45 protein-coding genes (1 of these 45 running past the window's edge) are annotated in these 57,671 nt (G+C 38.1%); 13 read left to right on the forward strand and 32 right to left on the reverse strand.

The window, feature by feature from the left end:
* Positions 1-692: 692 nt before the first annotated feature.
* The 8 genes from ND2E_RS11165 to lrp form a co-directional block, all read right to left on the reverse strand.
* Positions 693-1,010, reverse strand: a complete 318-nt coding sequence (locus tag ND2E_RS11165; RefSeq protein WP_033093836.1) for a hypothetical protein — start codon at positions 1,008-1,010, stop codon at positions 693-695.
* A 109-nt stretch (positions 1,011-1,119) separates the two neighbouring features.
* On the reverse strand, positions 1,120-1,479 hold the full coding sequence (locus ND2E_RS0121505; protein WP_033093837.1) for a hypothetical protein: 360 nt from the start codon (positions 1,477-1,479) through the stop codon (positions 1,120-1,122).
* A gap of 433 nt (positions 1,480-1,912) precedes the next feature.
* Positions 1,913-3,193, reverse strand: a complete 1,281-nt coding sequence (gene serS, locus ND2E_RS11160) for a serine--tRNA ligase (protein WP_033093838.1) — start codon at positions 3,191-3,193, stop codon at positions 1,913-1,915.
* 73 nt (positions 3,194-3,266) lie between these two features.
* Positions 3,267-3,668, reverse strand: coding sequence for a fluoride efflux transporter CrcB (gene crcB / locus ND2E_RS11155; RefSeq protein ID WP_033093839.1), 402 nt, complete (start codon positions 3,666-3,668; stop codon positions 3,267-3,269).
* Positions 3,652-5,016, reverse strand: coding sequence for a replication-associated recombination protein A (locus ND2E_RS11150; protein WP_052056536.1), 1,365 nt, complete (start codon positions 5,014-5,016; stop codon positions 3,652-3,654). The genes crcB and ND2E_RS11150 overlap by 17 nt, the downstream gene beginning before the upstream one ends.
* A gap of 151 nt (positions 5,017-5,167) precedes the next feature.
* Positions 5,168-5,896 (reverse strand): outer membrane lipoprotein chaperone LolA, encoded by a 729-nt coding sequence (lolA, locus tag ND2E_RS11145; RefSeq protein ID WP_052056514.1) that lies wholly within the window; start codon positions 5,894-5,896, stop codon positions 5,168-5,170.
* Between the two features lie 134 nt (positions 5,897-6,030).
* Positions 6,031-8,661, reverse strand: coding sequence for a DNA translocase FtsK (locus ND2E_RS11140; protein WP_081962037.1), 2,631 nt, complete (start codon positions 8,659-8,661; stop codon positions 6,031-6,033).
* Between the two features lie 189 nt (positions 8,662-8,850).
* On the reverse strand, positions 8,851-9,327 hold the full coding sequence (gene lrp / locus ND2E_RS11135) for a leucine-responsive transcriptional regulator Lrp (protein ID WP_033093840.1): 477 nt from the start codon (positions 9,325-9,327) through the stop codon (positions 8,851-8,853).
* A gap of 176 nt (positions 9,328-9,503) precedes the next feature.
* Here lrp and ald point away from each other — a divergent pair, with 176 nt between their 5' ends.
* The 5 genes from ald to infA all read left to right on the forward strand — a co-directional run bounded on the left by ald (position 9,504) and on the right by infA (position 13,841).
* Positions 9,504-10,622, forward strand: coding sequence for an alanine dehydrogenase (gene ald / locus ND2E_RS11130; protein WP_033093841.1), 1,119 nt, complete (start codon positions 9,504-9,506; stop codon positions 10,620-10,622).
* 230 nt (positions 10,623-10,852) lie between these two features.
* Entirely contained in the window at positions 10,853-11,803 is a 951-nt protein-coding gene (gene trxB, locus ND2E_RS11125; RefSeq protein WP_033093842.1) for a thioredoxin-disulfide reductase, read from the forward strand.
* Between the two features lie 138 nt (positions 11,804-11,941).
* Positions 11,942-12,667: a leucyl/phenylalanyl-tRNA--protein transferase gene (gene aat, locus ND2E_RS11120; protein ID WP_033093902.1), complete on the forward strand. Its 726-nt coding sequence runs from the start codon at positions 11,942-11,944 to the stop codon at positions 12,665-12,667.
* A gap of 63 nt (positions 12,668-12,730) precedes the next feature.
* Complete coding sequence (locus tag ND2E_RS11115) at positions 12,731-13,492, forward strand: arginyltransferase (RefSeq protein ID WP_033093843.1); 762 nt, start codon at positions 12,731-12,733, stop codon at positions 13,490-13,492.
* A gap of 130 nt (positions 13,493-13,622) precedes the next feature.
* Positions 13,623-13,841 carry a translation initiation factor IF-1 gene (gene infA, locus ND2E_RS11110; protein ID WP_011043571.1) on the forward strand — a complete coding sequence of 73 codons (219 nt, stop codon included), beginning with the start codon at positions 13,623-13,625 and terminating at the stop codon, positions 13,839-13,841.
* Positions 13,842-13,963: 122 nt separating this feature from the next.
* Here infA and ND2E_RS11105 read toward each other — a convergent pair whose 3' ends face one another.
* The 5 genes from ND2E_RS11105 to recC form a co-directional block, all read right to left on the reverse strand.
* Positions 13,964-14,350: a VOC family protein gene (locus ND2E_RS11105; RefSeq protein WP_033093844.1), complete on the reverse strand. Its 387-nt coding sequence runs from the start codon at positions 14,348-14,350 to the stop codon at positions 13,964-13,966.
* A gap of 101 nt (positions 14,351-14,451) precedes the next feature.
* Entirely contained in the window at positions 14,452-15,009 is a 558-nt protein-coding gene (locus ND2E_RS11100; protein WP_033093903.1) for a DUF3087 family protein, read from the reverse strand.
* Between the two features lie 85 nt (positions 15,010-15,094).
* Positions 15,095-17,302: an exodeoxyribonuclease V subunit alpha gene (gene recD / locus ND2E_RS11095; RefSeq protein ID WP_033093845.1), complete on the reverse strand. Its 2,208-nt coding sequence runs from the start codon at positions 17,300-17,302 to the stop codon at positions 15,095-15,097.
* Position 17,303: 1 nt separating this feature from the next.
* The gene (gene recB / locus ND2E_RS11090) at positions 17,304-21,155 is read right to left on the reverse strand and encodes an exodeoxyribonuclease V subunit beta (protein ID WP_033093846.1); all 3,852 of its coding nucleotides are present in this window, start codon (positions 21,153-21,155) and stop codon (positions 17,304-17,306) included.
* Entirely contained in the window at positions 21,155-24,745 is a 3,591-nt protein-coding gene (gene recC, locus ND2E_RS11085; RefSeq protein ID WP_081962038.1) for an exodeoxyribonuclease V subunit gamma, read from the reverse strand. Before recC ends, recB begins: the two co-directional genes overlap by 1 nt.
* Before the next feature lie 442 nt (positions 24,746-25,187).
* Between recC and ND2E_RS22410 the strand changes: the two genes are divergently transcribed.
* Genes ND2E_RS22410 through msbA form a run of 4 tightly spaced genes read left to right on the forward strand, consistent with a single transcriptional unit; the run spans position 25,188 to position 29,857 of the window.
* Positions 25,188-26,948, forward strand: coding sequence for an amino acid adenylation domain-containing protein (locus tag ND2E_RS22410; protein ID WP_052056516.1), 1,761 nt, complete (start codon positions 25,188-25,190; stop codon positions 26,946-26,948).
* Positions 26,942-27,172, forward strand: a complete 231-nt coding sequence (locus ND2E_RS11080) for a hypothetical protein (RefSeq protein WP_033093848.1) — start codon at positions 26,942-26,944, stop codon at positions 27,170-27,172. Before ND2E_RS22410 ends, ND2E_RS11080 begins: the two co-directional genes overlap by 7 nt.
* Positions 27,162-28,097, forward strand: coding sequence for a lysophospholipid acyltransferase family protein (locus ND2E_RS11075; protein ID WP_052056518.1), 936 nt, complete (start codon positions 27,162-27,164; stop codon positions 28,095-28,097). Before ND2E_RS11080 ends, ND2E_RS11075 begins: the two co-directional genes overlap by 11 nt.
* A 5-nt stretch (positions 28,098-28,102) precedes the next feature.
* Positions 28,103-29,857 carry a lipid A export permease/ATP-binding protein MsbA gene (gene msbA / locus ND2E_RS11070; RefSeq protein WP_033093906.1) on the forward strand — a complete coding sequence of 585 codons (1,755 nt, stop codon included), beginning with the start codon at positions 28,103-28,105 and terminating at the stop codon, positions 29,855-29,857.
* 164 nt (positions 29,858-30,021) lie between these two features.
* Here the strand turns inward: msbA and ND2E_RS11065 are convergent, their stop codons facing one another.
* The 6 genes from ND2E_RS11065 to ND2E_RS11040 all read right to left on the reverse strand — a co-directional run bounded on the left by ND2E_RS11065 (position 30,022) and on the right by ND2E_RS11040 (position 36,781).
* Positions 30,022-30,381 carry a hypothetical protein gene (locus ND2E_RS11065; protein ID WP_033093849.1) on the reverse strand — a complete coding sequence of 120 codons (360 nt, stop codon included), beginning with the start codon at positions 30,379-30,381 and terminating at the stop codon, positions 30,022-30,024.
* 249 nt (positions 30,382-30,630) lie between these two features.
* Positions 30,631-32,844, reverse strand: coding sequence for a transglutaminase TgpA family protein (locus ND2E_RS11060; RefSeq protein WP_223303604.1), 2,214 nt, complete (start codon positions 32,842-32,844; stop codon positions 30,631-30,633).
* The gene (locus ND2E_RS11055; protein WP_033093851.1) at positions 32,841-33,857 is read right to left on the reverse strand and encodes a DUF58 domain-containing protein; all 1,017 of its coding nucleotides are present in this window, start codon (positions 33,855-33,857) and stop codon (positions 32,841-32,843) included. Before ND2E_RS11055 ends, ND2E_RS11060 begins: the two co-directional genes overlap by 4 nt.
* Positions 33,858-33,875: 18 nt before the next feature.
* The gene (locus tag ND2E_RS11050) at positions 33,876-34,928 is read right to left on the reverse strand and encodes an AAA family ATPase (protein WP_052056519.1); all 1,053 of its coding nucleotides are present in this window, start codon (positions 34,926-34,928) and stop codon (positions 33,876-33,878) included.
* 115 nt (positions 34,929-35,043) lie between these two features.
* On the reverse strand, positions 35,044-36,102 hold the full coding sequence (aroG, locus tag ND2E_RS11045; RefSeq protein WP_033093852.1) for a 3-deoxy-7-phosphoheptulonate synthase AroG: 1,059 nt from the start codon (positions 36,100-36,102) through the stop codon (positions 35,044-35,046).
* Positions 36,103-36,520: 418 nt separating this feature from the next.
* Positions 36,521-36,781 (reverse strand): DUF5062 family protein, encoded by a 261-nt coding sequence (locus ND2E_RS11040; protein ID WP_033093853.1) that lies wholly within the window; start codon positions 36,779-36,781, stop codon positions 36,521-36,523.
* A 408-nt stretch (positions 36,782-37,189) separates the two neighbouring features.
* On the opposite strand from ND2E_RS11040, the gene ND2E_RS11035 reads away from it, so the two are divergent.
* Positions 37,190-38,305: a DUF3083 family protein gene (locus ND2E_RS11035; protein ID WP_033093854.1), complete on the forward strand. Its 1,116-nt coding sequence runs from the start codon at positions 37,190-37,192 to the stop codon at positions 38,303-38,305.
* A gap of 346 nt (positions 38,306-38,651) precedes the next feature.
* Here the strand turns inward: ND2E_RS11035 and ND2E_RS11030 are convergent, their stop codons facing one another.
* The 4 genes from ND2E_RS11030 to ND2E_RS22170 all read right to left on the reverse strand — a co-directional run bounded on the left by ND2E_RS11030 (position 38,652) and on the right by ND2E_RS22170 (position 41,746).
* Positions 38,652-39,569, reverse strand: a complete 918-nt coding sequence (locus ND2E_RS11030) for an FAD:protein FMN transferase (RefSeq protein ID WP_052056521.1) — start codon at positions 39,567-39,569, stop codon at positions 38,652-38,654.
* 38 nt (positions 39,570-39,607) lie between these two features.
* Complete coding sequence (locus ND2E_RS11025) at positions 39,608-40,942, reverse strand: DUF3570 domain-containing protein (RefSeq protein ID WP_052056523.1); 1,335 nt, start codon at positions 40,940-40,942, stop codon at positions 39,608-39,610.
* Positions 40,942-41,223, reverse strand: a complete 282-nt coding sequence (locus ND2E_RS0121515; protein WP_052056525.1) for a DUF4266 domain-containing protein — start codon at positions 41,221-41,223, stop codon at positions 40,942-40,944. Before ND2E_RS0121515 ends, ND2E_RS11025 begins: the two co-directional genes overlap by 1 nt.
* An 82-nt stretch (positions 41,224-41,305) precedes the next feature.
* Complete coding sequence (locus ND2E_RS22170; RefSeq protein WP_081962039.1) at positions 41,306-41,746, reverse strand: TlpA disulfide reductase family protein; 441 nt, start codon at positions 41,744-41,746, stop codon at positions 41,306-41,308.
* Between the two features lie 602 nt (positions 41,747-42,348).
* Between ND2E_RS22170 and nhaD the strand changes: the two genes are divergently transcribed.
* A complete protein-coding gene (gene nhaD, locus ND2E_RS11015; RefSeq protein ID WP_033093856.1) occupies positions 42,349-43,593 on the forward strand; it encodes a sodium:proton antiporter NhaD in 1,245 nt (414 codons plus the stop codon).
* 142 nt (positions 43,594-43,735) lie between these two features.
* On the opposite strand, the gene ND2E_RS11010 is transcribed toward nhaD, so the two are convergent.
* The 3 genes from ND2E_RS11010 to ND2E_RS11000 form a co-directional block, all read right to left on the reverse strand.
* The gene (locus ND2E_RS11010) at positions 43,736-44,431 is read right to left on the reverse strand and encodes a substrate-binding periplasmic protein (protein ID WP_033093857.1); all 696 of its coding nucleotides are present in this window, start codon (positions 44,429-44,431) and stop codon (positions 43,736-43,738) included.
* 455 nt (positions 44,432-44,886) lie between these two features.
* Complete coding sequence (locus ND2E_RS11005; protein WP_223303605.1) at positions 44,887-45,525, reverse strand: DUF2182 domain-containing protein; 639 nt, start codon at positions 45,523-45,525, stop codon at positions 44,887-44,889.
* A gap of 110 nt (positions 45,526-45,635) precedes the next feature.
* Entirely contained in the window at positions 45,636-46,262 is a 627-nt protein-coding gene (locus ND2E_RS11000) for a DUF1326 domain-containing protein (RefSeq protein WP_033093859.1), read from the reverse strand.
* A 440-nt stretch (positions 46,263-46,702) separates the two neighbouring features.
* On the opposite strand from ND2E_RS11000, the gene asnB reads away from it, so the two are divergent.
* Positions 46,703-48,367, forward strand: coding sequence for an asparagine synthase B (asnB, locus tag ND2E_RS10995; RefSeq protein ID WP_033093860.1), 1,665 nt, complete (start codon positions 46,703-46,705; stop codon positions 48,365-48,367).
* A 103-nt stretch (positions 48,368-48,470) separates the two neighbouring features.
* Here the strand turns inward: asnB and ND2E_RS10990 are convergent, their stop codons facing one another.
* The gene (locus ND2E_RS10990; RefSeq protein WP_033093861.1) at positions 48,471-50,144 is read right to left on the reverse strand and encodes an amidohydrolase; all 1,674 of its coding nucleotides are present in this window, start codon (positions 50,142-50,144) and stop codon (positions 48,471-48,473) included.
* A gap of 234 nt (positions 50,145-50,378) precedes the next feature.
* On the opposite strand from ND2E_RS10990, the gene ND2E_RS10985 reads away from it, so the two are divergent.
* Entirely contained in the window at positions 50,379-51,065 is a 687-nt protein-coding gene (locus tag ND2E_RS10985) for a cytochrome b/b6 domain-containing protein (RefSeq protein WP_033093862.1), read from the forward strand.
* A 146-nt stretch (positions 51,066-51,211) separates the two neighbouring features.
* Here the strand turns inward: ND2E_RS10985 and ND2E_RS10980 are convergent, their stop codons facing one another.
* The 5 genes from ND2E_RS10980 to ND2E_RS10960 form a co-directional block, all read right to left on the reverse strand.
* Positions 51,212-53,071, reverse strand: a complete 1,860-nt coding sequence (locus ND2E_RS10980) for an Lnb N-terminal periplasmic domain-containing protein (RefSeq protein ID WP_052056526.1) — start codon at positions 53,069-53,071, stop codon at positions 51,212-51,214.
* A gap of 97 nt (positions 53,072-53,168) precedes the next feature.
* Positions 53,169-53,648: a DUF3015 family protein gene (locus ND2E_RS10975; protein ID WP_033093863.1), complete on the reverse strand. Its 480-nt coding sequence runs from the start codon at positions 53,646-53,648 to the stop codon at positions 53,169-53,171.
* A gap of 250 nt (positions 53,649-53,898) precedes the next feature.
* Positions 53,899-54,369, reverse strand: a complete 471-nt coding sequence (locus ND2E_RS10970) for a c-type cytochrome (protein WP_033093912.1) — start codon at positions 54,367-54,369, stop codon at positions 53,899-53,901.
* Between the two features lie 148 nt (positions 54,370-54,517).
* The gene (gene pyrD / locus ND2E_RS10965) at positions 54,518-55,528 is read right to left on the reverse strand and encodes a quinone-dependent dihydroorotate dehydrogenase (protein ID WP_033093864.1); all 1,011 of its coding nucleotides are present in this window, start codon (positions 55,526-55,528) and stop codon (positions 54,518-54,520) included.
* Between the two features lie 130 nt (positions 55,529-55,658).
* Positions 55,659-57,671, reverse strand: partial view of an NAD-glutamate dehydrogenase gene (locus ND2E_RS10960; RefSeq protein WP_033093865.1) — the 3' end only. 2,853 nt of this gene lie beyond the right edge of the window; only the last 2,013 of its 4,866 coding nucleotides appear in the window; its start codon lies beyond the right edge, outside the window — the gene reads right to left on this strand; it ends in the stop codon at positions 55,659-55,661.

Below are 57,671 nucleotides of genomic sequence, written 5' to 3' on the forward strand. Positions count from 1 at the left end.
GAAATTAGGTGTCACGACGGAACAAGTAAGGTAGGCGCTGTTAGCCAATAGGTTAATAATCCACGAATATCAGCATGATAACCGACGAAATTACTGGCTTCATTCTATGCGTTAACTCACTCAACTTAAGAGAAGAAAAATTATGGCTCGAAAAAAGGCAGAGGTTTTTATGGTTTAACTTGACGTGGGGAGTCATACCAACGCCACAATAAGCGGCTTGTAATTGTTGGCTAAAATACGTGAGGCACGAACGGGAGCCAACTGTTACGAGTCCGTTTGATTGCCTTGTTAGTTGCTGCGCGTTAAACCACATAACTAACAACAAGTTACCACGTTTTCGGAATAGACAGAAGAATCAAAAAACTCCCACCGCAACTTTGCCGCCACACGTGAACTTTGAGCCGTTTACACCTTTTGCTATTTTGATTCACCTGCAAAACTAAGGCGAAAACTGTGTAGCCAAAAACACAAAATGACTTTTTAAAAATGAAAATTGAAACAACAAAGGAAGGAAACAAACACCAATCCTTTGATGTGAAATACCGCACGTTTAATAAATAAATTTACTCGAACAAGTTGCGGCAACTAACGCCCACGTTAAGGGGCTTTTTATTAGTTTGCTAAAATTGTGTAGCGAAGCGGAACCGAGCAAACTGTAAAAAGTCCTGCTTTAACTGTTTGTTAAATGGAATTTAATCTCCACCACCACAATCGCCACCGCCACTGTCACTACCACCATCAAAACCATCACAACTACCTGAACGATAGTCTACCCCTGAGTCGTTTAATGAATCAAAGAAATCATTAATTCTTTGTGCTTTTTTAATCGGATCAGAGTTTAGAACTTCAACTTCTTCAAAGTGCTCTGAGATTTCAGTGTTGGATACTTTTATTGCAAGTAAAGACTTTACTTTTTTAAACCTATCAGGATAATTTTCTCTATCGATATTTTCATAAACATCAATCAGTTCATCTTCTGAGTAACTCTCATAGTCCGGTTCTGGGTGCATAACCGATAATTCCTTTTAACGCCCAAATAACAGGCTAAGTAATTGTTGGCTAAAATGTGAAACGAAGTGGAACGCAGCCAACTGTTACGTGTCCTTGTTTATTTTCTTGTTAGCTTGCGATGACACCCATATACAACCAAGTAGTTAAAGGCATTAATAAATACAAACAATAAATAACCCACATATTCTTTTTCTTATTTGAGGCTGATACACATTGATTTAAATCTACTTTTTTTACTACTGCCCCAGTTATGGAGTCCATTACAAGAGCAAAGACAATGCATAAATATATAATATATTCGTCCGGAGCCTGATATGAAAACAAAACCATAATCATTGGTGGCAAAAAGAAATAACCACTGAAAACTACTAATTGTAATCGAACCAAGTGAATGCTATTTGCTGAAGATGTTCCGCCTTTTTCAGCTAAATCTTTTGCTCCGTATATTACTCGATGAAATATATTCAAATGCACACCCAAATCTGAAATTGACTGACAGTTTATTTAGCTAGCTAACAGCTTATTATGAGGCAAAATTCCTTCTTTCTACATGATGGGATAAATCGTCCATAATTTTATAATGTGATGAGATTACTTGATTGTTATCTATAGATCAATTACTTAAAAATTTAGTTGTAACTGGTTGATGTGTGAAAGAAGGCAATTTGCTCGCTTTCTTGTAGAAAGGAGGAATTAAACAATTACTGTAAATACATACAGCATTAGTGCAACTTTTATTAAGATTATTTTGCTATGAAAAATATATTTTTAGAACAAGTTAGATTTATCATCTATAAAAATAAAAAACGCGACTTAGTTATCTAAGTCGCGTTTTACAGAATCTACTTATCATTTAACTAACTGTCAGCTTCATCGAAACGAGCCAGTAATTAAAAGTCAATTAACCGATATTGGTTAAACCGCCCATGTAAGGTTGTAATACTGTTGGAACATTAATACTTCCATCAGCTTGTTGGTAGTTTTCTAAAATAGCAACTAAGGTACGCCCTACTGCTAACCCGGAGCCGTTAAGCGTGTGTAACAATTCAGGTTTGTTGGTTTCATTATTTCTGAAACGTGCTTGCATACGACGTGCTTGGAAAGCGCCCATATTTGAACACGAAGAAATTTCACGGTAGGTATCTTGTGCAGGTAACCAAACTTCTAAATCAAACGTTTTAGTCGCACTAAAACCAACATCACCACTACATAGTTGTACCGTACGGTATGGCAATTCAAGCTTTTCAAGAATAACTTCAGCATGACGGGTAAGTTCATCAAGGGCTGTCATTGAATTTTCAGGCTTAACGATTTGTACCATTTCAACTTTGTCAAATTGATGTTGGCGAATAAGTCCACGAATATCACGACCACCAGAGCCAGCCTCAGATCTGAAACATGGCGTATGTGCCGTCATTTTAATCGGCAACTCAGCTTCATCTACAATTTCATCACGCACTAGGTTGGTTAACGGTACTTCTGACGTCGGAATTAAAGAGAATTTTTTATTTGATAAATCCGTGTGAAATAAGTCTTCACCAAATTTTGGTAACTGACCTGTTCCGTATAATGACGCAGCATTAACTAAGTACGGTACGTACATTTCTTGGTAGCCATGCTCTTCAGTATGCGTATCAAGCATGAACTGAGCGATAGCGCGATGTAATTTAGCTATTTTTCCGCGCATAACCGCAAAACGTGTGCCTGCTAATTTAGCCCCACTTTCAAAATCTAGACCTTTATCAACAGAAAAACCTAAATCTACATGATCTTTCACTTCAAAGTTAAATTCACGTGGAGTGCCCCAACGTTTTAATTCAACGTTGTCGTCTTCGTCTTTACCTTCTGGCACAGATTCATCAAGAAGGTTAGGAATAGCACTAGCAATCGCATCTATTTTAGCTAAAACGTCATCTTGCTCTGCTTTAGCAGCATCAAGATCATTGCCTAACTGACTAACTTGAGCAAGTAATGGTGCAATGTCTTCGCCACGAGCTTTCGCTTGGCCAATAGACTTTGAACGCGTATTACGTTCATTTTGTAACTCTTGAGTTTTCACCTGGATCGCTTTACGTTGCTCTTCTAACGCATTTAACGCATCGGTATCTAATACAAAGTTACGTTTGGCAAGTTGTTGCGCGATATTATCTAAATCAGTTCTAAGTAGTTTTGCATCAAGCATAATTATTCACATTCTTGTTAATAAAGTTATTAAAATTTTTTACGGATAAATACTGCTAATAAGTTATTAGCGATTATTTTGCTAAAGTGGTTACCAAATACATTCCTAAGGCGGCAGCAGCAATACACAGCGAAACATTCAATAAAACATTTATCGCCGCCTTAAGCACATCTCCTTGTTGCAATAGTAACAAGGAGTCTAAAGAAAATGTAGAAAAGGTGGTAAATGCACCTAAAAATCCTATTCCTATTAAGGTTCTATGCACACTAACATTGAGAATTTCATGCTCAATGAGTTGATATAACAAACCCATAGTAAATGAGCCGATGATATTAACCATCAATGTAGCAAAAGGGAAACCTTTTCCAAGCCAATTTAACACTAATTGCGAAATATAGAAGCGTAAACTTGCCCCACAGGCACCGCCAAGGGCAACAAATGCGTATAAAGTAAAATTACTAATAGCGTTGGTCATGGCTATTCCTATCAAGCTGGTTTAAGTAATCGAGTTTTTCTTTTAACTTTTTCTCTAAGCCTCGTTCGGTTGGCTGGTACAAACGGGTATGCGAGCTATCGCCTTGTGCTAACGCTTCTGGAAAGTAATTTTCACCTGCGGCATAGGCATTCATTTCATCATGGGCATAGCGGTATTCACTGCCATGGCCAAGCTCTTTAGTTATACTACTGGTGGCGTTTTTTAAATGCAGCGGCACATCTAAATCACAGGTTTGTTGTGCGAGCATTTTTGCTTTAGTAAACGCTAGATAAACTGCATTGCTTTTTGGGGCTAGCGCCATGTAAACTGTTGCTTGAGCAATTGCGCGCTCACCTTCGCTCGGGCCAACTCGATGAAAGGTATCCCAAGCATTGATGGCAAGTTGCATAGCACGCGGATCTGCATTGCCAATGTCTTCACTGGCAATGGCAAGTAATCGTCTTGCAACATACAGCGCATCACCACCCGCGGTAAGAATTCTTGCATACCAGTAAAGTGCAGCATCGGGGCTAGAGCCACGTACTGATTTATGAAAGGCACTAATTAAATCATAAAAAGCATCACCACCTTTATCGTAAAGGGCAATTTTACTACCTGCAACTTGGGCGATTAGTTCAACAGAAATGGTTTTAACCTTTCCACTTACCGTTTCATCTATTTCAACCGATGGGTTATTTTCATGTGCTGTGGCAGTGCTATCAAGACAATTTTCTACCAAATTAAGCAAACGTCTGGCGTCGCCATCACTGCGGTTGAGTAAACTTTGTTTGGCATCTTCACTTAACTCAATTTTAAGTTCTTGTTCTGCTTCACATAATGAGATAGCGCGTTGTAATACTTGTGCTAAGTCATCACGGTTAAGTTTTTTTAACGTATACAAACGTGCGCGTGATAATAATGCTTGGTTTAATTCAAAAGCAGGATTTTCAGTAGTCGCACCAATAAATATTATCGTGCCATCTTCAATGTGAGGTAAAAACGCGTCTTGCTGTGATTTATTAAAACGATGCACTTCATCAACAAACAGTACTGTTCTGCGTTTATTGCTGCCGTCGCCTTGTGCGCGAAGTTTTGCTTTATCAATAGCGTTACGAATTTCTTTAATGCCTGAGGTCACCGCAGAAACACGCTCTATTTCGGCATTTGCATGCTGCGCAATAATCTCTGCCAGTGTCGTTTTGCCACTGCCCGGCGGCCCCCAGAAAATAAGTGAGTGACAATGGCCTTGTTCAATGGATTGAGCCAAGGGCGAGTCTCCTCCTAGGATATGCTGTTGACCAACATAGTCTGTTAAGGATTTCGGACGCATTTTGGCCGCAAGTGGCATGAAGCTATTTGCATCTGAATTATCTTTCCCAGATCTATTATCCCGCGAAGCTATCTCGTCATTATCAGGGGTAAGATCAAACAATGAGTCTTGTTGCCCTTCACTGCTGCCTTGGCTATGGCCGGTAACTGAAGGTGACTTATTGTTAGCTTTATCGTTTGTCTTCAAGTCTTACACCTTCAGGCAAGCTAAAGTTAAATAACGTATCAGCAGGCTCAGTGTTACTGTTAAATTTAGTTAAGCTGATTTGACTAACTTGTCCTGTAGCATCTTGAAAAGAAAACTCACTTAACTGCACATCAACGCTGTTAGTAAAGCTCAGGGTTAGCTTTTTAATTTGGCTGTTTTCATTTTTTGGCATCACAACAAAACGTAAACCATTGTCAACAACGTCTTTCTGCTCAATAACATTATATTGTTGCCAAAGTTGGGGATCATCACTGGTTAGCAACAATATAGGCGTATTGTGAATTGATTTCGCTAAACTATAAGCGCTCGCTTGCTCTATAAAAGGGTCATAAAACCATAAGGTATTGCCATCACTGACAATCAAGGTTTCATCTGGGGTAATGGTCTTCCAATTAACTAAGTTAGGCTTGCTGATGGCAATTGTGCCGGAGCCTTGTTGTAATATTTCACCTTGGGCATCAAGAATATGTTGACTGAACTGTGCACTGAAAAACGCTAATTTTCCAAGCTTAGCCATTAAATGATCTTTCGCTTCGCTCGAAGGTGATACTAAAGCCGTTGTTGCTGTAATTGTATTAGCTGTTGTTTGAGCAGCATAAGCCTCTGAGTTTGAAAGAGCTAACACAGGCAGTAAAACACTGGTTAAAGCCAGTGGTCGAAAAAATGATTTTTTAATTAAAATGCTTTGCATAGCTTAACTTCTACTATTTATTTTTAAAATAATAAATTGTGTCAGCCTTTAGCTGACACAATGAAAAAATGAGTGATAACCATATACTGAAATAAAGCAAAGAATAAAATAAATGCTTTGGACAGGTAAATCGTTTAAAAATCTCGAACCGGTGGAGGCGCTAATACTTCACGTGCGCCGTTATTACCCGGTGTTGATACGACACCTTGCATTTCCATTTGTTCAACTATTCTTGCTGAGCGGTTATAACCTATTCTAAATTGTCTTTGCACGCTTGAAATTGATACACGACGTTTTTCAGTGACAAAGTTAACCGCTTCATCATACAGCGCATCGACTTCTTCACCTTCACTCTCTTCGGCTTGCTCACCTGGTAACAAAATGTCTTGCTCGTGTTCACCTGACAAGATCTCATCTATGTAATTTGGCTCGCCGCGAGACTTCCAGTCTTTAACTACCGCATGTACTTCGTGATCATCAACAAAAGCGCCATGTACACGGGTTGGTACGCCCGTTCCTGGAGGCAAATAAAGCATATCTCCCATTCCAAGTAACTGCTCAGCACCTTGTTGATCTAAAATGGTCCGAGAGTTTAAACCTGACGATACCTGAAATGCCATACGTGTTGGAATGTTGGCCTTAATTAAACCAGTGATAACATCAACTGAAGGTCGTTGCGTAGCCAGAATTAAGTGAATACCTGCTGCACGTGCTTTTTGTGCAATACGGGCAATTAGTTCTTCTACTTTTTTACCAACAATCATCATCATGTCGGCAAATTCATCAACGATAACCACAATACTTGGTAACTTTTCTAACGTTGGTGGTGTTTGATCTAAGCTGTCGGTTGGTTGCCATAACGGATCTATAATCGGCTCTCCCTTCGCAATCGCTTCAAGCACTTTTTTGTTGTAACCTTTTAAATTACGAACACCTACCGCCGACATAACTTTATAACGACGTTCCATTTCACCAACACACCAGCGAAGTGCGTTAGCGGCATCTTTCATATCGGTAACAACTTCAGCTAATAAATGTGGAATGCCCTCATAAACAGAGAGCTCAAGCATTTTAGGGTCAATCATGATCATACGCACATCTTCTGGCGTTGATTTATACAGCAAACTAATAATCATGGTGTTAACACCAACTGATTTACCTGAGCCTGTTGTACCTGCAACAAGTAAGTGCGGCATTTTACCTAAATCAACCACCACAGGGTCACCTGCAATATCTTTACCTAACACCATAGCAAGCGAAGAGGATGACTCTTCAAAATCCGTACAACCGAGTACTTCACTTAAGTAAACAATTTCACGGTGTTTATTCGGCAATTCAAGTCCAATCACCGATTTACCTGGAATAACTTCAACCACGCGGACACTGATAGCCGATAATGCACGTGCTAAATCTTTTGCCAAACTGGTAATTTTATTAACTTTAACACCTGGCGCTAGGTCTAATTCAAACCGTGTTATCACCGGACCAGGGTAGACAGATACCACTTGCGCTTGTACACCAAAATCGAGTAATTTTGCTTCAACTAAGCGGCTCACTTGATCTAATTCATCCTGATTAATCGGGTTTTTGGCTTTATCAGGTCGATCAAGTAAATCGATAGATGGCATGCCTTGAACAAATTCCTCTTCAACTGGTACTAGATTAACTTGACCGTTGTCATCGGTAATACTTTGTTCTACAGGTGTTGCAGGGAAATGATAATCATCTCCCACATTAGGTTTTTCAACCTCTGCAAAGGCAGCGGTAATTTCTTTTTCACTAACATGTTCTTGAACATTACCGGCAGAAAGCTCAGTCATTAGCTCAGCAATATCAATAAAAGGTTCAGTCTTATCAGCAACAATCTTATGAGCAGGATCTTGTTCATCACTAGCACTAAACGATTTAGGTAATTCTATCATTGCTGTTTGAGCATGGATTCCAGCAGGTACAGAGTCTGAAGGCATTGGCTCTGTTGGCTGCGAAGAAGGTGTAGATTTGGCAGATACCTTTTCAGAGGTTAACGTGTCGTCTTTTACTTTTGTTTTATTTTTCGTTAATCGGCTTTTGCCTAAGCCAAGCGCTTCATCATCTAGCGCTGGTTCACTGGTACCAAAATGAGTTTTAATCAGCTTAGGTGAATTAACTAACCAAAGCGTGCCTTCTATAGCGTATCGTCCTACACTATCGATAAATTTAAGCCATGAAAAACCCGTTAACAGTACAAAACCGGCACAGGTAAAAAGCAGAAATAACAAAGTAGAACCGACAAAAGAAAAGTAAGGTAATAAAGTACCACTTAACACATCACCTAAAATCCCTCCCGCTGAGAAGTAGAAAATATCATCAAAGTTCATACTAGCCAATGAGGTCACGCCTAGGTAAAACATGAAAAAGCCAATTAACTTCAACCCTAAGGTCAAATAATCAAGTTTCATTAATTCATGAAAGCGTTGGAACAACAGCCAGCCTACAATGGCAATAACAAAAGGTAAGCTATAAGCAATAAGCCCAAAGAGATTTAATAATAAATCTGAAAGATAAGCGCCGACCGCGCCACCCAAGTTGCGCACTTGGGTTTGATAACCTGTTTGTGCCCAACCAGGATCAGCTGGGTCGAAACTAAATAATGCCAACATCATAAACATGGCAAACACAGTGAAAAATAATAAACCAGCTTCAAGTATGCGTTGCACACCCGTTAGCTGTTTATTGCTCAATGATTCAAGCGAAACATCGGAATTTTTTATAAGATCTGAAGACAATTATAAGTACCATAGGAAATGAATAGGTAAAATTACGTAATAGCTAAGCTAAAGTATCAAATTAGTGCTACGTTGGCAGCAACAAATTACCATTAGTGCATGTTTTTTTATACAGCTATGTCATTTTAGCATTACTGGCACATCAAAAGCGCTACTCTCGAAGATAAAAAACCTATGATTCATTATTTTTTACCGTTTGATGGCAAGCAAGTTGGTTGATTTAATTTCATCCATTACCACATAGGTTCTACTTTCACTTACCGCAGGCAGCCTTAATAAGGTATCACCGAGTAACTCTCTGTAGGCAAGCATATCTTTTACCCGGGTTTTAAGTAAGAAGTCAAAATCACCTGAAACTAAGTGACATTCCTGAATGACATCAAGTTCATCTACTGCTGCGGCAAAGTCATTAAACACATCTGGGCTTGTCTTGGTGAGTGTAATTTCAACAAACACTAATAAGGCGGCATCAAGCTTATGTGGGTTCAAAATGGCTTTATAACCGCTGATGTATTTCTCTTTCTCTAGGCGCTTAACCCTTTCTAAACATGGGGTTGGGCTTAAACCCACTCTTTTTGATAACTCAACATTCGATAAGCGGCCATTTTTTTGTAGTTCAACAAGAATGTTTTTATCAATGCGATCAATGGTTTTATTAAGGCTCATATATTTTACTCTGACTTATTATAATTATTTAGCATTATATATCGCCTTCATGGGAATAACGACAGGTTATTCTACTAGTTTACTCATATACTAGTCGTATCTAAAACAAAAAGCACTTCACTATTTTTAATATGAAGTTGTACTAAATACAATAAGTAAATATAAGAGAGAAAATTATGATTATCGGTGTACCTAAAGAAATTAAAAACCATGAGTACCGTATCGGCCTTACACCTGCAGGTGTTAAAGAGTTAGTGGTCAATGGTCATGAAGTGATTGTTGAAAACAATGGTGGTGCATCAATTGGTTTTGATAATGAACAATATATTACTGCAGGCGCAAAAATAATTGATAGTGCGTCTGAAATTTTTGCAACAGCTGAAATGATTATCAAAGTGAAAGAGCCGCAGCCAATCGAATGTAAAATGCTTCGTCCTGGTCAAATCTTATTTACTTACTTACATTTAGCCCCAGATCCACAACAAACTGAATTATTAGTTGCTTCTGGCGCTACCTGTATTGCCTATGAAACAGTTACTGCAGCCTCTGGTGGTTTACCATTATTAGCGCCTATGTCTGAAGTTGCTGGTCGTATGTCTATTCAAGCGGGTGCTCACGCATTAGAAAAAGCTCAAGGCGGTTTAGGTGCTTTATTAGGTGGTGTTCCAGGTGTTGCCCCAGCTAAAGTATTAGTTGTTGGTGGTGGTGTTGTTGGTACTCAAGCTGCTCGCATGGCTGTTGGCATGGGCGCAGACGTTACTATTTTAGACCGTTCTTTACCACGTTTACGTCAGTTAGATACTGAGTTTGACGGTCGTTTGAAAACGGTATACTCAACGGCTGATGCTATGGATACATTAATCGTAGAAGCTGATTTAGTTATTGGTGCGGTATTAATTCCAGGTGCAGCAGCGCCTAAATTAGTAACAAAAGAACACATCAAGATGATGAAGCAAGGTGCTGTAATCGTTGATGTTGCTATTGACCAAGGCGGTTGTTTTGAAACGTCTAAAGCAACAACTCACCAAGATCCTACTTATGTAGTTGATGGTGTTGTTCATTATTGTGTAGCGAACATGCCTGGTGGCGTTGCACGTACTTCTACAATGGCACTAACCAATGCAACTATGCCATTTGCTGTGACTATTGCTAACAAAGGTGCTAAACAAGCATTATTAGATGATGAGCATCTAATGGCTGGCTTAAACGTAGCTGCTGGTAAAATTACTTACAAGCCAGTTGCTGATGATTTAGGTTATGAATATGTTGAACCTGCTGTTGCCTTAAACGCTTAATTGCACGTTTAATCGTTAAAAGCATAAAGCTATAAACCTTTCTTTTAAAGAGTTTATAGCAACCAAAGCGCACATTTGCTTACAGTTAAGCAAAAGTGCGTTTTTTTTTATTTATCATATAGCAAACTAATTATTTACCCCCTTGCTTTATTTCCTTATCATCCCAATTAATGAACCATAGGTAGTTAACAATAACTACATTGAAATAATCACTTTTTCTTGGAGAACCCATGAGCGACGTAAGACACTGTCCCCTACTAATTTTAGGCTCAGGCCCAGCTGGTTATACTGCTGCAGTTTATGCTGCCCGCGCAAACTTAAAACCAGTAATGATCACAGGTATGCAACAAGGTGGTCAATTAACCACAACCACTGATGTAGAAAACTGGCCTGGTGATGCTGACGACCTTACAGGTCCAGCATTAATGGAACGTATGCAGAAACACGCTGAAAAGTTTGATACTGAAATTATTTTCGATCATATCGAATCGGTAGATTTTTCTTCTAAGCCATATAAATTAACGGGCAGCAGTGAATATACCTGTGATGCGTTAATTATTTGTACTGGCGCATCAGCACAATACTTAGGTTTACCTTCAGAAGAAGCTTTCATGGGCCGTGGTGTATCAGCCTGTGCTACCTGTGATGGTTTCTTCTACAAAAACCAAAAAGTTGCTGTTGTTGGTGGTGGTAATACCGCTGTTGAAGAAGCACTCTATTTATCAAACATTGCTAGTGAAGTACATTTGATTCACCGTCGTGATACTTTCCGTAGCGAAAAAATCTTAACTGACAGACTTAATGAGAAAGTCGCAAACGGTAATATTGTTTTACATACCGACCGCACTTTAGATGAAGTACTTGGTGACAATATGGGCGTTACAGGTTTACGCTTAAAAGATGCTAAATCTGAGGCAACCGAAGAAATTGATGTAGCAGGTGTCTTTATCGCCATTGGTCATAAACCAAATACTGATATCTTTAAAGATCAGCTTAATATGAAAGATGGTTACTTAACGATTCAAAGTGGCACACAAGGCAATGCCACACAAACAAGTGTTGAAGGTATTTTTGCTGCTGGTGATGTTGCTGATCATATTTATCGTCAAGCGATTACATCAGCCGGAGCTGGTTGTATGGCAGCATTAGATGCTGAGCGTTTCTTAGATGCAAAAAGCTAGACGCACAATAAAGAGCATAAAGCCCTTTAGTTGATCAATAAACCACTTAAACTTCATTGTTTAAGTGGTTTATTTAGTTATACACGTAATTTTTGCATGCGAAGTTCCTCAATATGCAAATTTTCTATGGATGAACTTATGAGCCAAATACTGTATCAACTTGATGATATCAACATTGCTTTCCCCCCAATTGAAGGTGCACTGACCGAGCCTAATGGTTTACTGGCCCTTGGTGGTGATCTATCTTCAGAGCGCTTAATTTCAGCATACAGCCAGGGGATTTTTCCGTGGTACAGTGAGAACGATCCCTTGATGTGGTGGTCACCTGATCCCCGAGCCGTTATCGACATTGCTCAGCTGCGAATAAATCGAACGTTACGAAAAGCCATTAACAAATCACCTTTTCATATCACCTTAAATCAAGATTTTTGCCAAGTAACTCAATTTTGTGCCAATGCCCCCTTTCGCAAAGATGGGACCTGGATACTGCCTGAAATGGAGGCCGCTTACTTAAAGTTGCATCAACAAGGTTACGCTCACTCTGTCGAAATATGGCATACAGATGAGCAGAACAATAAAGTATTAGTCGGTGGTTTGTACGGTGTTGCTATTAATGGCTTCTTTTCCGGTGAGTCGATGTTTTATACAAAAAGCAATGCTTCTAAGTTTGCTCTTATTGCGTTAGGCCAGTTACTTGAATCAGTGGGCGTCAACTTTATAGATTGCCAGTTATTAAACCCATTTCTTGAAGATATGGGGGCTAAAGAAATAAGTCGTGATAGTTTTATTCGCAAACAACGCGATGTACTTACTCAGAAATTGCCAACTGATTTTTGGCAACCACGAACTTTGACGCTAATTTAAGTCAAATTTGCTAATAGAAGTTATAATTAACATTAGGCGTAATAGGCAATTGGAAAATTATCAATGAGTGATGCTTCCTATAAACTAGGTATAACCAAAACATTTCCCTGTAATTATTTACCTGAACAACAAGAGCGTTTGCTAATAGCGGTTGATGAGCGTTTACACAACAGTGAAAGTTATGGATGGTTAATGACACAAGGTTTTCGTCGCAGTGGCGATCAAAGTTACCGACCCAATTGCCCTAATTGCAATGCGTGTCATTCTATTCGGGTATTAACTAACGACTTTGTACCCTCTAAAAGTCAAAAAAGATCAATCAAGCGTAATAGTCATTTTATAATTAAAGAATCTGCTCAATTGAAAAACAGCTATTACCCATTGTTCGAGAATTATATTAATACCTTGCACCAAGATGGCAGCATGTACCCTGCGTCTTTTGAACAATTTGAAAGCTTTTTAAGCTGTAACTTAACCCAGCAACTTTTCATTGAGACTTGGCTACCAGCAAATGAAGATAATGGCCTAACAGAAGATAAACTTGTCTGCGTAGCGGTAACCGATGTGTTGAGTAACGGTTTATCTGCCGTTTATACTTTTTATCACCCTGAATTTAAGGCCAATGGATTAGGCGTGTTTTCAATTCTTACCCAACTTAATTTTTGCCAAAATATGTCCTTACCATACTTATATCTCGGTTATCAGATTGATGAATGTCAAAAGATGAATTATAAAGATCGATATTTTCCCTTTGAACGCTTTATTGATGGTCAATGGCATATAAATACCAAAGCTAGTGTTAATAAAGCTAAAATTGCTAAATAAATAGTCACAAGCCTTTACATTAGCCAAGCAATTAGGCATCATTCGCGCAGCTTTTTTATCTGCCCTGCAATATCACTAATATAAAGATATTTAGTGGCTATTTTGCACAACATTAGAGGTTTAGCGCCCCATGGCGAAAGAAGAAAATATTGAAATGCAAGGTACAGTTTTAGATACTTTACCTAACACTATGTTCCGAGTAGAACTTGAGAATGGTCACGTCGTAACTGCACATATTTCTGGTAAAATGCGTAAAAACTACATTCGTATTTTAACAGGCGATAAAGTAACGGTTGAATTGACGCCTTACGACTTATCAAAAGGTCGCATTATTTTCCGCGCTAGATAAGCCAGTTATTGACTTAGGTTTCCTTTTTCTTAATTGCTGAAGCCGAAATAATTAAAAAAACCAGCATTCAATAGAGTGCTGGTTTTTTATTGTCTATATTATTTGTTTAATAGCTAAATGCTTTACTTTGCCGGCATATCCATATGAAAAGCATTAAGTTTATTGCCATCTAAGTCCCTAAAATAAGCGGCATAAAAGCCACTTAATTCACCACGTAGTCCAGGAGCACCTTCACAGGTAGCGCCTAAGCTCAACGCTTTTTGATAAAAGGCATCCACTTGCTCATTTGAATCAACCATAATGGCGATCATCGTACCATTACCTACTGATGCGGGTTTGCCATCAAAAGGTTTAGAAATGGCAAAACCTGCAGTGTCCATGCCAGTAGACCATGCAACGAACTGTTCAGATTCTAAGAAACGACCAGCGCCTATACTGCTGAACAGTTCATCATAGAAGTTAACTGCTTTTTCAAAATCATTAGTACCTAATGTAATATAACCTATCATACCTCTTCCCCATTGAGTGTTTTGTTAAACATTTACTATAACCCAAGCCAGATAAAGATGCAGGTTTCAGTGGAAATTAGAAATGCCAAGATATTTCAAGGCTAATAAGCTGCAATTAATTCCTTTTTGAATTGTTCGCAGCTAATGTTTAAACCACTTTTAGCGATGAGAACATTAAGTTCTTGTTGATGATTTTCAATGGTCGACAAGGTGATAGTATTATCATCAAGCTTGTAAATTTGTAATTGGCTTTGATAATAAAAAGATAAAATGGTCATGGCTTTTTCTTCACCATTGTTAGCCGCGAGTTTAATTTTTTTAAGTTTACGGTAAACCAAATTTTGCAATTGTTTCACCTGCCAAACATAATAAATTTCAGTAAAAAACGCACTATGCTTAATTCGGTACAAAATAGCAGCATTGGTCACCAATGCGAGAATAACGCCTAATAAGTTGAATCTAAAATTACTCTCAGGCTCAGCTTGTACCGCATCATTGGCGACTTTCACAAGCTCATTTACATCACCGACACTGGAAAACATACTGATTAGTATGGTGCCAAACAAGAGTGACAGCACTAATAATGAGCTGATAAAACTCACAATAACAATATTCAAATGTTTTCTATAACGTTCTTTATCTATATCAATCAATTGCATGGGAAGAAATAATCCTTGGTTTACCAAAATTAAAAAAATAAAAGTTAACAATAATGGGAGCAAAAGCAGCATCTTATCATTTTTATCACTTAGACGTGCCATATGAATGTAAATTTAAACCTGAATGACGTTTAACTTGCCCAGTAACACCCTGTTGCCATACCCGTTGGTTTGCAGCTATGGTCAGTTGCTTTTTAGCTCGAGTAATACCTGTGTAGAGTAATTCCCTCGACAATAGTTTACTGCCACGTTGTTGTTGGCCTTGTAGTAAGCTCTGTTGCTCACTTTGTGTGGCAGAAATGACCATAGCTACATGAGAGAATTCACTACCCTGAGTTTTATGGATAGTCATGGCATAAACACTTTCAAATTTCGGCAAACGAGATGGTAGTATCTGCCGGATTACCTGTGTTGCTGGCTCTGAAGTATCAAGCATTTTACTTTGACTAGTGGAATCCTCAAAACACGCCATTAAATGAGTTTTGCCTGCTTGATCAACAATTCGCCAAATAATGCCAATATCACCATTATATAAGCCTAAACGGTAGTCATTTTCATTTATCATGATTGGCTGTCCATGATAAAGCGCATGTTGGTTTTGCTGATAAGGCGCATTATTTTTCCCTAAATAGCTCTTAATCATTTCATTAAGTCGCTCAACACCGTAATCACCTTGTCTAGTTGCACACAGCACCCTAAATTGTGATAACAACGCAAAAGCATCACTGACACTACGACAAGACTCAATGGGTTGATAATATTGCCTCACTAAGGGTGCAAGCCAAGTAGAGAGCTCACCTTGGGCAAGGGTTAACTGTCCCTCAGGCACCTGAGTTATAGAATCGCTCAACAATTTCCAACTACGTTTAACATCGCCTTCAATGACACTATTAGCGATGAGGCCAATGCCACCTTGCCCATCAAAACGTCTAGATTTGACGAGAAAGGTCAAATAATCAACACTGTTTATTTTAGCTACATTGCGATGTGCATCGCTTTGGTTACCTTGTCTATTTGCCATAAAATATGTATTAAGTTGTTCTGGCGAAAATTGACAAACTTGCGATAAATATTGTTCATTTTCGACACTAAAACCGCCGTGCGGTCGTGGCGCTATATCCGCTAATACACTACCTGCAGCGACGGAAGGAAGTTGATCGGCATCACCTAATAAAATCACTTTAGCAGTCTCTTTTAACGCACGAAAGACTCGAGTCATTAAAGGTAAGTCAACCATAGACACTTCATCAATGAGCACAATATCATAGGACAGGCGATTTTCTTCGTGGTGTCTAAAGTTTGGTGAGTTGGGTAAAACACCTAATAAACGATGCAGTGTTTGTGCTTGAGTGGGTATTTCAGCAAGCACCTTGTCATCAATCAATCCCTTAAAACCTGAAACTGCATTTACAATTGACTCTGACAAGCGTTGAGCCGCTTTACCAGTGGGCGCAACTAATGCAATATTAAGCGCAGCTGCTTCTTGGTGGTTTTGCGGAGCTGCCTCTGTTTGCTCTAAATCCAATTGTTCTAACATCAGTAACGCGGCTAATAATTTAGTTACTGTATAAGTTTTTCCTGTTCCCGGACCGCCAGCAATGACGCTAAAATTTTTATTAATAGCATTAGCCACTGCAATTTTTTGCCAATCAATTGTTGTTGCTTGTTTAGATATTCCCTGGCCTGACGTCTCTAATGATTCGTCCGGAAATAAACTATCGATACACTGTCTGATGCTATTATTATCATACTGACATTTTTGTAATAAGCGTCCATTTAAGGCTATGCTCAAGTCATTTTCAAACTGAAAATAACGGCGTAAATACAATTTATCATCATGCAGAACCAACAATTGTTGATCTGTTGCTAGGATATTGAGCTCTTTTAGCATGGCTTGCAATTGTGCTAGTGGCGCAAAAACAAAACCAGCATGGCTGAGCTCTTGAGTTAAGCCGTCGTTTTCTTGTTGAAACTCTTTTTTTGTCGAGACAAAACCTTTACCCCAATGTTGATCTGCAATCTCATTTAATGGCAAACAACTGTGCCCTGCTCGCAGGCTAGCACTTAACGCTAAGAATAAATGATATAAATTATCGTAATGATTTATATCAGTCATTGTGTCAGAAAATAAATCCACAGTTTCTTCTGTCGAGAATCGACTTTTTGTAGAAGGAATTAACGCGCTGAACATTTCTTTTGCAAAGAAATAATCAATAGCTTCAACACCTTGGATAACCTTTTGCACTTGGGTAAAACGGCTGTACACTGGTTTGTTCATACTATTATCAAGCATGCTACGCTTCCTCATTGCATTTTTCACTAGAAAAAAGCGTATCTAAATTATTGATTTCTTGTGCTGTAATTTTTCGATAATAAACTCCAGCACCTTTATGCTCAGGCGCTGTTGTCATGCCACGTAAATATAAATAATACACACCACCAAAATGCTGTTCAACATCGTAATCCACTAACGTTTGCGCTAGATAGCGATGTAATGCTAATGCGTAAATTAAGTATTGTAAGTCGTAGTAATTTTTCTCAACATTATCGAGCAATGCAGCAAAATGATAATCTTGAAAACTATCACCCAAGTGACTCGACTTATAATCACACAGATAATATTTACCTTGATACTCAAAAATTAAGTCGATAAAACCGTGCATCATACCAGATAATTTTTTGTAACTAGGTAACATCACTGGATATTTTAAGCTGTTGTTTGATGGATTATTTATTTCTGGGTCAGTATCTAGGTTTTTTCCTTCACTTGCATTTCGCTGTGCGTTTTTTCGGTGATCGGTAAGCAAAATAGCTAAGGCATTCGTGCCCTCACCTTGCATAGGGAAATAGAACTCACTTTCACGTAATGTTTTATTAAGACTTATATCAGCCAAACAACCAAGTTGTTCATGTTCATTGTTGAAATTACTGTGATCATCTGAAATAAATGGTGCATTAATCACTTGTTCTAACCAGTGAATCAAATCGTCCGTTGTATATGCCGAATTATTATCTTCCACTCTACTGGGGTTTAGCTCACCATACCCTAACAGTGGCTTTTCTAAACTTTCTTGCCAATCAGGCTCAGAAAAATCAGTTTGCTCTAAAACATCGTGCAATAAGTTACCTGTATGCGCACCTTTAGCTAATTGAAAACAAATTTGTTCTGCAGTCGCATTTTCAATTTCATCAGGCTCGACAGCTGCATGTAAAGCGTCAAATTTCCGCCCTTCAATATCAGTATCTCGATCAGGGTTTGATACCCCTGCATGACGAATATTTCGGCTTATCGCGGTGAATGAACTTAACCACCAATCTCGCTCTATTTTGCCGACAAATCTACTGACTCCAGCCTGAACAAACGCCTGAGTTTCAGCGCCTTGTGTATTGGCTAAGGCATCCGCAGCAATAGAACAATCGAGAGATACCTCACGGATACCAATAGCGTGTTCGGCACTTGCTTTTAATGTCTGTAACGGCTTAATCATGCTTTCTTGTTCATGAAGTTGTAATGTTTTACCTAAAGGTGAAAGGTGATAAGCATCAAAAGCGCAGCAAAGCACGTAACATCTTCGTTCAGCTCTAGTTATTGCAACATAAAGCAAACGAATACTCTCAGCATAAGCCTCATTGCTCATGGCTTTTTTTGCTTCTTTTGAGCCATCTAGACTTAAACACAGTTCACCCCGTGCATCATGGTACTCAAGGTAACTCACCGATTTATTGCCAAACTTTAATGGATCTTTATGACGACAAGCAAAAGGAATAAACACATAAGGGTATTCAAGGCCTTTAGAGCCATGTTGAGTGATCAAACGGATCAGATCCCCGTCACTTTCTAAACGTAATTCAGCTTCCACATCATTACTTTCAAGATGACACTGCTGCTCAAACCAATGAACAAGCTCTTGTCCTTGGCTTAATCGAACACTCGCTGCTTGCAATATCTCAAATAAATGCAGCACGTTAGTTAAACAGCGATCTTTATTATTTTTTGGCACATCAAACAAGTCGTGTAACAAGGTAATCGCCATGGTGATAAACCCTTGTCGTTGCCATTGCGTACGATAATCGACAAACGCAAACTTCATCGTTTGATAGGCCATTTCATCTTGCTGTAATTGATGTAATTTATTGGAATCAAAGCCTAATAAACCACACGATAAAGCAGCGACAAATAATCGTTCATTTTCAGGTAACAGCACACCTTTGAGTAAACCCAATAATTGCTTAGCTTGGGGAGAATGAAATAAATTGGCTCTATCTGATAAAAATACGCTATCAAGACCCGCTTGTTGCAAAGCATATTGTATGTCTCGTGCTTCTGCGCCATCCCTGACTAAAATAGCAATGTCTTTTGGTTTGACACCAGATGCCGTTTGAACAGTGTTGCCAGTCGAAGCCTCTGTTGATGCTAACAAGCTGACAATTTCATTGGCACACCAGTTAGCAAGCATAGGACGACTACCTTGACTAATTTTATCACCTTGTGGCTTAGTACCATTAGATGTCTCTTCGCTGGTAAAATGAATAAATTGCAGCGCTTTATCACTATCTGAGATAACTTGTTGGTTTTGAGTAGACTCTTTGCACTTTTTACCAGCCAAAACGGGTAAATAAGGAATACCGAAACCAAAGACACTTTCGCCTTGTTGGTTGGTAGTTTGTGAAACTGAAGTCTCGTTACGATTATAGGTAAAAAGCTGATTATAACCTGCAATCATCTGCGGTGTTGATCGCCAATTAGTATCCATCAACCAATGATGATCACAGCCGCTGCGGGCATTTAAGTAGGCAAAAATATCACCACCTCGAAAGCCATAAATAGCCTGTTTTGGATCGCCAATCAGAAATAAACCCGCATTAGCATGTTTAGCATTACTACCATAATAAATCGATTGTAAGATACCAAACTGCTTAGGATCAGTATCTTGAAACTCATCAATTAAGGCCACAGGATATTGTGCCAGCAGCTGTTTCGCTAGTAGCTGAGTGTTTTCACCGTTTGAATCGTCAGACTGAAGACAATCGGCTAAGGTATTAATTAAATCGTCAAAGTCTAATAAGTTAAGCGCTTGTTTCTGCTCAATGACTTGCTGTCGAATTATGTAAATACCCGACTTAACAATGCCAAAAGCTTTCGCTTTGTTGATATTGTTGGCTATCTTCTTTACTTGCTCTTTCACTTCTTTTACTGGGGCAAACGCTTCAAGCAACTCAGCTTTATATGTCGATCGCGCATAACGTTTGCCATCAAAAAAACCATCCGGCATTTTGACCTTACCTGCGCCAACATCAAGCAGTGATAACTCTTTGCTGACAATACTTTCAAGCCAATTTTTTAATTGAGATAGCTCGTCACGCCTTTTTTCTTGCTCAGCGCCCTTTTTAACCAGTATCAAAGCATTTTCAAATAAATCGCTGTTGGCCGTTAACGTTTGCGCTGCCAGGCGTACTAAAGCAATGAAATCAGCTTCAATACTTTCAACATCCACAACAGATAACGCGCTGGTGTGGCCTATGGCTTTACTAAAACTGGATAAAAAACTATCTGGCGTTGCCCAAAAACTAGCGAGCAATAGAAAACTTTCATGATCGGATTTAGCTAAACTGCGATACCAATCTTGACAAACTTGTAGGGTTATTTCAGACGAATTGGCCGCCATATTGGCATTAAACGGTAACCCGCTGGTAAAGGCATATTGATTTAATACCCGCTGACAAAAACCATGAATAGTAAAAATAGCCGCTTCATCAAGAAACAGTAACGCGCGTTTGAGTAAAAATTCTCGCTGTTTTTGTTCAATACGTCCGTTAAGAGTAGTAAAATAGGCGTCTTCTTCACACAATACATCCCAGTCACTCAACGCTAAACGAATAAAGGCATCAATACGACCTCGTAGCTCTTGGGTCGCATCTTTGGTAAAGGTCATCAATAATATCTGTTCAACCGTTAACTCTCGTTCGAGTAACAAGCGTAGATAGATACGGGTAATATTATAGGTTTTCCCCGTTCCAGCGCTCGCTTCAATAAGATGTTTGCCACTGAGTTTAATGGTGGCTGAATCAAGGTTTTGCAGTATTACCTCTGGATGGTTTGCTTTAGCCGTTATTTGCTGTACGCCTGAAGTAGTCGGTCGAGTCATTATTTAGCCTCCTTACTAGTCGATGGTTTAGCGGGAGTTTTGCTCGCCTTTTTAGCGGCTGGTTTGGCTGATTTTTTAACCACAACTTGATACAAATCTTGATAGGTAAACTCTAGCTCAGCTTGGTGATTCTGGTAAAGCGGGCATTCAGGCCAAAAATAACTCAGGTAATCATCATCACTTAAACCACGTGTACTCATATCACCAAGCCACAATCCTTCAAAACGCGCTTGCGTCATTTCAACGAGTTGGCCGCGTTTTTTAGTAAACACCTGCTCCGCCAATTCACCATTTAACAACAAAACTTGTTGTTGTCCTTTAAAAAACATCTTAATAAGATTAATCAGTTTTGTTTTTGCATCCTCAATGTTCGCGACACTAAACTCTTCTACTTTCTGAGCCTTGGTATTAAAATATAAACCAATGGTCTCAGTTACCTGCTGTAGTTTAAGCGTATTGTCGTCGTCACTTTTTGTACTATTGGCAATCGTCTGTTGTTGCCATACTTGTACGACAAGTTGCTGCAAATACATGGTAAATTTGTCTTTGGCCTTGGCGCTTGAGCTCCGATAATGCACTAATACATTATTTTTTACCGCTAATTGCGTAGTCAAGCTAACGGTTACTTGATCAACAGTAAGCAGTATATTGCAGTCTATTAACTCTGGATTATTACAGCCACCTTGGTTAATTGCTTCGCTAAATTGTTGGACATCCTGCTGATAATCATCAAAAAGATCGTTAGTTGTCGGTAAATCAGGAAATTTACCTGATAACTGCGCGCGGGTTATCACCTGTTCAAATTCAACGTTAGTTAATGGTGACTTCATGGTTCCCGTTAAAGCCGCATTGAGCAAGTCTTGTCGTAGTAAGTAACTTTGCAAGTGATTAACACTAAAGGGCTCAACATCTTCAAGTAGAGTATTGTGATTTTCAAAATATAAATTAAGTTGCTGTTGAGCAAACATTTTTGCAGGGTGCTGATAAAAACGTATTAATTGCTGGCAAGATAAACCCACTTGATGCGTTTGCTCTGTTGTATAAGAAGCGCATTCGATGGTTAGCATAGAATCTTCTGGTCCGCTAAGGTCATGATCACTGTTGGAATTTTGTCCTAGCGCTAACCAGTTGGCATCAAAGCTAGGCCAAGCCCCTTGATAATTTTTAGCACTAAAAGCTTGCATGGCTAATTGATAGATAGCGGATTTATGACTTTCGCTCTTACCATCATTGGTACCAGCACCGTCCTGATCTTGCGAAAACTGCCATCCGTAACCTTGGGCTAGATATTCCATCAGTTCTTTTACCACTAATGACGGCTGTTTTTCATTATTATTTTTGATGTTTCGACCTTGATAACTCAAGTATAACGAGTTTCTCGCTGAAATAATTGCCTCGAGAAACAAGTACCTATCGTCACCACGGCGTGATCTATCGCCTAATTGTGCTTTTGATAACGCCATAAGATCAAAGCCCAAGGCTTGGCGTTGTCTAGGAAACTCACCGTCATTTAACCCTAGAACTGCAATGACTTTAAATGGAATACTTCGCATAGGTAACATAGAGCAAAAGGTTACCTGGCCTACCATAAACTGCTTACTGGCATCGCCTTGGCTAAAATGTTGTGTTAAATAATCTACCACTATTAGCAATGAGATATCGTCTTCGAACTTTGCATGGTGACAATGCTCAATGAGCCCTGCAATGGCTTTTTCAATCACCATTAAGCTATTTTCATAGCTGACATTGTCAGCATCGACTCGGCTAAATAAATGGCTTAATTGCTCAAGTAAGAAGCTTTGCCATTGAATTGCCGTGCGAGAGCGTTGTAGGTTTTCACTAAAGTAATGTAGTTGCTCAATAAATAGCATTAACTGGCCGAGTAGAACGCTATCACTGCCCTCAACATTGCTCAACAATAATTGCTCTTGGTAAATTTGCTCGCTATCAGCATAAGCAAAACCCCGTAATAAACGGGATAAGCCCTGTTGCCAGGTAAAAGAAGCGTTCGCTTGTAAACCTAACAATGATTGTTTGTGATTCAGATCTAAGCCCCAATGCACCGTCGCTTGCTCTAACCAAGCTGAAATTTTAGTCAGGTCTTCGCCGTTAATAGAGTACTTACTGGCCATGGCAGGTAAACGTAAAAAGGCTAATAATTGTGAAACACCAAACCGGCTATCGGGTAATGACAGTAGCTCAGTAAAAGCAGCCACTAGCGGGTCACTATCTTTGGCACTACGATCGGCAATTGAACAAGGCAGTGGCGGAACTTCACCTGCAATATCTTGCCAACCGCGAGTAAAGACTGCATTTACATACGGGGCATATTGTTCTATTTGTGGACACATAACCAAGATGTCTTTAGGGGTTAAACTCTTGTCTCGATTAAACTGATGTAATAAATAATCGTGAAGTGCCTGTACTTCTCGCAAAGCACTATGACAACTCGTGATAACAATCGAATCGTCATACTGCACTGCTTTAGGGTCGACAACCCCACCAACAACAGGCGATCTGGCATCAACTAGAGATAAAATATCATTTTGAAGATGGTGCAAAATGCTGGTTACATCGCTTTCATCATTGGTAGGCTGAGCAGATTTAGCCTGCTCAAATAACTCAACATCAATGGTACTATACTCTTGTAACATTGAGATAAACTCACGCCCTTGTTGGCCCAAATTCGCTAATAATGGATTGCCGACATAACTTAATGGCTCAGCTGCATCATCTGACCATTGTGATAACTTATTTAAAGCGTATTTTTCTTTAACTTCTTGTTTATCGGTAAGTACATCTCCCCAATAAGAGAAACACGGATTAAGATGGAAGAAATGTACTTCAACATGCTCACTTAAGGCGTTAATAAAATCTAACCACATTGGCGCCATGGTATTAAGACCAAAAAAACTAATGCGTGGTGGTATAAGGTCTTTTTTCTCTTCAATATTAGCAATAGCATCTTGCATTAATTCAACAGGGTTATAAGATAATTGCTCAATTAATAATTGCCATAACTTACCTTGCCACTTGTGTTCGCTGGCTGATACGTTTTCTAAGCCGTTAAGTTCAAAATTTCCTTTTTCCCAACTATCTAACCACTGTGGTCTGAAAATCAAATATTGCTCATATAAATCGGCCAATTGTGTAGCTAATTGGTAACGTTTTAGTTGTGCATGCTTGCCCTCATTAACAGTATTATTTTCCTTTTCGTCTATCGTAGTTTCGCCACGCCAATAGTGGGTAGCTTGACGAAAATCATCATCTTCAATAACAGAATCTAGTGCTAAAAGTGCGTGTATTCGCCAGCAAAGAACTTCTCGGGAGTATGGTGATTGGTCAGGTACCTTTTCATCGCTAGCAAGCGTTCTTATTAGCTTCCAAAGAAATTGCGCAGGTAACGCGTAACGCATATTCATGCTAATTCCACGTTCTTGTGCAATAGCTAAATTAAGCCAGTGCTGCATACCTGCATTTTGTACCACAATGACTTCTTGGTTGAAGACACCTAACGGGGAAAGTTGGGAAATTTTGTTGAGTAGAAGCAACAAATTTTCCATTTTATTGGCAGGATAAAGGTGGATCAAGATAATACCTTAACGGTTGGGTAAAGGAGAACATTCCCTAAAACAGGGCGAATAAAATACATTATAAATTGAGAATTAAAACTAGGGTCTATTGATCTTTCGCGGTTAATTTTATTCACCTTTTTTAAAGATAGTAAAGGGTTTTAATCGCGGCGAGTAGTGTGTAGCCTAATCACGCTAAGCAAATACTATCCAACAAACCGCTGCAAAAAAAATCTCGAACGTTCAACAGACCCTAAGATAAATTTAACCATAAGGTTATAAAGAATACGAGTTAAATTAATCATATATCAACGAAAATACTTATTATATTTTTGTCAGATTTTACACTTTTTAACAAAGACCTACATTGTTTCGACAGTTTGTCGACATTACTCATACTGAAGAAAAAGCAGACTTTATATAACTTTATATTCATTGAATCAGTTCCTGGAATATCATTATGAATTTATATCAAGCAAGTTTTTTAAATGCTGTACGTCAATTTCCTAATAACATCGCATTGCATACGAATGACATCAGAAGTGATACCACACAAGTAAAAATATTTACTTATCAAAAGTTATTTGAATTAAGTCAACAATGGGGGAATTACATTGCTCACTTTAATCAAGAGCAAAGCCCTGTTGCCGTGTATGGAGGTCGACAATGGCAAATGTACGCAGGAATATTAGCTATTTTAAGTACAAATAACGCTTATGTACCCTTAAATAATAAACAGCCCGCCAACCGAAATAGCAAAGTGTTGGCACAAATAAATAGCCGAGTACTGCTGGTTGCTGAAAGTGAAGATCCGACAGAGTTATTACAATTAACTCAACAATCTTTAATTGTCATTTATTTGGGCGCTAACCAACCCAACTGGTTAGCCAATAATTGGCATCATCAATGCTTTGATATTGAAGAACTTGCTTTAGTTGTTTCTGCTGTGGGCGCTTTTTCTTCGGCGCCCATGCCACTAGCAATTAGTAGCAATATTAGTTGCTCATTAGCAGCTCAATTACACGCAGCAGAAGTTAAATTAAATACTGTAAATAAAAACGCATACATTTTATTTACCTCTGGTAGCACTGGTACACCTAAAGGTATTGCCGTCAGTCATAAAAATATTGTTAACCACCTACAAAGACTCGACCCATTATTACAATTAAATGCGACCGATAAAGTAAGTCAATTTTTTGAATTATCTTTTGATCTTTCAGTACACGACATGTTTAGTTGTTGGAGCAAAGGTGCGGCACTTTACGTGATACCCACCGAACAACTCATGTGTCCGCTAGCATTTATAAAACAACATAAATTAACCGTATTTTCAGCTGTTGCCTCCGTTCTCTCTTTTATGGATAGACTGAGTTTACTCAAACCAAAGCAACTGCCCGATTTAAGAATAAGCTGTTTCGGTGGTGAAAAGTTATTAACCAAGCAAGCACAGAAATGGCAGCAATGTGCCGATAATAGCCGGGTGATAAATATTTACGGACCGACTGAGTGCACTATTACGGCGACCTATTATGAATTGGGTAAGAATAAATCTATCACTTCAGCTTCAGTACCGATTGGGAAAGCTTTACCTGGCTTATCCACATTATTAGTCATTGATAACCAAAAAATCACCTCACCCAATACGTTGGCCGAACTATATCTAGCTGGTGATCAGCTTGTTGAAGGCTACTTTCAAGATACAAAGAAAACCCAACAAGCCTTTATCACTTTAACTAACGATACAACAGAAACGCACATACGTTACTACCGAACGGGAGATATTGTCTATTACAACGAACAGCAAGACATCGTTTTTCATGGCCGTAATGACCATCAATTTAAAATATCTGGACACAGGGTTGAAGCAGCAGAAATCGAAGACATTATTGTGAGTTTTTCAAACGATGTAACTTGGTGTGTAGTGTCAGCACAAGCAGAAGTAGCGGATAACACAACTATTATAGCTTTTATAGAAACAGCTAAAGTCGTAAACCCTACCCTCCATTCTGAGGATATAAATCAGCCCTTAATAACGGCGTTAAGACAACATTGCTTACAGTATTTACCCGCTTATATGATGCCTGATGAATTTATTCTTGCCGCCGCTTTGCCACGAAATGTCAGCGGAAAAGTAGATATCAAAACACTGCTTAATGATAGAAAAAATAAGCTATCGGTCAGCAATAATAAACATTCTCCTCTAGAGGTTACACCATGTTAATCCAGCAAAGCATTATTCATTTTATTGAAGGCAAAACTCATTGCCCATTAACAGATTTATCGGACCATTTACTTGGTACCATCAAATCATTTGATTTCATGATGTTAATTCTTGAACTCGAACAAAAATTTAATTTGAAATTACCCTTTGAACAGGCGTTATCAGGCAATTTAAAACAAATAGATCAGTTTATTAGTTGGGTTGAACATCATTATGACAGTTAACAAGTTTGATAAGCCTGCTGAAACAGCTAGAGAACGCATATCGTTCAACCAAAGGTCGCTCGGTAAACTACTAAATTTGCTGATTGCGGGCTTAACTAAGCTAAACAGAATTAGTCGACAAAAACTGGTAAAAAATATTGGCAAGACGATTTTATATTTTGCAAAAAAAACAAAAACAAGAGCAATAAAGAATATAAGTAATGCAATGCCAGAGCTAAGTATAAAAGAAGCGACCGATTTAGCATTTGATGCATATGGCAACTGTGCTTACGGTGTTGCAGAATCTTTTTGGCTTACAGAAATTGACCCTGATATTTTCTGTGATGAAGATACCTTACAGATTTTACAATCGGGTCAAGGTGCTTGTATCGCAACTATGCACTTAGGTTGTTATGAAGCAGTACCATTAGCAGTAGCAAAGTTTGCGAATAAGTCTGTCACGCTCACCAATATTCCACAATTTTTAGCCGAACCAATGGATTTTTATTCTGCAGTTAACATAACTGCTATCAATAAAAACGCGAGCAACGCCTTTAGTGAGCTATTAAAAGAAGCTGGCAGTAATGCGTATATCTCTTTGCATTGTGATCTTTATGCAAACCAAACCAAGGTGACCTTTTTCAATCAGGAGACAAAAGCGCCTGCAGGTATCGCGCTATTGGCAAAAATGAGTAAAAAGCCGTTGTTATTAGCTTACGCAATTTATCAAGGAGATGGACAAGTGCAAGTATTTTTTGAAACTCTCTATGTACAGTCAAACCCAACAGAAAATGAAACTTCAAAACATTGCCAAAAACAATCAATAGCACAAGTTACTGAGCCAAGTGTTGAACAAATAATGTCAAAGATTTACCTAAGGTTTGAGCAAATAATCAGGCAATACCCTAATCAATGGTATTGGTCATATAAACGTTGGAAAAATTAGCACTCATGGCGCAAAAGACAAAAACAAAAGAAAAAGCAGAGGGTAACACTACCCTTTACTCACGGCTCTTCTCCTATTATCAGGTGTACACCAATTTCATCTTCATTGCTTTGATAGGACTTTGCCTGTTCAGCTTAGTAGATGCAGGCATGATTTACTTTGTTAAACCGCTGATCGATCAAGGCTTAGGCAAGGCAGATAGTCATACCCTTCAGTTAGGCGCTTTATTAGTGGTAGGTATTTTTTTTCTACGCGGTTTAGCAAGTTTTACCTCAAGCTACGCAATAGCCTATATCAGTAGTAAAGTAACTTATCAGATACGCCAACAAGCTTTTGAAAAGTTGTTATTTTTGCCGAGAGCGTATTTTGACCAAAATAATCGCGGCAGCCTTATTTCAAAAATAATTTATGATACTGAACAACTATCACAAGCCTTTGCAAGTGCAGTGGTCGTTGCCATTAGAGAGACTGTTATTATTCTCGTATTATTTTCGATGATGGTTTACAACAGTTGGCAGCTAACTACCATTTTCTTAATCGTAGTACCTGTTATTGCCTTGATTATAAATAAAGTTTCAAAACGATTTAAACACATTAGCCGCAAATTACAAAGCAGCATGGGCCTAGTGAGTAACAAAACAGAGCAAGCTATTTTAAATCAACAAGAAATAGTTTTGCTCAATACAAGCGTACAAATAAGCGAACAATTTGAGACTATAAACAACCATAATCGCCAACAAAACATGAAACTACAAGCAACAACTGCTATTAGTAACCCTATTATTCAGCTTATTGCCTCTTTCGCTATCTCTGCTGTTTTGTTGCTGGCAAGTATCGATCAAGTTCTTAATCAACTTACCCCTGGTAGTTTTACCCTGATATTAATTGCTATGGGTTCATTGCTCAAACCACTAAAGCAACTCAGTAATATTAACCAACAATTACAAAGAGGCTTAATTGCAGCAAACAGCCTATTTAGTTTTTTAGATGAGCAAGAGGAGTATGATAATGGCAGCAAAACTTTATCCGTTCAGTGTGCCAGCATAGAATTTAATAATTTGAGCTTCACTTATGATGGAACAACACAACCTGCCCTCTCTAACTTTTCATTGGATATAAAAGGCGGAACGAGTATTGCCTTTGTTGGAGGATCTGGCAGTGGAAAAAGTACTTTGGCTCGTTTATTACTGCGCTTATACCAATCGCCGAAACAAAGTATTTTTATTAATGATATTGCCATTGAAGACTATAGTTTAAGCTCGCTAAGAGCCCAATTTGCCTTCGTTTCACAAGACATAGTTCTCATTGATGATACGTTAGCAAATAACATTAGTTTTGGTTGTAATCGCACCGTAACAGATACAGAGATAGAATGTGCAGCACAAAATGCAAATGTGATGGCCTTCGTTAAAGATTTACCGTTGGGTCTGCAAACACGAGTTGGCGAAAATGGTCGCAATTTATCGGGAGGTCAAAGACAACGTATAGCTATTGCTCGCGCTATTTTACGCGATGCGAGCATTATCGTACTAGACGAAGCTACTTCAGCTTTAGATAACCACAGTGAAAAACATATTCAACAAGCGCTAACTCAGTTAACTAAAAACAAAACCGTGCTGATTATTGCTCATAAATTATCAAGCATTCAACATGTTGATGAAATTGTCGTCATCAATAAAGGCCGATTAATTGAGCAAGGGTGTCATAAAACCTTACTTGCTAAAGCCGGTTATTATCAAGCACTATATAAGGATCAGTAAAACGCTATTTTACCCTCTTTATTCAGTCGCAGAGCCGCACAAGTGCAGAGAAAACAAGTCAGAGTTAGCCGCTTATCAAGCAAAGTTGGCTATTGAGACTGATAGCGATAGCACCTTGGTATATGCTAATCAGCACATAAGAACAATGATTTATCAAATTGGTGCTATTCAATAAAATCTAAATGTTGCTGAAAAAAACTACCTAATAATGGTACTTTATATTCTTGTGCTTGGACAGCAGCATAAATCCCTGCTCCCCAGGCTAAAAAGACCCCTATATTGAGTAACCAGCCCACTAATGGGATCAAGGATAAAATTGCCCCCGTTATGATGAGACCTAACGATTGGCGTAAATGAAAACTTGCCAATGATGATTGATGTTTATCATAAATAACCAACGCAACTACCCAGCCAATAAGTGTAAAATAGCTAATTACAGCCACTAAAACAGCCATTCTGGAACGTTCAGCTAGAGTCAATTTCCTTTCAAATCTATTATCGTAATCACTTGGGATATTTGGCATAACAGCTACTCCATGTTTAATGTTACGTAGAAAGCACCTAAAAAATAGTTATCTATTTGACCTATAACTCAAGACAAAACTTTACTTAGGCTTACTTTAAACTTAGAAGAAATTAGACTACTCAACAAGGCACATTTCTTTCCTGTTCACTAGACTAGCGGTTAAATGTTTCAATTATATGAATAATACCAACGGAATTAAATTTCAAACAATTTAGCATTGTGATAGTCAAGTCTAATTGCGCTCTAGTTATTGCTGTTGTTTCAAAGTATGAAGCAATTGTTGATATTGCTGTTGCATAGTTAATGCTATTTTAGCTTGCTCATTAATTGTTAGTGTTTGATAACACAGTCTATTATAACTTGTGCTTAGACGAGTAAAGGCGATGGCTAATTCGGGAGATTGCTCTCTGACTTGTTTTGCAAAATCATTAACTGTCATGCCTGTGGGTTTCTCGATCCCCTGCTTTGCTAATTGAGTCAACGCTTTATGGTAAAAAATTTGCCACTTAGCTAGCGGTATCTTCTTTTGCTTAACACGATTTATCAGGTGTAGAAATAACATCAACATTGTTATGCTGACAATCAGTGATACGGCAATAATTGTCGCTAATTTCCATGCAGCCATTTTGCCAAATAAATCGTTAAATAAATTATATTGCTGTTTAGTGGTAAAACCAATGACCCAGCGGGTCCATTGATAATCGAGAGCGTCAAATTGTAAACGTAAAGCATTTAGCCATGCCGTATTCTTTAATTGATATAAACTCAATAGGTCATCATTCAGTGCCGATTGTTCTTGTAACAGCTCGGAAGACCAACCTGAGTTAATACGTTCAAGGTCAACGGCACTTGTCGGGTCAATGCGTAACCAACCTCTCCCTACCACCCAAATTTCAGACCAAGCATGTGCATCGTATTGGTATATGCTCATGTGCCCCTCTGGGTTTGCCTCTTGCGCAGTATCACCATTAAATTCCCCGCCTAAATAACCTGTCACCATGCGTGCAGGAATGCCTGAAGCGCGCATTAAAAAAGTAAATGCACTGGCATAATGCGCACAGAATCCTGATTTAGTCTCAAAAAAGAACTGATCTAAGCTGTTGTTTTCAAGCAAAGGTGGTTGCAAGGTATATTCATAGTTTTCTTTATTGATAAACATTAATACCGCTTGTGCCCTAGCTTGTACATCAACATAGTCGTGCTGTAGTTGCTGTGCGAACGATTCGAGTCTTGGATTACTTCCCTTTGGGTATTTCAAATTTACTTGTTTACTCTTCTGTGTCAATTCAAGAGAAAATGGCGCCGTTAAATAACTGGTTAATTGATAAGATTTAGCTTGGCTAATATTCCTTGAGCTGATGAAGGTAAAATCTGACTCAGCATGAATGCCGGATTTGTCGCCTGTCACAACCGCTGGTGCTAAGGCAAATAAATACTTTTGAAAACTCGGCTCAACTACCACTTGATAATTTAGCGGGTTAACGCCTGTAGTGCCGGCATCAAAAATCAACGATTTCTTAGCTAAACTATCGATTTTATTTGTGGTTTTAATACCGTCACTCTTTTGTTTACTCCATTGCCTACCATCATAGTTTTCTAATACTACTGCACGCCAATATAACTGAGAATATTCAGGCACTTTTTGTTGACCAAAATCAGCACGAAAGGCCAGTTTAGTAGAGCGGGTTAAATTAGCAATATCGCCCGGTTTAACAGTGTCTGACAAGCCTGTTTCATTTGATTTTGCTTTTGGGACTTGCCAAAAAGGTGATAAACGAGGAAAAACTAAAAAGAGTATACTAGCCAACAAAATACTTTGCCCCAGTAGCAGCATCACCACTTTTATATTGGTTACCAAAGCGCTCTCTGATGAAAAATACTGTAACAAAATAGCTAAATTAATCACTAACAAACTGAGCACAATAAATGAAAAAGCTAAGTCTTGTCTAAAAATAAGTGAAGATGACAGCACAAATAACCCTAAGAGTATTAGCTGATAAAAATCACTGCGGGCTTTTATTTCAAAGGCTTTAAGTACGTAAGAAAAACAAAGTAGTTGTACCATAGTCGTAAGGATGCCTACCTCTTTAGCCGTTACCGCAAGGGCTAAACAGCCCAGAACAGCGAACATTCCGAGCAATATAGGTGAAACCTGACCAACTTGTTGCTTTTTTATTTTATCACTTGAATGCTGCTTTGAATTGACAACATAACTGTTTTGTTGCTTTGTTTTACTCCGATCACGGTTTTGATGTAGTAAAAGTGCCTGCCATACAAGGGATAATGAAATGATAGCCAGCATCCAAGAACTTAATTCTAAGGCAATTACAGCTATATTCAAACATTGACACAACCATAATAACCACGCATTTTTTCTCGTTAAGCTAACGTTTATTTTATGCTTACTATTTTCCAGATGGTTCGAAGGTGCTCGAGTAGTTTGCTTAGTAAATAAATTCATCGATATAACGCCAGTGCAGTTAAACATGCCTGTTGATGAGCAAACCCCATACTAGGTGATATATTTGTTGAACTATTATGTGCTTCTGCAGAAAGTACTATACCAAAAGGTTGATTTGTTGCAGTTAATTCATTCACGAGAAAGCTCAAATAAGACAATTGAATTTCTACATCATTACCCGGCATTTCCTGTAGTATCAACCATTTTGATTGCCCCTGACTTGATTGATAATGCTTTGAATAATGCCCTTGCCCTTTCGCTAGTTGCTTCCAAGCAGTTCTTGCTCTCGACTCGCCTCTAACAAAGCTTTTTAGCTCGGAAAAATCATCGATTCCCTCTATAGAAGACGTTTGATAACTGTCTATACTTTGCTCATCTGATTGAGAAGATAATTGATATTGCCCTCTATTTAAACTTATCGGTTTAGGATAAATAATAGCGTAGTGACCAAAATCTAAAATAGTTTTGCTTTTAAAAAGGCCTAAAGAGTATTCACTAAATATTGTGACTCTTCCTAAAGCATGACTACCGCGTGTAGAGGACTTATATATTAAGTTGACTTCATGACTACCCTGCTGACATTGGGCAACCCTCTCACATGAACTGTTTATGGTTTTATCGCTAAAATGTAGATTGATATCATAATGCGCCTTATTAGCAGAAATTTGAATGGGAAAAAACAATTCATCACCGGCGTAACCTTGCCTTTGTTGTGCCTTACTATAAAAACGCAATTGCGAAAAATTATAAAAACTATGCAACATCACACTGATAAACAAACTGGCCAACAGATAGCTAAGTAATAAAATGATATTATTTTGATAGTTTGTCCCTAATAAAAAAACTAAAGCAACAAACGCTAAATACGACAAACCAAAACGGGTTGGGTATATCATGATATTACGGCTGTTTAGTTGGTGTTCTTCCTTACATGGGATCCGGCGAGTTAGCCAGTTTTCAACATTTTTTTGAATCAAACGCTTAAATAACTTTGGTAATGAAAATACAGTCATTATTCCCTTCAATAAACCTTATGAATAACCCAAAGGGTTTAGCACATCAACACAGTTAAGTATTTGATTAGCCACACTAGAAACATCAAACTTACTTGCTCCTATTTGCTGATTCGGTTGCATTTCTAATCTGTGCTGACAAACCACATAAAATACAGCTTGCACATCATCAGGCATGACATAATCTCGGTTATCAATAAATGCCATCGCCTTAGCTGCTTGTAATAATGCTTTTGAGGCTCTTGGTGATAAAGGCCTGCAGTTGATATCAGGGATATTTCCTTGGGGTAATTTTACCACATTATCTAGACCGCCATATGCACGCCTACTGACCTGACTTAAGGCAATAATATAATCAAGCACATCATTAGATACATTAACCTGAGTTACGGCCTCTTGGATAGCAATCAACTCTTCTTGTTCAATCATTGCGGTAAAATCTGTATTGCCCTTATGTGAACTTTCATTCGTGTGTTGAGCCGTACTTAATAAGATTTCCCTCTCTGCTTTTAAGTCTGGAAATCCCAACGATAAGCGCATCATAAACCGATCAAGCTGTGACTCTGGTAAAGGATACGTACCTGCATGAAAAAGTGGATTTTGGGTAGCAATAACAAAAAATGGCGAGGGTAATTCATGGGTTATACCATCGATACTGACTTGTTGTTCAGCCATAGCCTCAAGTAAGGCGCTTTGTGTTTTTGGACTTGCTCGGTTAATTTCATCAGCGAGGACCACTTGATTAAATATAGGACCTTGGTGCAATGCAAAGCGATTAGTTTCTTTATCAAAAATTGAAAACCCGACAACATCAGCCGGTAATAAATCATTGGTAAATTGGGTACGCTGATAACTTAAACCCAATGTGGTGGCTAATACATGCGCTAATGTGGTTTTCCCCATTCCGGGTAGATCTTCGATTAACAAATGCCCTTGGGCAAGCAAACAGGCAAGTGCTAAACGACACTCATTGGGTTTACCCAATACTACCGTTTCAATTCTATCTAAAATAGCAGTTATCAACTGCTGGCTAGCTTGGACTTTATCAACTAGGGGTAACGCTTGAGGCATAAAAAAACGTCTAATTATAAGGAGGTATAATTAGACGTTTTATCATGAAAGCAGTGTAAAGGGAATTGTTAGCCTTTATTAGCTAAAAATAGTGGCAATTAATCCTATGCTACGCTTAATCATTTGCAATTCTACGTTTAGTCACGGCAGTATTTAATTGACTTAATAACTTTTCAGTATCACCCCAACCAATACACGCATCAGTAATACTTTGACCGTAAACAGCAGCTTTGCCTTTCACTAGGCTTTGGTTACCTTCCACTAAATGACTTTCAACCATAACACCAAAAATATTATCATTACCCTGGCTGATTTGTTCACTAACATCTGTAGAGACTAGCATTTGATTTTCGAATTTTTTATTAGAGTTAGCATGGCTAAAATCAATCATCACCTTAGTATTCAAGTCAGAGCTAGTTAATTGCTCGGTTACCGATTTCACACTATCAGCATCAAAGTTAGTTGTTCTACCACCGCGTAAAATGATATGACAATCACTATTACCTGTAGTTTCCACAATGGCAGCATGTCCAAATTTGGTAACGGACAAAAAGTGGTGGGATGCAGAAGCTGAGCCAATAGCATCGATAGCAATTTTAATCGTGCCATCAGTGCCATTTTTAAAACCTACTGGGCATGAAAGTCCAGAGGCTAATTCACGGTGAACCTGTGACTCAGTGGTACGCGCGCCAATAGCTCCCCAACACATAAGGTCAGCCATATATTGCGGTGTGATCATGTCTAAGAACTCACCCGCTGTTGGTAAACCTAAGTCATTAAGCTCAACTAATAATTTACGCCCTAGACGTAAACCATCATTTAGTTTAAAGCTATTATCCATATAAGGGTCATTGATCAAACCTTTCCAACCTACGGTAGTACGTGGTTTTTCAAAATAAACACGCATTACAATCTCAAGGCTGTCTTTATATTCTTCACGCAGTTTTACTAAACGCTGGCCATATTCCATCGCCGCTTCAGGGTCGTGAATAGAACATGGACCAATAACAACTAATAAGCGATCATCTTTGCCTTTGAGGATATTGTGAATAGCAGTTCTGCCTGCAACGACTGATTTTGTTGCTTGCTCTGACGCAGGAAATCGTTCCAATAAGGCAATTGGAGGTAAAAGATCTTTAATTTTATTGATGCGTACATCGTCAGTTTGGTACATAGTTTGGCTCTCTACTGCTATTTCATTGTTTATTCATTGTAAAAATGAAAGTTGACGATACTCAGTGTGTAACTTGCCTAGGCAAATTGACCTTAAGTACCTTATTATAATTCCTAATTAGAATCCCAATATTAATCTAGCAGTGTTAATGGCTGAATGCCACGTAAAATTACCGATACTGACTAGTTTTTAGAATATTTAGTCTAATGAGTGAAAAATCAAAATATATACCCGTTCCACTTGAAGATGCTCGTTTCAGCAAGTCTGAATAATTTTAATTAAGAAAAAATTTTATTAAGGTTATTCTTTTAAAAAGAAATGTAACGCTGATTATGCTTTGCTCAGTCTTTTCCTAGGGGCTGGTATCGCAGCAAACGTACATAAGCTTTTGCTTCCATACCAGCAGGAGTTGATATTACTATTTCAGTAATTCATGCCCTTCTGGAAGCTGTTTAGCTATCCAAAGTGCTAGTTTATGTTTCATATTTGGTTGATCTTCACTATCAACCGCTAATGGCTGAATCAGCTTATCGTTGACTAATAAACGATAAAGGCTCTCTACTTTGTCTTTGGCTGAATTGGTTGCTGAGAAAGCATTGTAACCTCGGTTAACAGCATATTTTTCACCAATAATTAATGCTTTTTTGAGTAACTCAGCTTCATTTTTCAATTTTTTCATCGGATGTCGACCTTATAGCAATATTGATTGTTATAACCATGCGTTAAAATAAGCATAAACACAAGCTTAAAAATAAACAGACTTCTTTAAATATGCCTAATAAACAAGCGATTACAACTTTTAACATTTTGCCGACTATTCTATTGATTTACATCATATAGAAGTACGACCAACCTCGTATAATCATATTTATAAACTTATATAACCGTGACCATTCATAGTTCAGGTTTTTGGTAGGAATAAACTTGGCTTTAGCGCAAGAAAATAAATTAAGCATAAACACGCTATGTTTTGATTATTTAACACCGCTTAAAGTAATTTTATCCCCTCCGAAGAAACACTTGAGCGCTCTGTAGCATATATTGATTGGCAACGACTATAATTCACTCAACTATTACAGGTGTGACTATGCCTATTTCACGTACAAAAAACTTACAACACAAAGCTTATATCCCCTCATCAGCTAGAGAAAATCAATACTTGATGGCAAAAATTGCCTTAACTGATGGATTAATTAAGCAATATCAACCACTCATTGATAATACGAGTGAGACACCTTTTGAAAAGCTCTATCAGCACCTTGCTAATAAATTTTTTGCTGTCAATGATAAATTTGCTCTTGAAAGTACCCAATTTATCGCTAATGATAAATTTGCACGTGTACGCTTTAGTCCTGAAAAATTCACGGCGCAGACTAAGCAGCAAGTGCTATTTTTATATAACCCTAAATATCATACCAGCCGAAATACTTTCTTTAATGGCGCAACTAAAGCTAAGAAAATCACCTTAATTTTCTTAGCTAATGGCGATGATATTAGAGGTCAGTCGGCTAAATTTCACCAAGTAGTTATCAAAGCGTTAGAAGCTTTCGGAAAAGAAACAGAAATTCCAACAGAGCAGATACGCGTCAGTGATCATCAACATTTAACTTATGATTTGTTTGCAAAAAATAAGGGGGTTGAAGGAAGTCAAGCGCATAAGTTTAGACCTATTGCAGACAGATACATGGCAGATCAACAGACATTATCTGCACAAGCCAGAGCGTTAACTTATGCCGTTGTTGATTTTCCCATTAACCGACGCGTACGTGCGCTAACAAATCTTGATGAAAACCCTCAAGAACGTTACAACCCACTTTACAACCTTATCGCTGATGCGTTTATCGGAGCAGCAAAAAATCAAAACTTAAATAACGGCGCGGTCGTTGCCAATGGATTAGTGCCTATCGTTCGGTCTGGTGAAGATGAAAACGTTGTCACATCAGGCGAATTATTGATGCTAAGCTACAACCCTTTACATACCAGTTGCGGATATACCTGTAAGTGGAATTCAGCAAAACTAGTAGACAGTGTTCAGCTAATTTTTGTTGCGAGTGAACAGGATAAAACGAGTCATGGCTACGGTAAATTTGTTAACGAAATAGAACAAGCGTTACACACCTTTGCTCAAAAGTTAGATATTGTTGGCGAGCAAGAAGAAATGATGGTTAGGTTACATCAGCATGTTGGTTTTTATTTAAAGTAGAGAGTAAATAACCTCAATTCTGTTGAGTAGCATGATATTGCTGGTTACTCAACAGAAACAACAAGCTCAGAATTCTTATTCGATAGCTCCCCGTAATAATTGACTTTGGCTTTTACTATGAATGCTGGTAATTAACGCAGTTTCGCATTTCATCTTGCGGCCTTCCCCTTTCAAAATGATAATAAAATTAAGGTTAAATTATTGCAGCCATTTTACTTTTCGATGATAATTCTACAGCTTACTTTCCAGTAATTTTTTTGTTTTTTGCCTGGCTCAAATGACATGCCTTAATCAGTCCAATACTGTCCGTGATCATCTTCTACTAATATAATTCTCATAGCATCAGTTACCTTCTTGCCCAAAAAGTAATATCTTGTTGAGTTAAAAATTTTTCGGCATGTTCTCCTTGCAATAAAGCTAGGGTTGCTAAAATACCCGCTTGAATACATTGAGGTGCTACGGTTGTAATAGATCGCGGCGCATTAATTATCGGCCAACCTGTTTTAGCGTTTAACACATGTCCGTACCGAACTCCTTCTTTTATCAAATATCGTCTGGCATCTCCACTAGTTGCCAACGCTCCTTGTTTAAGTGCCACAATCATATCTTGCGGCTGACCCAGTGCGTCACAGTCAGGATGTTCAATAGCCACTTGCCATGGCTGACCATTAAGTCTTGGACCTGTAACCGCCAAATCACCACCTAAATTGACTAACATTGGCTCATCCGTTAATTTTTTTGCTAATAAAATAGAACGATCAACAGCATATTCTTTGCCGATTCCACCAAAATCTAGTTCCATACTTGGGGGTAATGTAATTGTTTTTTGATCATAAACAACTCTGTTCCAGCCTACTAAACGAAGTAACTGACTTACATCGCTTACCTCAGGAAAGTGTTGGCACTCACCGCTTGCGCCGTCGAACGACCATACCTTTCTTAACACACCAGAACTAAGGTCAAATAGCCCATCGCTTAACTGATAACATTGCTCGGCAAAGTTGAGTAAGAGAAAAGTTTCTTCATCAATCGCCACTTTTTCACCAGTACTGCTATTTATTCGACTACAAATACTTCGTTCATCATACCGACTGTATTTATCTTCAATGCGCCAAACCTCACGGCTAACGCATTGAGCCACTTGCATTGCTAAACGCTTATCTTGCGTTTGTATTATCACTTCACACGGACTAGCCATCGCATTAAAGCGAATGCAATGGCTATCTTTTTGATTGCTTATTTGTAGTGCCCGTTTCTCTTGCATAGTGCTGAAAATAATAACTAAAAATAAAGATTAACAGTTTAAAATGAATAACTTACTTGTGCAATAATCGCTTCAACAACGGGATATATATCCTGTCCTTTTAATGCACTTAACTCAGTAAACCCTGCATTAGTTGGTGTTTGGCGGTAGTATTCAAGCCGAAAAGAAAGTTCATCCCCATCATTAAGTGACACACCATATTTTGCGCCAACAGTCACTGCTGTCATCTCACCAATGCGATAATCTGCACTAACAAAACCTAGGGGTGCTTGTTCCTCAATAATATAAGGTTGGTAGAAATCAGCGGCCCCTTGTTGGTAGTATCTAATATGCGGCTCAATATAACTTGCTGCTCCCACAGGCATAGTAAAACGGGTATCAATAGTATGAGAGTTAATTCCCCAGTCATCCCACATATAACGATAAGAAACATCTGCAACAGTATTAAGTAAGCTATCATCAAAATGGTATTTTGCCTGCATAAAGGTACTCTGTTTTACCCGAGAATCGGGTCGACTCTCATAAATATAATCTTGGGCTAGTCCATTACGATTAAGCACACTAACAACTTTAAATGGGTCTGTTAAATAACCATCAACCATAGAATAAGAGTAATTAAAAGCCGTGATCATGCGACGGTTTATCACTTGAGTAAAACCCAGCAAAATATCAGCGGTGGATTTGTCGTCACTTTTCCCAGTCCTTGTTTTAGCAAATTCCCCATCCCACTCAGGTGAACTAGAGTCACCAACTAACATTGATGAATGGGGTTTTGGAATGCCTCCTTCTGGGGTAAATGTATCTTGAAAATAACTTAACCCCATTGAAAATGTTGAGTTTTTCTTATTAAAATCATAGGCTAAATTCCCATTAACACCCAAGGATAAATAATCATATTCTTTAGAAAAATGCCCTCCCACACTCCCTGTAATATTATCTGATAATGGTTGTGTCCATTGGCCATTCAGTTGAACACTAGTATCACGAAAAGTATCATCAAGCGGTGTTTCACCTGCAGGTGTAACATACTGTCCACTTCCTGAAGGACGAGTGAACGTTTGGGCATTAGGTTGAACCACTGCACCGTTTGCTGACGCGCCAGTTAAGGCATCTACCGTTAATTTTAAAGATAAAATTTCGTCATTATCAAAAACCTTTGTACCTGCAATTATGGCTTCAGTTGCGCTAACTCTATCTGTTTCTGAATACAGTAGAAATGCGCTATCAAATTGCCACTCATCTGCTTCTTCTGCTTGCGAAACACCAGCGGTTAACACACTAGTTCCAAGTAAAGCACTCGTTGCTATAGATAATGCTGCTTTTATATTAGGTGCTTTATTGCTTTTTTTACTTGCCGTATTGGTATTAACCATTAATTACACCCACAACCGCCGCCACCAAAACTCTTTCCGCCACTAGACGCTTCTTTAGAAAAATAGATATGGTCATCCAAAGCCGCATCAATAGAACTTGATGTTAATGCCATTTCTTTTTTTGCTAATAAATCACGCTCCCAAGGCTCAACACCTAAACTACTACAGGCACTGAGACTAAGTGTGATAATACTTAACAGGGCTAACTTAGTTTTTGCTACGTTAAATTTTGAGCGACTGGGTTTCGATCGCGCTTTAAATACAGCTTTATTCGCTTTCATGATTGCCTCTATTTGTCTTGCTCGAGAGATTATTTGGTGTCATATACAGTAAACCTTCTATTTCATCTACATACAGCTTACTTTAGCCGGTAAAAAAGCCACAATGATGGTATTTAATTTCACCATCCCGGCCTATTAGCATACTTGTCGGCATGCCTTGAATAGAGAAGTGTTTGGCTATGGTACTCTTATTATCATAAATAACTGTCAATGATGCTGAGTTATTTTGAAGAAATAGTCTTGCATTGGTTTCTTCTGAGTCTACATTAATTGCTAATGATGGTAACCCCCTTGCCCTAATACTTCTGCTGAATTCATTCATCCAAGGAAAAGACTTTACACAAGGCTTGCACCATGAAGCCCAAAAATCAATATATAGCACTTTACTTTCTTGGGCTAACAAAGCTTGTTCTAACAATTGCTCAGGACTATATGCTTGCTGCTTTGCACTTGCAGAGGCAGAGGCAGAGGCAGAGGCAGAAAAAATAATCAACAGTAATACCCAAACGAACATTTTTTTCATCAGCATAACCCTATTGCATTTTCTTCTCGTTTAGCTGACTAGTTTAGTTTTAAATTTACATAGATTGAAAATTCACTTCTGTATATACTGTGCCACCATGTTGCAAATTAACGATTCAATAAAATAATGACTACGAATAAAGCTTTTGCTTTATTGTATTTTTCATTATGCTTTTGCTTTTTAAGTACAAGCTATGCTCAGTCTTGTTTAACAGATACTGGCATAACGAACGAATATAATTGCCAAGTTTCGCCAGATGAATCCTCAGAGTCTGACGCACTTTTAAACAGCAAGAACTATATTACAGCATTCAGTTACTCAACGCAGATTGTTGAATTAATTGCGATAGAAAATCCAAATAATCATACCTTACCTTGTTGTAACCGTGGTCCTCCTTCAAAAACGTTATAAAAAATAATCAATACATTAAAACTTTAGTACGCTAAAAAACGTAATTCTCATGTTATCAGAGAACCGTATTTTTCTGTGCTTTGATCTAAGCATTAACATTAAATCATGTTTAGTGTTTTATTTTCTTTAGCTGGCCTTTGCATTCGATTCATTCGTTACCAAGGCCTATAAACGCGTTAGTAGCCCCCACTATGATAAATACTATTATTCTCATCTTAGTTATCATCAGCTTTTTGCTGATCATTACTGAAGACTTAATTCACATCAACAAAGCCAAAACAACACTCTTTTTTGGTACTCTTTGCTGGATCCTTGCTTTTATCTTTCCAATCAATAACAACATAGCAACCGAAACCAGCCACCAACTGAATGAAAATTTACTTGAAATTGCCACCTTATGGTTGTTTCTCATGTCAGCGATGACCTTTGTTGCCTACTTAAATAGCAAAGGTTTTATTTCAGCTCTTGTACAACGAGTACTACCAGAGCGAATTTCTGAACGTGGTTTAATGTTCGTCATTGCCATTTTTGCTTTTATATTTTCTTCATTTGCCGATAATGTAACGGCAACTTTAGTTTCTATCGCTGTTGTGATGAATTTACAATTAGAGGTAAAAAAACGTTTAAAATATGCCACGTTAATTATATTTTCAGTGAACAGTGGAGGTGTTTCACTTATAACTGGTGATGTTACTACCTTGATGATTTTCTTAGAAAATAAAGTAACGATATCTAATTTACTTATTCTTATTCTACCGTCATTTATCGGCGTTTTAACCCTAGCAAGTTTGTTATCAATCAAACTATCCGGCGAAGTAAAATTAGTGCAAACGCGAATTAAAATTGAAAAATCAGATATCGCTATCGCGCTTATCTTTGTAGCAACAATTTCAGGTACATTACTCGCTAATGTTATGTTTCATATCCCACCGGTATTAAGCTTTTTATTTGGTTTATCTATCATGTTTTTAGTTGCAAACCTATTACCCAATAAAAACAATCAAGATGCTTTAAATTATATAAGGGAAGTTGAATACGATGCCCTACTTTTCTTTTTAGGCGTGTTATTACTGGTAGGAATTTTAAAAGAAATCGGTGTACTTGATGGTTTCACCCAGCTATATCAATATTTACCCGCTATTACCGTAAATTATTTGGTTGGCTTTATGTCATCAGTAATCGACAACGTACCTTTAACTGCTGCGCTTTTGAAATCGGGTGTTAATATGAAAATCACTGAATGGTTAACTTTAACTTATGCGACAGGCGTTGGAGGTTCAATTCTAGTGATAGGATCAGCCGCTGGGATTATCGCAATGAGTAAAGTTAAAGGCTTAAACTTCATCAGTTATTTACACAATGCTCTTTACTTAATCATTGCCTATACAGTAGGCTATGTAGGTGTATATGTTGCCGCAAATTGGGCATTAACTTAAAATTTCAGCGACTAAATTACCATGATTCAACAAGCCGTACTCAACAAAAATGAGCTGCTTGTTGAAATCAATGCACATTTTTGATGAGAAGTTCATTTGAATTAACTGAAGTGAAGTCGCCAAATAGTTTCACGATGCTCATTCATGATTCTAAATATTGATCATAAATTTTTTGAAATTCACCACTTTCTTTTAAGTACTTTAATCCTAAATTAAAATCATCTCGTATTTTTTCGCTTCTAAATACGGGTCGATAATTCATTGGATCAACAGTGATAAAGTTATGCTCATCTACATCACTAAATTCTAACTCTGTTTGTAACTCAATTTTATTAACAAAGTACTTGAAAATATAACGGTCACAAAGCACAACATCGTATCGTCCTAACTGTAATAACTTAACTTGTGTTAACTGATCGCTAACACCAAAAAACCGATTTTCTTTAACAACATTGTTTAACCAATCTGGGTAACGTTTTTCAGCACTTTGAAAAGAAGCCACATAAAGTGAATCTAGATCACTTGGCCTATTTATAGTTATATTTCTACTTTTTAGAGTAATAAAAATGTTGTCATAAATGACGGCAGGGTCGGCATAAAACCCATCCTCCAATTGAATGCCCATATCTCCCATCGCCGCATCGACTAAATGATTACTAAAAGCAATAGGAACTCGTCCTAATGGGAAGTACAAAGGTTTTAGTGTATGCCCTTTATAAGCCAAAGCTGCAGATATTATATCAATTTCTATTCCGGAATTAGTTGCTTCAATAATATAAGGCGGAATCTCTTGGCTAAACGCCATCACAATTTCTTGGCTGCTAGCTTTACTACACATTAATCCGCAGATAAAAAATACACAGTACTTGAGTAAGTTAATTGTTATTCCAAAGATTCATCAAATAATACTTGATTGCAGTATATAGCAGATTATTACAATTTATCAAATCAGGTAATTTATGCTTTAATGACGAGTATTAGATCTATACCCGTTCCACTGGACGATGCTCGTTTCAGAAATCCTGAGTGAACCATGATCAAGGCACATTTTTTGTTAATGGTTATCCCCATAGTAACAAATGTAACGACGGGTAAGTTTTACTCAGTTTTCCCCAAAGGGCTGGTTTATAAACGCTTTATACTGAGTTATTGATTTAGACAATAGAATTACTATTCTCTTCAACCAATGCTTTGCCTAAAGACGGTTATAATTCCAGCTGAATCCTACATCTTCAAGTGGAGCGAGTATATTAGCGCGCAAGATACGAGTTGTCATTGCGGCCAAGGCGGAAGCTATAACCAATATCGTAGTCCAAAAATAATTAGTAATACACCTAAGCACTTACTTATAATTTCTCCTTTGGGCATAATTTTTTCTATCACAATGACCAGTGTTATAATAAGAATCCACTTCAGATTCATCACTCCACTGACAAATAATAGTGTCATTAAAAACCAGCAACACCCTACACAATAGCTGCCGTGTATTAAGCCTAAACGTAGCGCACCTTTAAAACCTTCTTGCCAATCATTACTTAGCATAGACAATGGTGACCGACACAACTTTAAGCAGTTTTGTTTAAATGAGGAAAATTGATAGATACCTGCAATGATTAAGATTAATGCGCTAAAAGTAACATTTGCACTATCCATCATTGCTGTCAGCAAGCCTAAATGGTGTAGAAAATACTGAAGAAAAGTGATAACTACGCTGTATAAGCACCAAATGGCGATATAGCCTAAAGTAAAAGTAATAGTTGGAGTGTAGGTTTGATTTGACGAAATACGTTGTAGATTTAGCTTATCAACCAATAAAATCACAGGGATTGCAGATGGCAGCATCATTCCTGCCATCATAATAGCCCACATAATAAATAGCATGAACACATCAGCCACAGACCAACTTGCTACCGGCTCCATATTCATAGTCATATCATAAAGCATGTAATGCCAACTCAAATATATGATTATGCCCACACTAATAATGATAAATACTCGATTGATTAATATCATAAAGTCATCAGACGTTTATACATCATTAATCAAGCATTTGGCCAATTTACAACAGCGTTTGCAGCAAAAGTATCACTATAATTAAACGCAATATTGCCATGATTAATTTTCATTAACTTGGTTTTGCCTGCAAAACCATCATTCCACATAAAGCCGCCTTTAGGGAATGAAATATGTACTTCATTAATATCGCCAGTAACAGGATTAATGTGCGGCTCTTGTTCAACCTCAATAATCCCCTCAATGGTGACTGTTGAAGTATAATCTTGCCTATCTAGCTTAATGTCAGCCATTATTGGCCCATCAAACTCACTAAACAAAGTGCCAAGTATTTCAACAGGCATGCCACCTGCTTGACCTGACATAATAGTGGCAAGTGCGCCGACTTGTTCTTCGCTGGCATCATTATCAATAAAAAGTGCACCTTTGCCATTTCCTTCATGCATTGCATTAGGCCAAGCAGCAGCAAATACCATTTTCAAACCTCCTAAGTCTAAATCATTAAAGTGACCGCTTAGCACTTCAAAGCCTATTATTGCTTCACAGCCTCCATTTTCACTGGTTGGGAAACCACCAAACTGACAGCCACATCCGTGACTACAACTGCAGTTTTCAATTTGATTCATTGACAGCGCCCAAGGATGTTGAGTATTCATAAATATAACTCCTCTAAATTGGGGTGGCTAAATTATAGGCTAAATGTTGATGTTTTTCCTTTTAAAGCGCAAAACATATTTTGATTTGAGTTCTACCATTCTTGCGAAAAATGTAATGCTTATCTCAATTTAGTTACAAGAAATGCAGCACAAGCATTATCCCCATCCTGTAATACAGAGATGACAACTGATGAAAGTAGTAAATATTGCCTAAATGGCAAAGTTTTGTCATCAAGCTCAAAATCAGACACATCATTTTCGTGCCTATCATTAACGGATATTGACTGCTTTACTGTGCATTTATCAAGCAATTAACAACTTTAGTGTAAAAACTTCACTTTTTAGGTTGATTTATTTGGTCAACGTGGCACTGTGTACAGGCTGAATTTGTATTCAGCCCACAATTTGATTCAAACAATAATTAAAGGAGTAGCGCTTCAATGTGTTCAATCTTTGGTATATTAGATATAAAAACAGGTGCTGATGCACTTCGTCCTTCCGCTTTAGAATGTTCTCGTCTTTTACGTCACCGTGGCCCTGATTGGTCAGGAATTTATCACAGCAAAAATGCCATTTTAGTGCATGAACGATTATCGATTGTTGATACTGAGCATGGTGCTCAACCTTTATACAATGGTGATAAAAGCAATGTCCTTGCTGTTAACGGTGAAATTTATAACCATAAAGCATTAGCCAGTACTTTAAACGTTGATTATGAATTTCAAACTGCCTCAGATTGTGAGGTTATTCTCCCTTTATATGAAGAGTTTGGTGTTGAATTTGTTGACAAACTACAAGGTATGTTTGCCTTTATTGTATACAACGAAAAAGATAACTCTTATTTAGTAGCTCGTGATCACATTGGTATTATTCCACTGTATACAGGTTATGATAGCGAAGGTAACTTCTATGTTGCCTCTGAAATGAAAGCCTTGATGCCGATTTGTAAAACAGTTGAAGAATTCCCTCCTGGGCACATTCTTGATAGTCGTGTTGGTAAACTACAACGTTATTACAAGCGTAACTGGCAAGAATATGGCGCGATAAAAGACAACACAACCAGCACCATTAAAATTCGTGAAGCGTTAGAAGAGTCAGTAAAAAGTCATTTAATGACTGATGTACCATACGGTGTATTATTATCAGGCGGTTTAGATTCATCACTCATTTCTGCTATAACGCAAAAATTTGCCGCTCGTCGTATAGAAGATAACGATTTAGCTGAAGCTTGGTGGCCAAAAGTTCATTCATTTGCTTGTGGTCTTGAAGGCTCCCCTGATTTAGTTGCAGCGCAAACCGTTGCTGATAGTATTGGTACTATCCACCATAGCGTAATATTTACCGAGCAAGAAGGTATTGATGCCCTTAAAGAAGTTATTTATCACTTAGAAACCTATGATGTAACGACTATCCGTGCTTCTACGCCGATGTATTTAATGGCACGTAAAATCAAAGCAATGGGCATTAAGATGGTACTTTCTGGAGAAGGTGCTGATGAAATCTTTGGTGGCTATTTGTATTTCCATAAAGCTCCAAACGCACAAGAATTTCATGAAGAGCTTAACCGTAAGTTAGATCGTTTGCATAAGTTTGATTGTTTACGCGCTAATAAATCAATGTCGGCTTGGGGCATTGAAGCACGCGTACCGTTTTTAGATAAACACTTTATGGATGTTGCAATGCGCATCAACCCTGAAGATAAAATGTGTGGCAACGGTAAAATGGAAAAAGCAATTTTACGTGAGTCATTTGAAGGTTATTTACCAAAAGAAATCTTATGGCGTCAAAAAGAGCAATTCTCAGACGGCGTTGGTTATTCTTGGATTGATGGTTTGAGAGCCCATGTTGAGTCACTTGTTACTGACCAACAACTTGAAAATGCCCACATTAGATTCCCGGTAAATACTCCTGATAACAAAGAAGGTTATTACTACCGTACGATTTTTGAAGAAAAATATCCATTAGCGACAGCGGCTGATTGTGTTATTGGTGGTAAATCTGTTGCTTGTAGTACCGAAGAAGCCTTAGCTTGGGATGAAAGCTTTAAAGACAATGCCGATCCATCAGGTCGCGCAGTACTAAGTGTGCATAACGAAAGTTATTAATACTCTTTAGTAAACAATTTGTTCTAGGAAAAAATATAAAGCCGATAATATTAATTATCGGCTTTTTTAGTTTCTAAAATTCTCTTTTGTTTACACCATTAGTTTATTTAACTGCTGAAACATCTTTGGCAGAGAAAACTCTTTTACCTGCAACCCAAGTTTCTGATACCTGACTTCGCCAAATTTGGTTTTCAGGCATATTGAATAGGTCATCATTGAGTAAAATAAAATCAGCTTTTTTTCCTGGCTCTAAACTACCGATAAGTTTTTCTTGATGGCCAGCATAAGCAGCATCAAGGGTAAAACTTTTTAATGCTTCTGCACGGGTCATCTTCTGATCCGCATACCAGCCACCAACTGGTAAACTTTTATGATCTTGTCTGGTAATTGAGGCGTGTAAACCAAAAAAGGGGTTTGGTGACTCTACTGGAAAGTCAGAGCCTGCAGCAATAATAGCATTGCTCTCTAGCAGTTTTCGCCAGGCATAAGCGCCTAAAATACGTTTTTCGCCAAGTCGGCTAACAGCCATATTTTTATCACTCGTGGCATGCGTCGCTTGCATCGACGCAATGACATTTAACGAGGAAAATCGCGGGATATCTTCTAAACGTAATACTTGAGCATGTTCTATTCTATGACGTAATGCCTTAGAGTCACTTTGTTTAATCGCTAGTTGGTACACGTCTAATATTAATTTATTGGCATTATCGCCAATGGCATGAGTATTGACTTGAAAGCCGGCATTCATAGCAAATTCAATATAGTGTTGTAACGACTTTTTATCGTGTAACAACAAACCTTTGTGGCCAGAATGATCACTGTAATCATTAATCAATGAGGCGCCCCTACTTCCCAATGCACCATCAGCTTGAATTTTGACACTGTTAAACGTGTACATATCATCTAGTGTTCTATATGGTCCTTGTTGTAATTGTTGCTGCCAGTTGGTGCTAGGTAGGTACAACATACCGTTTATACGGATAATCATATTCCCTTCACTCGCTAATGTTTTATAAAGTGCAATGTCTTTTTGCTCTATACCCGCATCGTGCACACTGGTTAATCCTAAACTTGCTAGCGACTGTAATGCTCTTTTCAACGCAATTTTATCTTCGATAGGCGATGGCTGAGTGACGCTATCAGTTATCAAGGCCATTGCGTTATCAATAAAAACTCCCGTAGGTTGCCCACTTTGATCTTTTATTATCTCTCCACCTGCTGGTGATTTAGTAGCTGCAGTAATTCCCGCTAAGGCCATAGCTTTCGTATTGGCCCAACCTGCATGACCATCAACTCGCCTGAGCCATACTGGCTTGTTTGGAAAAACTTCATCTAAACTTTTGGCCGTCGGATAAGTGTTATTAGACCATTGTTCCTGATTCCAACCGCGACCAAGTACCCAACTCATTGTAGGAATATCTTTGTTATAAGATATTGTGCGATTAACGGCATCCCTTTCAGAAGAGGTATCAGCTAAATCTACTCGAAGCAGACTATGCCCATAGCCAATGACATGTCCATGTGCATCAATTAGACCTGGGAGCATCGTTTGACCCTGCCCATCAATAACATTCAAATCATTTGAGTTAGGCAACACTTCTTCAGGCGAATATATTTTATCGATGGTGTCATCAGTGAACGAAATAGCAGAAAATTTCGTTAACGAATTATCAATGAAAGTATAACCTTTTACATTCTTGACTAAGGTCGTTTGAGCCATCAATTGCGTGCTGATAAATAGCAATGAAATAGCACTAAAAAGGTGAGGTTTTATCATAGTATTTATATTGTTATCCTATTGTATTATATGGATTTTAAATATCCGCCTCTCTTTATCTTAGCATGTCTTTAATTACAAATATAAAAATAAATTTGCAAACTTCAGCATAAAAATCTTTGCAAGAGAAAAGTAAAGTATTCTTTGTACATTTCTTAACTTAACTTCAGAGTAACAATTAAGGTAAAATATGTGCCTTATTTATATTCTACAAACACATGGAGAGGCCGTCACGTGACAGAAAAACATCTAATTTGGGACTTACCCCTACGCATTTTTCATTGGGGTTTTGCACTGACTATTTTAGCGGCCTGGTATACTGCTGAGCAAGGTGCAGATCTCGTAGAGATTCATATGAAATTGGGTTTTGTTGCTTTGGGCCTGATAGCTTTTAGAGTGTTGTGGGGGGTGATTGGTCCGAAACATGCTCGGTTTTCACAATTTATCCCTTCCCCTTCCAAGCTAATCGCGTACCTACGACCTTCAAAGACTAATAAGAGCACCGCGGGTCATAACCCATTAGGGGCTTTGATGGTCATATTAATGATTTTACTGATATCAACTCAGGCAATAAGTGGATTATTCATCAATGATGATGTGTTTTCATCAGGCCCTTATTACGGCAGTATAAGTAATGATTTAGAAAAGGTAATGAAGTTTTTACACCACAATGTTTTTGATTTTATGATTGCCGCAATTGTTTTACATATCGCCGCTATCACTTTTTATTGGCGAGTAAAAAAAGAAAACCTAGTGCTGCCCATGATCACGGGTAAAAAGACTGCAGCGCACGTTAAAGCTTCTGATGCGATTCCGCACTCAAAGATTATTCTTGGTTGTGTTGTTGCTGTTTGTTGTGTCGCCTTTGTCTATTGGTTAGTGGTGATCAATGCACCTGTCCTTGAAGAATTTTACTATTAGTACTGAGCCGTAATTACGCGTAAGTAATATTAAACTATTACTTACGCTCTAAGAAACAGAGAGGAAAAGTCTAGTGTAAAGCCGCTAGGTTACATACCCGTTTAAGTAATTTACATAAATTATAAATACTCACAGCTAACTTAAAATTAAAAGTAATGGCGATACTCAAGCTTAAATTCTTGAAAGCTTTTATTCTCATGGGTATTACTTTCAACACGATGGAAGTTAGCTGAAAAGCGTATACTGTCATTAATGCCAAGTTCCACACTTTGCTCAATGCTCACTCGACTTCGCTGTGTTTGGTCAAACAAGAATTGATAATGCTCTGCATCAACTAGCAATGTACTTATTGGCCAGTAATAAAGAAAGCCTGCTTGTAAACCGGGAGCAACTGATGCATATGTATCAAGCTTGCGATTAAATTCAAGACGACCTGTAGCTAATAAAAACACATAACTATTTTCTAAGGGTTGATAACTGACCCCACCACCACCCGAGCCTTGGGTAACCAGTACTTCCTTATCCATAGTCCATTGTTGCTCAACGCTAATATTTGCTTTCCAAGACCAAGGTGAGAAATAATCATTTCGTGCGGATAACGAAACAATATCAAGAAGTTCAGCCTTTTCAAGCTTCACATCACCCCCGTCGTAAAGTCTGACCATTAGATTCACCATATTTAATGACATACCGGTATAATAACCTGACATAGGATCTAACAAATCGTGATAGCTACCTCGGTATTTTATTTCCGCAAAGGATTTATCAAGGTTTTGTCCTAGACTAAATCCGACCATCGCCGTTTTATGCCCTAAGTCTGGCCTACCTGGCTGTTCTATAGGGATAACTAACTTAGTTTTGTTTTCATTCAACCGTCTTAGCAGTAGAAAACTTCGGCGGGTTGTTTCTTTTGGTCGCCCGTTGAAAGTATTTTGATAACGTAAATAGCGATAAGCACTATCAACAACACTTTGCTGCTGCACTTTACTCAGTTTGATGAATGATTCGCTATTTAGTACCTCAATATCTTGGGATAACGCGAGTGCTAGTTCACTTTCTTCATCGCTAAGCATTGCTAATTGTGCTTTTAGTTCAGTTAAAATCGATGGGCGGTATTGGGTTTGGGTTATTAAGTCGCCCTCTTGCACTACTCTTACCGTATCTAACGGCATAGCTGTTACTGGGAAGTTTTTAGCTAGGTATAAACCAGGTCTGGCGACATCCAACAACTCTAACAAACGAAATGAACAATTCTCATCAAAGAAGAAGTATTCAAAGTTAATACCTTGTAATTCCCATACATGCGCTAACATAGTATCTATTTCTGTTTGCGTTAGGTTTAATTCATATTCCCATAAGTCACGGTTTTCTAGGCGGTTATATTCTTTAATTTTCTCAAAGTAAGGGTTTGCTGAAAAATGCCCTGGATAACCACCAGTTAACCCTTTAGCGGCATATAAAAAACCTGCATCACCCTCTGTTACCGAGGCACCAAAGTTTAACGCGTAAGAAAGGTAAGTGGAGCCTTGCTCAACATTGTCGGGGTCAAAGCGTAAAAAAGTGTGGCCATACATTGATGAAGGACTGTTTAATTGAGCAGATGCAAAAACCAATACAACCTTGGAAGTATTTAGTTTTTTACGCCAATCTTTATATTCTTGACAATGAAAAGGCACAACTTCTTTAGCAAGCCCTTCAATGTTTTCTAATAAAAATGAAGTTCTAGCAGGAAATTTACACTGTATATCGTCTTGTACCTTTAAAGCGGCAATCGTTGCCAACAATTCGTTTTCAGGGTTAGTATTCCCATCACTCGCTAAAAAGAAATTAGCATCGTCAACATAGCTTTCAAGCGCACTGCCTTCTGTTTGCATATTGATATGCAATAACGCTCGCCATTGCTCTGTTTTAGCTAATTGAGCTGAGTTAACATAGTCTTGCGAATCAGCATTCGGGGAGATAAATATAAAGAATGCTATAGAGAGAAGAACGGCTTTAACTTTCATAGGTTAGTTTTATAAGTAATACAATTATAATAAGTGGTATAGCGTAAATAAAAAAAGGCTACTTAAAGCAGCCTTTTATCATCGATAACAGTGAATACTAAACAGTATATTTAGCTAAATTTTCATCACTTTTCATTAGAGAAAACATTGAGCTTACTACATGCTCAGTTGTTGCTTCTTCTGAAGGGAATAGTGTATTGAAATTGTTATGTAATGTAGATTTGAATAATTCACGATCAGCTTCTGAAACACCTAAAGAAACGGCAACAGCAGTTAATGCTTCACCATCACCACGAGCAACATCTTCACTAAATTCGTCCATAATCATACTAACATCAATCATTTCCTTACCACCGTAAGTCAATGTGCCTTTAGTTGAACAACCGTTAGTTCCAAATGTCATCCCGAAGGTATTATTACCAGTAGAGTTATTTGTCGTTGCTGCAAGAACATGACTAGGCGTACCAGATTGTCCCGCAAAAAGCATATTACCCCAACCACATGTTTGGCTACCGGGTGCATCTGCTAGTGCAGAAGTAGATATTAATAATGTTGAAGCGATTAAAAGTTTTTTCATAATAAATCCCTATAAAGTTATGTTAAATAATACTTATTTAAAAATAGAAGCCATTGCAGTCTAATACATCTATTGACGTAATTCTAGCGTTACAAATAATATTTTCTTCTGCTTTTTCCTCATCAAATAAAAGATCATATAAATTTAAATAAAAATGGAATAACCGGAGAAAAGCAGGCAATAAAAAAGCCTTATAACTAAGTTAAAGGCTTTGATAATATTGTTTAATTATTAATAATAATGCCTATTACTATTCTTCTTTAAAGTCGTCATGGCAACCACCGCAAGTTTTACCCACGCCACCAATTGCTTTTTTGATTTCACTTTCATTGTTAGACTTGGCAGCAGCAATTAATGCTGATGAAGCAATAGTTAATTTATTGATATCTTTATTGAAGTGTTCAGGTTCTTGCCAAATTTTAGCTAATGCTTCAGTTTTCACATCAAACTTAGAAGTGTCCGTACGGGTATAATCAGCAATCATTAAAGACAATTGATTGATACGTACAGCATTTTTTTCAACCACCTTGGCATCAAGTGGGATCTTACCTTTAGCCATAGCGCCCAATGGACCCATGTTACTACCTAATAATTTGAAAATTGATTGGCGTAATTCAGTTGCATAAATTGCATGCTTTTCAGAACTTGCAGGTTGCGCCAAACTTGCCGTGGCAACCACTAAACTGCTAGATATTGTTAACGCTAAAATACTTTTTTTCATGAAACTCATTAATTTACTCTCTGTTAATAATTGTTGTTTATGTCCATTGTCCCGCTAGTCTAACTTACCAACGAGTTGTAACAAGTAAGAACTTGTAACAAAACAATAATAGTTAAAATAACAATTAAACCATTGTAGTTAAAGCTTTTTATAGACCATTTACTATATCTTTAACTAAAGGTGGTCCTTGATAAATAAACCCTGTATAAACTTGCACCAAACTTGCGCCCGCCTGAAGTTTTTCATTCGCATCATCACTTGAGGCGATACCGCCCACTCCAATAATGGGTAACTTATTGTCAAGAGCTTCACTAAGGATTTTAATGACTTGAGTGCTTTTATCTTTAACCGGTTGACCACTTAAGCCCCCCTGTTCAGAACCAAATTCAAGGCCTTCGACACCTTCTCGACTCAGCGTAGTATTCGTCGCAATAACACCATCAATGTCATTATCAACTAACGATTTAGCGATAGATTTAACTTCATCTTCGGTTAAATCGGGGGCAATTTTAACTGTAATGGGTACATATTTACCATATTTATCAGCAAGAACGCTCTGCTCCGCTTTCAATACTGACAATAACTCATTTAAGGCTTCCCCATATTGCAGAGAGCGTAAGCCTGGGGTATTTGGAGATGAAATATTCACCGTGATGTAAGTCGCTAAGTCATAGACTTTACGCATACAATGCAAGTAGTCATCTTTGGCATTTTCTTCAGGTGTGTCTTTATTCTTACCTATATTAATACCAAGCACACCTCTAAAGTTCGCGGCTTGTACTTGCGAAACTAAATAATCTACGCCTTTATTGTTAAACCCCATACGGTTTATAACCGCATTTGCCTCAGGCAATCTAAAGATACGAGGTTTATCATTACCCGGTTGTGGACGAGGTGTTACTGTGCCCACTTCGACAAAACCAAACCCCATTGAATTAAAAGCGTTTATACATTCACCGTTTTTATCTAAGCCTGCAGCTAATCCAACAGGGTTTGGGAACTTAATGCCCATCACTGTTAGCGGTTTATCTTGTACATCTTGCTTATAAAAAATATTGAGTGGAGATTTTCCTGTGCTTTTCAAACTCTTAATAGTTAATTCATGAATGGTTTCAGCATCAAACTGAAAAAGTACTTTACGAATGGCTGGATAAAACATAATGCCTCGGTGTGTAAACTAATAATAAAAAAAATCCCCGCTAGGCGAGGATTTTATCAGTTAACTCTAACATTACAACATGCTAGCTTTGATTGACCAAAATAAATTTACATCGATGTTCTTTTGAGCTTTATTTTGGTGACACTGGCTGACAATTTAAGCTTAATAACATTAATTCACGTAACGCTACCGAGAACTTAGCGAAATCATGGGACTGTCCAATTTTAAAATCAGCTAATATATGTTTCCAACGTTCAAGTGGTTGTTCATTAGTATCGATCCACTCAGTAAGCAACTGTTCTAAATCTGCAAATTGAGCATCACATTGACAGCGTAATACAACCGAGGTCAATGAGCGCTGTTGCCAATCTAGCTCTTCTCTAAACGACGCACGAGCAAGTGCTTGCCAATGATTTGCGACAGGTTGACGAGTAATTTGGTCTAGGAACCAATGTAATTCTAAACGAGCACCAAGTTTAAAGTACAAGCTAGCCGCTTGTTCAACAGTACAGCTATTTTCTTGTGCAATTTCAGCAATATCCATGGTTGAGAATAAAGTGCTTAATTGAGACACTCGTTTTGCAATCACAGTAGGCACGCCTGACTCAACTAAATCACTCGCTACACGCTGTAAGGACTCAATTTCTTCACTGAGCATAAAGCTCGGTAACTGATCCGATATAATCGCAAATGTTGGTTGATACAAAGCAATTGACTCTGCAATTGAAAGCGACTTATTGCGGTGACGTAAGAACCAACGAGTTACTCGACGTACTGTTCTACGGTACTGATATAACATCTCCGTTTGAATAGCAGTAGATATTTGATTATCTAACACTTCAATTTGATTCCAAAATTCACCCAACTCAAATACCGCACTGGCAATAATGTACGCATTCGCGATGTCAGCAACACTAGCACCTGTTTCTTCTTGCATACGGTTGACAAAATTAAAGCCCATGTCGTTGCCAATTTTATTAGCAAGTTTGGTCGCAATAATTTCTGCGCGCAATGGATGCTGCTGCATTTCACTTTGATATTGTTCGCGTAACTGTTTAGGGAACGCTTCAATGAGTAAATTATTGTGGTATGGGTTTTCTGTAATTTCTACATGAACTAAATCATCTTTGAGAACCATTTTGCTATAAGCAAGTAATACCGATAGCTCCGGACGAGTCAGTCCTTTGCCTTGTGCTAACCTTTCAGCAATTTCTTCATCATCAGGAATAAACTCTAAATCACGGTTTAATTTTCCTGCGCGTTCAAGTTCGTGAATAAAGCGAACTTGCTCTTTTAACTGATTTGCACCACGCATTGCGGTAATAGATAACGAATGCGTTTGACGATAACAATCTTCAATAACGATATCACCAACTTCGTCAGTCATATCAGCCAATAATGTATTACGCTGCTTAACGGTTAAGTCACCATTTTGTACTAAACTATTTAGTAATATTTTGATGTTTACTTCATTATCTGAACAATCAACACCACCAGCGTTATCAACAGCATCAGTATTAATACGACCACCATGGGCAGCATATTCAATACGTCCCAATTGCGTTAAACCTAAGTTACCCCCCTCACCGACAACTTTAGCTTGTAAATCAGCGCCATTGATTCGTAAATTATCATTCGCTCTATCACCTACTTCTAAGTGAGTTTCTTGACTCCCTTTAACGTAAGTTCCAATACCACCATTCCAAAGTAGGTCTACTTTCATGGTAAGCAGTGCTTGCATCAAGTCAGTAGGCGCCATGCTCTGTTTTTGTGTACCAATCATTTTCTTAATTTCAGGCGTAAGTTTGATTGATTTCACATGACGGCTAAAGATACCACCACCTTTGGAGATTAGCTCTTTGTTGTAATCTTCCCAAGTACAACCGGCTAAGTTAAACAAGCGTTCGCGTTCTACATATGAACTTGCCGCTTCTGGGCTTGGGTCAATGAAAATATGCATATGGTTAAAGGCAGCTTGCAAACGAATATGTTTTGATAACAACATACCATTACCGAATACATCACCCGCCATATCACCAATAGCAAGACAGGTAAAATCTGAACTTTGACAATCAATGTCCATTTCTCTGAAGTGACGTTTCACTGACTCCCATGCACCCTTGGCGGTAATACCCATGGCTTT

It is taken from the genome of Colwellia psychrerythraea (genome assembly GCF_000764225.1).
GTDB classification, from domain to species: domain Bacteria; phylum Pseudomonadota; class Gammaproteobacteria; order Enterobacterales; family Alteromonadaceae; genus Colwellia; species Colwellia psychrerythraea_D.

Bases quoted from the DNA above. Each gene is read 5' to 3' on its own strand.
- ND2E_RS11065 (WP_033093849.1), bottom strand. From the start codon at position 30,381: ATGCCAAATATCCCAAGTGATTACGATAATAGATTTGAAAGGAAATTG.
- ND2E_RS11040 (WP_033093853.1), bottom strand. From the start codon at position 36,781: ATGAAAAAATTGAAAAATGAAGCTGAGTTACTCAAAAAAGCATTAATT.
- ND2E_RS10990 (WP_033093861.1), bottom strand. From the start codon at position 50,144: ATGATAAAACCTCACCTTTTTAGTGCTATTTCATTGCTATTTATCAGC.
- ND2E_RS11060 (WP_223303604.1), bottom strand. From the start codon at position 32,844: ATGAATTTATTTACTAAGCAAACTACTCGAGCACCTTCGAACCATCTG.
- ND2E_RS11000 (WP_033093859.1), bottom strand. From the start codon at position 46,262: ATGAATACTCAACATCCTTGGGCGCTGTCAATGAATCAAATTGAAAAC.
- recB (WP_033093846.1), bottom strand. From the start codon at position 21,155: ATGACTCGACCGACTACTTCAGGCGTACAGCAAATAACGGCTAAAGCA.
- lrp (WP_033093840.1), bottom strand. From the start codon at position 9,327: ATGAGCCTTAATAAAACCATTGATCGCATTGATAAAAACATTCTTGTT.
- ND2E_RS11105 (WP_033093844.1), bottom strand. From the start codon at position 14,350: ATGATAGGTTATATTACATTAGGTACTAATGATTTTGAAAAAGCAGTT.
- ND2E_RS11025 (WP_052056523.1), bottom strand. From the start codon at position 40,942: ATGGTTAATACCAATACGGCAAGTAAAAAAAGCAATAAAGCACCTAAT.
- ND2E_RS10980 (WP_052056526.1), bottom strand. From the start codon at position 53,071: ATGAAAGTTAAAGCCGTTCTTCTCTCTATAGCATTCTTTATATTTATC.
- ND2E_RS11005 (WP_223303605.1), bottom strand. From the start codon at position 45,525: ATGACTATGAATATGGAGCCGGTAGCAAGTTGGTCTGTGGCTGATGTG.
- pyrD (WP_033093864.1), bottom strand. From the start codon at position 55,528: ATGTTTTATCCAGCCATTCGTAAAGTACTTTTTCAGTTTGATGCTGAA.
- serS (WP_033093838.1), bottom strand. From the start codon at position 3,193: ATGCTTGATGCAAAACTACTTAGAACTGATTTAGATAATATCGCGCAA.
- ND2E_RS11165 (WP_033093836.1), bottom strand. From the start codon at position 1,010: ATGCACCCAGAACCGGACTATGAGAGTTACTCAGAAGATGAACTGATT.
- aat (WP_033093902.1), top strand. From the start codon at position 11,942: ATGAGCCAAATACTGTATCAACTTGATGATATCAACATTGCTTTCCCC.
- ND2E_RS0121515 (WP_052056525.1), bottom strand. From the start codon at position 41,223: ATGAAAGCGAATAAAGCTGTATTTAAAGCGCGATCGAAACCCAGTCGC.
- recD (WP_033093845.1), bottom strand. From the start codon at position 17,302: ATGCTTGATAATAGTATGAACAAACCAGTGTACAGCCGTTTTACCCAA.
- trxB (WP_033093842.1), top strand. From the start codon at position 10,853: ATGAGCGACGTAAGACACTGTCCCCTACTAATTTTAGGCTCAGGCCCA.
- ND2E_RS10970 (WP_033093912.1), bottom strand. From the start codon at position 54,369: ATGAAAAAAAGTATTTTAGCGTTAACAATATCTAGCAGTTTAGTGGTT.
- ND2E_RS10975 (WP_033093863.1), bottom strand. From the start codon at position 53,648: ATGAAAAAACTTTTAATCGCTTCAACATTATTAATATCTACTTCTGCA.
- ND2E_RS22410 (WP_052056516.1), top strand. From the start codon at position 25,188: ATGAATTTATATCAAGCAAGTTTTTTAAATGCTGTACGTCAATTTCCT.
- lolA (WP_052056514.1), bottom strand. From the start codon at position 5,896: ATGCAAAGCATTTTAATTAAAAAATCATTTTTTCGACCACTGGCTTTA.
- ND2E_RS11035 (WP_033093854.1), top strand. From the start codon at position 37,190: ATGCCTATTTCACGTACAAAAAACTTACAACACAAAGCTTATATCCCC.
- ND2E_RS11050 (WP_052056519.1), bottom strand. From the start codon at position 34,928: ATGCCTCAAGCGTTACCCCTAGTTGATAAAGTCCAAGCTAGCCAGCAG.
- infA (WP_011043571.1), top strand. From the start codon at position 13,623: ATGGCGAAAGAAGAAAATATTGAAATGCAAGGTACAGTTTTAGATACT.
- ND2E_RS22170 (WP_081962039.1), bottom strand. From the start codon at position 41,746: ATGAAAAAAATGTTCGTTTGGGTATTACTGTTGATTATTTTTTCTGCC.
- ND2E_RS11030 (WP_052056521.1), bottom strand. From the start codon at position 39,569: ATGCAAGAGAAACGGGCACTACAAATAAGCAATCAAAAAGATAGCCAT.
- msbA (WP_033093906.1), top strand. From the start codon at position 28,103: ATGGCGCAAAAGACAAAAACAAAAGAAAAAGCAGAGGGTAACACTACC.
- ND2E_RS11010 (WP_033093857.1), bottom strand. From the start codon at position 44,431: ATGTGTAGTAAAGCTAGCAGCCAAGAAATTGTGATGGCGTTTAGCCAA.
- ND2E_RS11075 (WP_052056518.1), top strand. From the start codon at position 27,162: ATGACAGTTAACAAGTTTGATAAGCCTGCTGAAACAGCTAGAGAACGC.
- ND2E_RS11080 (WP_033093848.1), top strand. From the start codon at position 26,942: ATGTTAATCCAGCAAAGCATTATTCATTTTATTGAAGGCAAAACTCAT.
- crcB (WP_033093839.1), bottom strand. From the start codon at position 3,668: ATGACCAACGCTATTAGTAATTTTACTTTATACGCATTTGTTGCCCTT.
- ald (WP_033093841.1), top strand. From the start codon at position 9,504: ATGATTATCGGTGTACCTAAAGAAATTAAAAACCATGAGTACCGTATC.
- ND2E_RS11055 (WP_033093851.1), bottom strand. From the start codon at position 33,857: ATGACTGTATTTTCATTACCAAAGTTATTTAAGCGTTTGATTCAAAAA.
- ND2E_RS11150 (WP_052056536.1), bottom strand. From the start codon at position 5,016: ATGCCACTTGCGGCCAAAATGCGTCCGAAATCCTTAACAGACTATGTT.
- ND2E_RS11115 (WP_033093843.1), top strand. From the start codon at position 12,731: ATGAGTGATGCTTCCTATAAACTAGGTATAACCAAAACATTTCCCTGT.
- aroG (WP_033093852.1), bottom strand. From the start codon at position 36,102: ATGTACCAAACTGACGATGTACGCATCAATAAAATTAAAGATCTTTTA.
- nhaD (WP_033093856.1), top strand. From the start codon at position 42,349: ATGATAAATACTATTATTCTCATCTTAGTTATCATCAGCTTTTTGCTG.
- asnB (WP_033093860.1), top strand. From the start codon at position 46,703: ATGTGTTCAATCTTTGGTATATTAGATATAAAAACAGGTGCTGATGCA.
- ND2E_RS11100 (WP_033093903.1), bottom strand. From the start codon at position 15,009: ATGCAATTGATTGATATAGATAAAGAACGTTATAGAAAACATTTGAAT.